Source organism: Paenibacillus sp. IITD108 (genome assembly GCF_036541265.1).
Classification (GTDB): Bacteria; Bacillota; Bacilli; order Paenibacillales; family Paenibacillaceae; genus Pristimantibacillus.
The window spans coordinates 1-57671 of sequence record NZ_JAZHCT010000010.1 but is presented as its reverse complement, the minus strand read 5'-3'; the positions used below and the strand labels follow the sequence as shown (position 1 = coordinate 57671).

General features: G+C 45.8%; 44 protein-coding genes and 2 pseudogenes (1 of these 46 running past the window's edge). 10 read left to right on the top strand and 36 right to left on the bottom strand.

Annotation, left to right across the window (positions count from 1 at the left end):
• The 3 genes from V1L65_RS11070 to V1L65_RS11060 all read left to right on the top strand — a co-directional run.
• Positions 1–255 carry the 3' portion of an AraC family transcriptional regulator gene (locus V1L65_RS11070; protein ID WP_331699205.1) on the top strand. Its footprint begins 675 nt before the window's first position, so the window shows 255 of its 930 coding nt (coding positions 676–930); its start codon lies beyond the left edge, outside the window; the stop codon is at positions 253–255.
• Between the two features lie 83 nt (positions 256–338).
• On the top strand, positions 339–1088 hold the full coding sequence (locus V1L65_RS11065; protein WP_331699204.1) for an IclR family transcriptional regulator: 750 nt from the start codon (positions 339–341) through the stop codon (positions 1086–1088).
• 180 nt (positions 1089–1268) lie between these two features.
• Positions 1269–2714, top strand: coding sequence for an NAD-dependent malic enzyme (locus tag V1L65_RS11060; protein ID WP_331699203.1), 1446 nt, complete (start codon positions 1269–1271; stop codon positions 2712–2714).
• Between the two features lie 223 nt (positions 2715–2937).
• Here V1L65_RS11060 and V1L65_RS11055 read toward each other — a convergent pair whose 3' ends face one another.
• From V1L65_RS11055 to sigK, 19 genes and pseudogenes are all read right to left on the bottom strand, one after another.
• Positions 2938–3213, bottom strand: a complete 276-nt coding sequence (locus V1L65_RS11055) for a YciI family protein (protein WP_331699202.1) — start codon at positions 3211–3213, stop codon at positions 2938–2940.
• Positions 3214–3217: 4 nt separating this feature from the next.
• Positions 3218–4108, bottom strand: coding sequence for an NAD(P)-dependent oxidoreductase (locus V1L65_RS11050; RefSeq protein WP_331699201.1), 891 nt, complete (start codon positions 4106–4108; stop codon positions 3218–3220).
• Positions 4105–6219, bottom strand: a complete 2115-nt coding sequence (locus V1L65_RS11045) for a hypothetical protein (protein ID WP_331699200.1) — start codon at positions 6217–6219, stop codon at positions 4105–4107. The genes V1L65_RS11050 and V1L65_RS11045 overlap by 4 nt, the downstream gene beginning before the upstream one ends.
• A gap of 66 nt (positions 6220–6285) precedes the next feature.
• The gene (locus tag V1L65_RS11040; RefSeq protein WP_331699199.1) at positions 6286–8592 is read right to left on the bottom strand and encodes a helix-turn-helix domain-containing protein; all 2307 of its coding nucleotides are present in this window, start codon (positions 8590–8592) and stop codon (positions 6286–6288) included.
• 28 nt (positions 8593–8620) lie between these two features.
• A complete protein-coding gene (locus tag V1L65_RS11035) occupies positions 8621–10204 on the bottom strand; it encodes an extracellular solute-binding protein (protein WP_331699198.1) in 1584 nt (527 codons plus the stop codon).
• A 142-nt stretch (positions 10205–10346) separates the two neighbouring features.
• Positions 10347–12503 carry an alpha-amylase family protein gene (locus V1L65_RS11030; RefSeq protein ID WP_331699197.1) on the bottom strand — a complete coding sequence of 719 codons (2157 nt, stop codon included), beginning with the start codon at positions 12501–12503 and terminating at the stop codon, positions 10347–10349.
• Positions 12504–12517: 14 nt separating this feature from the next.
• The gene (locus tag V1L65_RS11025) at positions 12518–14632 is read right to left on the bottom strand and encodes a hypothetical protein (RefSeq protein ID WP_331699196.1); all 2115 of its coding nucleotides are present in this window, start codon (positions 14630–14632) and stop codon (positions 12518–12520) included.
• An 81-nt stretch (positions 14633–14713) separates the two neighbouring features.
• Complete coding sequence (locus tag V1L65_RS11020; protein WP_331699195.1) at positions 14714–16888, bottom strand: malate synthase G; 2175 nt, start codon at positions 16886–16888, stop codon at positions 14714–14716.
• A 5-nt stretch (positions 16889–16893) separates the two neighbouring features.
• Positions 16894–17664: a fumarylacetoacetate hydrolase family protein gene (locus V1L65_RS11015; RefSeq protein WP_331699194.1), complete on the bottom strand. Its 771-nt coding sequence runs from the start codon at positions 17662–17664 to the stop codon at positions 16894–16896.
• A gap of 191 nt (positions 17665–17855) precedes the next feature.
• Positions 17856–18734: a carbohydrate ABC transporter permease gene (locus V1L65_RS11010; protein WP_331699193.1), complete on the bottom strand. Its 879-nt coding sequence runs from the start codon at positions 18732–18734 to the stop codon at positions 17856–17858.
• A 14-nt stretch (positions 18735–18748) separates the two neighbouring features.
• Positions 18749–19696: an ABC transporter permease gene (locus V1L65_RS11005; protein WP_331699192.1), complete on the bottom strand. Its 948-nt coding sequence runs from the start codon at positions 19694–19696 to the stop codon at positions 18749–18751.
• 17 nt (positions 19697–19713) lie between these two features.
• Entirely contained in the window at positions 19714–20802 is a 1089-nt protein-coding gene (locus V1L65_RS11000; protein WP_331699191.1) for a mandelate racemase/muconate lactonizing enzyme family protein, read from the bottom strand.
• Between the two features lie 37 nt (positions 20803–20839).
• Positions 20840–23164 carry a helix-turn-helix domain-containing protein gene (locus V1L65_RS10995; RefSeq protein ID WP_331699190.1) on the bottom strand — a complete coding sequence of 775 codons (2325 nt, stop codon included), beginning with the start codon at positions 23162–23164 and terminating at the stop codon, positions 20840–20842.
• A gap of 120 nt (positions 23165–23284) precedes the next feature.
• On the bottom strand, positions 23285–24811 hold the full coding sequence (locus V1L65_RS10990) for an extracellular solute-binding protein (protein ID WP_331699189.1): 1527 nt from the start codon (positions 24809–24811) through the stop codon (positions 23285–23287).
• Between the two features lie 253 nt (positions 24812–25064).
• A pseudogene (locus V1L65_RS10985) lies at positions 25065–25511 on the bottom strand (hypothetical protein); the annotation flags it as partial.
• 538 nt (positions 25512–26049) lie between these two features.
• Positions 26050–26496 (bottom strand): annotated as a pseudogene (locus V1L65_RS10980) (sigma-70 family RNA polymerase sigma factor); the annotation flags it as partial.
• Positions 26497–26647: 151 nt separating this feature from the next.
• Positions 26648–27250, bottom strand: a complete 603-nt coding sequence (locus V1L65_RS10975) for a zeta toxin family protein (RefSeq protein ID WP_331699188.1) — start codon at positions 27248–27250, stop codon at positions 26648–26650.
• Positions 27243–27422 carry a hypothetical protein gene (locus V1L65_RS10970; RefSeq protein ID WP_331699339.1) on the bottom strand — a complete coding sequence of 60 codons (180 nt, stop codon included), beginning with the start codon at positions 27420–27422 and terminating at the stop codon, positions 27243–27245. The genes V1L65_RS10975 and V1L65_RS10970 overlap by 8 nt, the downstream gene beginning before the upstream one ends.
• Positions 27423–27578: 156 nt before the next feature.
• Entirely contained in the window at positions 27579–28277 is a 699-nt protein-coding gene (sigK, locus tag V1L65_RS10965) for an RNA polymerase sporulation sigma factor SigK (RefSeq protein ID WP_331699187.1), read from the bottom strand.
• A 227-nt stretch (positions 28278–28504) separates the two neighbouring features.
• Between sigK and V1L65_RS10960 the strand changes: the two genes are divergently transcribed.
• Both V1L65_RS10960 and V1L65_RS10955 read left to right on the top strand, forming a co-directional pair.
• Positions 28505–28906, top strand: coding sequence for a hypothetical protein (locus V1L65_RS10960; RefSeq protein WP_331699186.1), 402 nt, complete (start codon positions 28505–28507; stop codon positions 28904–28906).
• Positions 28896–29639, top strand: a complete 744-nt coding sequence (locus V1L65_RS10955) for a hypothetical protein (protein ID WP_331699185.1) — start codon at positions 28896–28898, stop codon at positions 29637–29639. Before V1L65_RS10960 ends, V1L65_RS10955 begins: the two co-directional genes overlap by 11 nt.
• Positions 29640–29682: 43 nt before the next feature.
• Here the strand turns inward: V1L65_RS10955 and V1L65_RS10950 are convergent, their stop codons facing one another.
• The 16 genes from V1L65_RS10950 to V1L65_RS10875 all read right to left on the bottom strand — a co-directional run bounded on the left by V1L65_RS10950 (position 29683) and on the right by V1L65_RS10875 (position 50390).
• On the bottom strand, positions 29683–30759 hold the full coding sequence (locus V1L65_RS10950) for a Gfo/Idh/MocA family protein (protein WP_331699184.1): 1077 nt from the start codon (positions 30757–30759) through the stop codon (positions 29683–29685).
• A gap of 12 nt (positions 30760–30771) precedes the next feature.
• Entirely contained in the window at positions 30772–31923 is a 1152-nt protein-coding gene (locus tag V1L65_RS10945; RefSeq protein WP_331699183.1) for a Gfo/Idh/MocA family protein, read from the bottom strand.
• 29 nt (positions 31924–31952) lie between these two features.
• The gene (locus V1L65_RS10940; protein WP_432499611.1) at positions 31953–32792 is read right to left on the bottom strand and encodes a carbohydrate ABC transporter permease; all 840 of its coding nucleotides are present in this window, start codon (positions 32790–32792) and stop codon (positions 31953–31955) included.
• Positions 32792–33712 carry a carbohydrate ABC transporter permease gene (locus tag V1L65_RS10935; RefSeq protein WP_331699182.1) on the bottom strand — a complete coding sequence of 307 codons (921 nt, stop codon included), beginning with the start codon at positions 33710–33712 and terminating at the stop codon, positions 32792–32794. The genes V1L65_RS10940 and V1L65_RS10935 overlap by 1 nt, the downstream gene beginning before the upstream one ends.
• Before the next feature lie 96 nt (positions 33713–33808).
• Complete coding sequence (locus V1L65_RS10930) at positions 33809–35134, bottom strand: ABC transporter substrate-binding protein (protein WP_331699181.1); 1326 nt, start codon at positions 35132–35134, stop codon at positions 33809–33811.
• Positions 35135–35242: 108 nt separating this feature from the next.
• Positions 35243–36841: a response regulator gene (locus tag V1L65_RS10925; RefSeq protein ID WP_331699180.1), complete on the bottom strand. Its 1599-nt coding sequence runs from the start codon at positions 36839–36841 to the stop codon at positions 35243–35245.
• The gene (locus tag V1L65_RS10920) at positions 36834–38582 is read right to left on the bottom strand and encodes a cache domain-containing sensor histidine kinase (protein ID WP_331699179.1); all 1749 of its coding nucleotides are present in this window, start codon (positions 38580–38582) and stop codon (positions 36834–36836) included. Before V1L65_RS10920 ends, V1L65_RS10925 begins: the two co-directional genes overlap by 8 nt.
• 102 nt (positions 38583–38684) lie before the next feature.
• Entirely contained in the window at positions 38685–40250 is a 1566-nt protein-coding gene (locus V1L65_RS10915) for a glycoside hydrolase family 43 protein (RefSeq protein ID WP_331699178.1), read from the bottom strand.
• A 9-nt stretch (positions 40251–40259) separates the two neighbouring features.
• Positions 40260–42263: a YjhG/YagF family D-xylonate dehydratase gene (locus V1L65_RS10910; RefSeq protein WP_331699177.1), complete on the bottom strand. Its 2004-nt coding sequence runs from the start codon at positions 42261–42263 to the stop codon at positions 40260–40262.
• An 11-nt stretch (positions 42264–42274) separates the two neighbouring features.
• A complete protein-coding gene (gucD, locus tag V1L65_RS10905; RefSeq protein WP_331699176.1) occupies positions 42275–43729 on the bottom strand; it encodes an alpha-ketoglutaric semialdehyde dehydrogenase GucD in 1455 nt (484 codons plus the stop codon).
• 84 nt (positions 43730–43813) lie between these two features.
• A complete protein-coding gene (locus tag V1L65_RS10900; protein ID WP_331699175.1) occupies positions 43814–44689 on the bottom strand; it encodes a fumarylacetoacetate hydrolase family protein in 876 nt (291 codons plus the stop codon).
• A 556-nt stretch (positions 44690–45245) separates the two neighbouring features.
• A complete protein-coding gene (locus V1L65_RS10895; RefSeq protein ID WP_331699173.1) occupies positions 45246–46007 on the bottom strand; it encodes an IclR family transcriptional regulator in 762 nt (253 codons plus the stop codon).
• A gap of 206 nt (positions 46008–46213) precedes the next feature.
• Positions 46214–47203 (bottom strand): phosphotransferase enzyme family protein, encoded by a 990-nt coding sequence (locus V1L65_RS10890; protein WP_331699172.1) that lies wholly within the window; start codon positions 47201–47203, stop codon positions 46214–46216.
• 167 nt (positions 47204–47370) lie between these two features.
• Positions 47371–47748: an S-layer homology domain-containing protein gene (locus V1L65_RS10885; protein WP_331699171.1), complete on the bottom strand. Its 378-nt coding sequence runs from the start codon at positions 47746–47748 to the stop codon at positions 47371–47373.
• A gap of 7 nt (positions 47749–47755) precedes the next feature.
• Positions 47756–49117: a DUF445 domain-containing protein gene (locus tag V1L65_RS10880; RefSeq protein WP_331699170.1), complete on the bottom strand. Its 1362-nt coding sequence runs from the start codon at positions 49115–49117 to the stop codon at positions 47756–47758.
• Positions 49118–49121: 4 nt separating this feature from the next.
• The gene (locus V1L65_RS10875; RefSeq protein WP_331699169.1) at positions 49122–50390 is read right to left on the bottom strand and encodes a DUF445 domain-containing protein; all 1269 of its coding nucleotides are present in this window, start codon (positions 50388–50390) and stop codon (positions 49122–49124) included.
• 177 nt (positions 50391–50567) lie between these two features.
• Here V1L65_RS10875 and V1L65_RS10870 point away from each other — a divergent pair, with 177 nt between their 5' ends.
• Positions 50568–51245 carry a response regulator transcription factor gene (locus tag V1L65_RS10870; RefSeq protein WP_331699168.1) on the top strand — a complete coding sequence of 226 codons (678 nt, stop codon included), beginning with the start codon at positions 50568–50570 and terminating at the stop codon, positions 51243–51245.
• Positions 51242–52807, top strand: coding sequence for a sensor histidine kinase (locus tag V1L65_RS10865; RefSeq protein ID WP_331699167.1), 1566 nt, complete (start codon positions 51242–51244; stop codon positions 52805–52807). The genes V1L65_RS10870 and V1L65_RS10865 overlap by 4 nt, the downstream gene beginning before the upstream one ends.
• A gap of 34 nt (positions 52808–52841) precedes the next feature.
• Here V1L65_RS10865 and V1L65_RS10860 read toward each other — a convergent pair whose 3' ends face one another.
• Complete coding sequence (locus V1L65_RS10860; RefSeq protein ID WP_331699166.1) at positions 52842–54083, bottom strand: purple acid phosphatase family protein; 1242 nt, start codon at positions 54081–54083, stop codon at positions 52842–52844.
• Positions 54084–54268: 185 nt separating this feature from the next.
• Here V1L65_RS10860 and V1L65_RS10855 point away from each other — a divergent pair, with 185 nt between their 5' ends.
• From V1L65_RS10855 to V1L65_RS10845, 3 genes are read left to right on the top strand one after another with little or no spacing between them, the layout of a single operon-like run.
• Positions 54269–54982, top strand: a complete 714-nt coding sequence (locus V1L65_RS10855) for a polyphosphate polymerase domain-containing protein (protein ID WP_331699165.1) — start codon at positions 54269–54271, stop codon at positions 54980–54982.
• Between the two features lies 1 nt (position 54983).
• Positions 54984–55688: a DUF4956 domain-containing protein gene (locus tag V1L65_RS10850; protein WP_331699164.1), complete on the top strand. Its 705-nt coding sequence runs from the start codon at positions 54984–54986 to the stop codon at positions 55686–55688.
• 16 nt (positions 55689–55704) lie between these two features.
• On the top strand, positions 55705–57537 hold the full coding sequence (locus tag V1L65_RS10845; RefSeq protein ID WP_331699163.1) for a CotH kinase family protein: 1833 nt from the start codon (positions 55705–55707) through the stop codon (positions 57535–57537).
• The last annotated feature ends 134 nt before the right edge of the window (positions 57538–57671 follow it).

Here is a 57671-nt window from a genome sequence, read left to right as displayed (position 1 = left end):
AATATGAGCTATACGTACTTTATCAAAACGTTCAAAAAAGCGATTGGCATGTCCTTTACCGACTATATCGCCTTCAAGCGTATCAAAAAATCAGAGCAGCAGCTGCTTACTTCGGATGCCAGCATAGCGGAAATTGCTGATTCAGTCGGCTTATCTAATATCGGTCACTTTTATGACCGCTTTCGCAAATACAACGATTGTTCGCCCAAGCAATTTCGCGAGCGCTATCTCAAAAGTGAAGGAGCTTTGCAATGATTGAGCGATGCCAATTGACTGCCTTCTGCCGATCATGCTAAGATCGAGATTAATTGATTATTGTGAACTTTGGATGTGATGATATGGAGCCCAAATATAATGTGCCCGCGCTGGAACGAGCAAATGCGGTATTGCAGCTGTTAGCTGAAGAGCCGCTAAAGTGGAAGCTGTCTGAGCTTTCCCGCCATTTGAATATAAGCAAGAGCACACTCTTTTCTTTACTGCAATCACTGGAGAGATTGAATTGGATTATTCGTGATCGCAGCGATACGTATGCGCTTGGACCAGCTATGGGCAGCTTTGGCAATGCTTACTTCAGGCAGTATACGATAATTGAAGAATTTCAGCGCTTTGCAAGGCCAGTTATGCAGCGGCTGCAGGAATGCATCCAGCTCGCAGAGCTTGATGGCAACGAGGTTCTTTACTTGTCCAAGGTAGAAGCGCCATCGCCTGTACAGATGGTATCCGGTCCCGGTGTTCGCCTTCCCGCGTATGCTACGGGACTAGGCAAGGCTATGCTTTCGACGAGAAGCAACGATCAAATTAATCAACTGCTTCCCGCTGAGCCGTTTCGTAAATATACCGATTATACGATTGACTCCGCTAAAAGCCTATTTATAGATATTGAAAAGGTCAGACAGACAGGCTATGCCACTGATATTCAAGAGGTCGTAATGGGCTTCGGCTGTATTGCGGCACCTATTAAAAAATTAAATGGCGAAGCCGCTGCTGCTGTAAGCTGTTCGATCCCTATTCATCACTGGGAAACGAAAAAAGAACAAGCGGCAAAAGAGATGCTCCAGCTTGCCAGTCAATTAGCGTCCATTATATAATTTAAAATAGTAAGATCAACCAGGTATGTAACCATTCCTAGTTGATCTTTTTTTATGTTCCCCATTGACATCCCTTCATTTGTATAGGAATATATTAGTAACACAGCATAATAAACATTGTTCATTATTATGAACAAACTAATTAAGCACTTGTTTTCTTAACAGAATGGAGTGGAGTCTATGGCAATTCATACTGCAGTTATTTTTCGTGTGGAATTGGACAAAAGTAAACTTACGTTCGGGGAATTAGCAACGGCAATTAATAAGGCGGGAGGCGACATTCATGCCGTTGACGTCTTTCAAGCAGGCAAGCAGGTAACTATACTTGATATTACCGTTCAGCTCAACGTAAATGCACATCAAACGATTATGGATACGATTCGCGGACTGCCTGGATCATCGATTATTCATATGTCCGACAGTACCTTCCTTGCTCATTTGGGCGGAAAAATACAAGTAACGCCTAAAGCTCCAATTAAAAACCGCGATGATCTTTCAAGAGTATACACACCTGGCGTTGCTCGAATAAGCACGGCTATTCATGAAGATCCAAGCAAGGCCTTTTCACTTACGATAAAACGAAACACGGTGGCTGTAGTATCAGATGGTACTGCCGTGCTCGGCCTTGGCGATATTGGACCAGAAGCCGCTCTGCCTGTTATGGAAGGAAAGGCTATGCTGTTTAAGCAATTTGCCGATATTGATGCATTCCCAATCTGTCTGCAATCGAAGGATACAGATGAAATCGTACAAATCGTAAAAGCTATTTCGCCTACATTTGGTGGCATTAACCTGGAGGATATCAGTTCCCCGCGCTGCTTCGAGATCGAGAGAAGACTGCAAGAGGAGCTTAATATTCCTGTCTTTCATGACGACCAGCACGGCACGGCAGTCGTTATACTGGCAGGCCTTTTAAATGCCCTCCATCTTGTGCGCAAATCGATCGCCGACATAAAGGTTATCGTATGCGGAGTCGGCGCAGCCGGGGCCGCTTGTATTGAAATGCTGCTTGCTGCCGGCGTGAAGCAGCTTATTGCCGTGGACCGCTGCGGCGCCCTAGTGCCCGGTACTCCTTACCATCATCCTACACTTGACCGTATTGCCGACAAGACAAATCCTCATCAGCTTCATGGCTCTTTAAGCGAGGTTATAGCAGATGCTGACGTATTTATTGGCGTATCTGGCCCCGGTGTGCTGAAAGTGGAGGATGTGAAAAAAATGGCTGCTGATCCGATCGTATTCGCTATGGCTAATCCTGAGCCGGAGATTGATCCTGATGCAGCTGAACCATATGTGCGCGTATTGGCAACAGGCAGGAGCGATTTTCCGAATCAAATTAATAATGTGCTTTGCTTTCCGGGCATATTCCGCGGAGCGCTTGATTGCAGAGCATCGCATATTAACGAAACGATGAAGATAGCCGCTGCCAGAGCCATTGCTTCTACCATCAGTCCGGAAGAATTGAATGAGCATTATATCGTGCCAAGCATATTTAATGATAAGGTAGTAGAGAGAGTACGCAATGCGGTAGTCGAGGCTGCTATCGATACAGGTGTCGCTGGCCGGATTCCGCCTGAATTCCGCGTCGAGGATCAAGCAGACAAGGAGCCGCAGCCAGCGAAATAACAAGGATAAACGGCTCCGCCGTCCTTGAGACAGGCGCGTTTACCGATGAAATATAAGAAACAGGTTGAAATCAATTTCTTAATAAGCATAGTCAATTAAAAAATTGATTAAAGGGAAAAACTTATACTTTCTTATATTTTAGAGAAAGAGACCAAGCCGATGAAACCCTGGACAGTTGCCAGTTTCAGCGCTTGGTCTCTTCTATTTAATATATATTTTTATATCATTGCTGGAGTACTGTAGAAACCATATCCCACTCATGAATGTCATAGGTTCTTGCCTGCTTGATTATATACGGATCATTCTCAGCGTAGCTTACAGCTTCCTCCATCGTCGCAGCTTTATAAATAACGAGTCCGCCCCATCCATCTACAAATCGGCCATTGGCAATGATGCGACCCGCACTACGCTGGCTCTCCAAGTAATCCAAATGTTCCTGACGGTATGCTGTGCTCTTCTCATGATCGAGCATAGGTAAAAAACAAGCGAATATTTTCATCCTATTATTCTCCTTTATGATGTAGTAACTGATTATTTTTATGATGCACATAAATTGCCGACATATCTTTGTCCGCCAGCCCACTCGCTTCCGCGGCACTCAAAATATGAAAGATTTCTTCTCCGAGCGGTATGCTGATATGATGTTCAGCAGCCATTTCTTTCGCTAGCTGAACATCCTTATGCAATAGTTTAATAGCGAAGCCAGCAGTGTAGCTGTCTTTCGCTATAAATTGACTGTAGTGGCGATCCATTATTCGGCTTTGCGCAAAGCTATTGTCAAGTATTGAGAATAATAGCTCCTGCTTTACTCCAAGCCGTTCTCCCAATAATAGCGCCTCGCTGGCCGCCTGTGAATGAATGCCTACCATTAATTGATTCACCAGCTTGACAACTGTCCCACTGCCGGTTTCCCCTACATAATAAATATTAGAGCCCAATCTCCGCAGAACAGGTTGAGCCTCGTCATAATCCTGCTTGCTGCCTCCCACCATGATACTAAGTGTTGCCGCTGCAGCTCCAACAGTTCCTCCGCTTACCGGCGCATCAAGAAACCGCAGCCCCTTTTCGTTAGCTGCTTGAGCTGTCTTCCTATTCACTTCGGGTGACACCGTGCTAAAATCTATGAGCAGCGCGCCGTGCTTGGCATGCTCTATTATTCCATTTGAACCTAAATAGACATCAAGCACATCGCGTGGCATAGGCAGGCAGGTCATAATTATATCTGCCTCCGCTGCAGCTTCAGCAAGAGAAGCTGCGGTGCTGCCCCCCTCTTCAAGAAACCGCTGTTCTGCACCTTTGCTTCGGTTATAGCCTATGACATTATATCCTGCCTTTACTAGATTGTTTGCCATCGGCAAGCCCATATTGCCAAGTCCAATAAAAGTCAGCTTCATCTCTGCACTCCTTCGTATTGCCGAACAAGCTCAATATCTGCTCGAACATCATTTAAATAATAAGGGTAGCCAAACATTCTTTTCACTCTTGCCATAAAATATGGTTTATTGTGAAGCCCCCAGTAATACCCCAGCTTCTCCCAATGCAAAACTGCGTTCTCCAATTGCTGGACAGCCTGCTCCCTGTACTTCTGCTCGCCATATTGCCCGAATCGATGCAGCTCAAGGGCAGCTGAAAACTTGCATGCATAATAACGTCCCATCTCGGCATACGCATGCAAATCATAGAGCGTGCAGGCAGAATGACTGCAGCTTAGCTCACCAAGCTGCTGCGTAAGCTCAGTGGCAAGCATCTCTGTCTTATCTGCAGCCGTATTCAATAAGCTAATAATGGAAACAGGCGTCTCCAAATTTGCTGTCGTAAACCTTCCTTGCTTCTCTTGCGCAGCATACTCTGCGATGGATTGTACGCCGACTCCTGGCATTGGCTTGCCATTTACAAAATCTATAATCGTTTTAAAGCCCGTAACCTCGGACAAGCAGCTTTCAGGATGCCATTGAAAATCATAATCGAGCCAGTACAAGCGGTTAACGGCTGGAATAATAGCAGAAGCGCTGCGCAGCGCTTGCAAAAAGATAGGCGCATGCTCATCACCATACATGGATGCCAGCAGGTAAACCCATACTTTCTCCTGCGTATCAGGATCATAAGCTAATCGGCCCCATAGCTGAAATTGAAAGAGATGACGCTCATAATCGTAACGCCATGTTTTATGCCCATAGTCGATATGCTGGAAATCCTTTGCCCACACATAACCGTCCGCTCCCCAATAAAAGCCCTTCACATAAGGCTTTGCCATGCCTTTCACATAGCTCCGCACATAATCCGGATCACCCCAGCGATGTGTGAATACATCGTCATTGCGAACCGTATACAATACGTTGGTGCTTGCCAAGTCAATCCCTTCCCACGCGTTCCATAGCTGCTCGAATTGCGGCTCAGGATGCGAGTAGCCATGTGCATTGGAATACTTCCAGCTAATATAGAAATCATCCTTATTAAATCTAGTCTGGACGAGCTCTTTAATTTCCTTGCCTGCATTTTGCATGTTAGTCCGATGAATAAATGGAATGGCACGCCCCGATTGCTCAATGGCCTCCACATACGTTTCCACAATCCACTTTTCTCGCTCATATCCGCTGCCATCCATCCATTCGCTCGCTGATGTTCCGAGCCCCTTCAGCTCCGGATATGTTAGCAGAAGCTGCAATACCATTTCGCGCACATAATCTTGAATAAGCAGCGATTCTGCCCGGAAACGGTTAAACGTAACGCCAGTTCGGTGTATAAGATGGCTGTACATATCGCCATAATCGCCAACAGCATCTGGCAACCCCAGCCCTTTGGCAACTTCCTTCGTAATGCGAATATTCCATGTGAATAAGTAAATATCAATACCGCGGCTGGCCGCATGGCGAAAAATACTGCGAAACAAAGCTATATTGCGCTTGATCTCATCGTCAGAATAAGGATTGGCAGCCCGGTACTTTGGCGATACGACCATGATGTCGTAGGGATGCTCTGACCATAGACTCAAGCAGTTATATCGATTAAGAGCGAGCATATCGATATACGATTTCCAAAACTCCAGATCCAGACAAGTTTCCTCATTTTGTACAAATGGATCGCCGGAATCAAAAGGGGCAAAGGGCAAATTAAATTTAATGCCGCGCATTCGCAGCAATGGCGCGCGATATATTTCCTCCCCCTCATCCATGGCTTTACCCATTGCTAGCCGTTCAGCCAGCTCCAGGCAGCCATACATAAGCCCTCTCGCATCAATAGCTTCAATTCGGTACAGCTCACCAATGCGGATTAAACGAAAGGCTTGCTCCTCATATTGCTCCAGCACCTTCGGGTCAGCAGCTGCAGCTCCATTGCCGCTTCGTACAGCAAGCAGCTGCACAACTATCCCTTTCTTAGGAGCAGGGGCAGCCGTGTACAAGGCATATTGCTCAGCATAATAAATACCCCGATTCTCCAGGCTTTTCTTAATTTGCTCTACCCCAAATCGGACAAGCTCATTACTATGATCATATACAAGCTTCATTGTGCTCCCTCCCTAACCCTTTACCGATCCCAGCATGACTCCCTTGGCAAACTATGTGCACCTCTCTTATATGTGAAGCTGCAAGCGCTGCTGGGAGCGATAAGTACTTGGCGATACATTCGTATACCGCTGAAAAATGCGATGCAAATTTCTCTCTGAATATCCTACAGACGCTGCTATCTCGCTAATCAGCATATCGGTATCCGAAAGCAGCCTTTTCGCCTCGTTCACCTTGCACTGCACGACATAATCCAGAAAATTAATGCCCATTTCTTTTTTGAACAGCCTGCTTAAATAAGATGGGCTTATACCCGCCTGATCTGCGCATTGTATAAGGGACAAATCCTCGCCGCAATGCTTGCGGATGTAGCTGCAAACCTGTTGTATGACCGTCTGGCCGGATTCGCTGCGATAGCTTGCCAGCATGCTGCAGTACAAAGGAAAGAGCACATGGACAAACCATTCATAAACATCCTGAGAGGATTGCTGGAGCTGTAATTGTCCATACCAGTCATCTTCCAAAATATCGAGCAGGCTTCCGCCGCTGCTTTCCAAATGATGAATGAATTGAGCCAGCAGAAGCAGATAGCTTTGGCAGATGGAACGATAGGATTGCGATTGCTTGATCGTTTGCATAAATTCCTTCAATGCGCTTGCCGCCGCATCGAGATCCTCGTGACTTAAAGCATGTATGATAGCAGCTTCCGCTTCACGCGGATAGCGAAAAGCCGCTTGCTTTTTGCCGCTTTCCATTTGCTCAATATACATAATCGTCTCTGTCTGCTCCAATACGCGGTACCGCAGAGCGTTTTCCGCTTCTTTGAACGAGACAGCAATGTCTTTAATATGCAAATAGCAGCGCCCAATTCCAATCGATACACTCATTTTCAAATAGCTCTTCATCGATTGCTCAATTGCCTGCGCATACTTTGTTATCTGACTGTTCATGTACGCCTGCTCCGCGTCAGTATGGAATTGCAGCAGCGCCGCGCCCATTCCATTGACCGGAACGACAAATCCAGCTAGCTCCTCTTGCTTCATCAGCTCCTGCATGACATTGGAAATAACAAAGGCGATTATTCCCTTCTCATCGGGCCGGAACCGGTTTTCCTGCGCAGCTTTGTCCGCATCTGCAATTAAAATGACATTCATAGCGTGAGCGGACACACCGTGCGTCTTGCAATCTTGAAGCAGCCTCTCTGGATGCATATACTCTCCGCATACAAGCTGCCTCAAAAAAATGTCTTGCAGTGTCGGCTTCATACTGGATATAAAATCGCCCAGCTTTTTTGTCTCCGTATTCAAAAAGGTCATACATTCCTGAATATACTCCAGCTCATTTTTCTCTCTTTCCAATTGTCCGGCTTGAATCGCACTGCTATGCTTTACAAGCTCGCTGATTGGATTATAGGCTCGACGCGAAATGAAATAAGTTAATAGGATTGCAAATAAAACAAATATTGCGAAAAGCATTATCGTAACAACGCGAATCCAATTCAACTGCTCCGACAGCAGCTGCTCGGGCACGATCATGACATAAGTTCGTCCATACACGTTTTTGGCATACCTGAACTGTGTATCATTGCCATCAAGTCCCGCTGCAATAAAGCGGCCCGTATTTTCATCGCTTTCTGCAATTCTAGAAATTGCGGAAAGCTGCTCAAGCAAACTGTAGATCTGCTCATAAGACATTTCTTCCTGCTTAGCTGTCCGTTGATAATGAACGACAAACAATTGCTGATCTTGAGGCACTAAATACGTATCTGCATCCATAAATTCACTAAATAAAGATTTTTCGATTTCAAACGCTATTACACCGTATACCTCTCCGTTCAAATTGCGAAGCAATCTTGAATAAGTAATATATCCATCCATTTGCGCCTTTGGCATAAAGGCCCATTGAGAAATATGCTGACTGGCAAGCAATAGATCAATATCTTCGCTATAGGGGTAATGCTCTTTGGCGATTACCCCATAGCGATTGGACTGTACCGTACTTTCGAAGCGGTTGTAATAATAAATTTCACTAATAAAGCTATCGCTATTTTTGACTACGGACATCCGGTTTAACAGCTCCAAATGCCACTCCCAATATTCGTAGCCCATCTCCTGTAAGAAGCCAGTTACGATCGGATCGATTGCAAGCTTGAAAGATTCCTGTTCAATGGATTGCAGCAGCCGCTCGGAACGATCCTTCATGACTGACAGAAAGGATTCACTCTCTACATTTACTTGCCCCTGCACACGCTCCATTGAAAATTGATAGTACACCAAGCTTGCCATAATTAAAGGAATGCAAGCAGATATGCAGCCAAGCCAAATAAGTTTATAAAAATATTTGCCGTGCTTTACCCTGCTATTTCCTTTAATCATAAACCCTCCTTAGCGCTACAATTACTTGTCAATTTTCAAAATACTCTTTATAGCTTGCTGCAAATTCCTGGAATGCCTTCTTCAGCTCTTCATTTTTGCTAAGCTTTTCGACATAGCTTTCATACTCTTGCATAGTGATTTGACCGACGATAGCCTTGGTCGCCATAGCCTGCCATTCCTTCTCATACTTTGGCCATACAGCGGTCCAAGTATCTGAATTAATAATCGTAAATGGATTCAATTTTCCTACTTCACTATAAATTTGAACAGATTCAAGCTTGGCATCGTTGTATGCTTTTGGCGCCGATGGATTAAGCACCTTCATTTTGTTATTAAAAGCAAGCGAAAATACTTGGTTCGCATTCGTCGTAACTTGACGCACGCCAAGCTCCGTTAAATGCGGCTGACCATCTACGAGATTATGATGAATCCCTTCAATGCCATAGTAGTTGAAATCAGTCAGTTCATCCGTAGTTGTGCGCTCGAAGTAATCGAGAATTTCCCACACCTTGGCTTCAGGCACCTTCTTGGAAATATAGAAAGCTCCAAAGGTTGGACTTGCTAGACTGACGGTAACCCCACCAGGACCTTGCAGCGGCGGCAGTGTAATGACGTTTGCTTCAGGCTGCACCTTTTTAATGTCCTGCTCCCAAGTATAGTCGCGCCAAATATTGCGGACGTACGAAGCTGCTCTTCCCGTTGCGTACATTTCCTCGGCTTGTGTTTTCTTCATCGTTGAAAATTCCTTGGCAAGAATGCCATCGGCATAAAGCTGGCGGAACCATTCAACCATGCTTGTATAGCTTGGAGTGAGGAAATTGCGAACAAGTCCGCCCTCTTCGTTATAGAATGGATCAAGACCGCCAAAAGCGCTTGAGAAGGTATCATCGCCGTCCGCCATCAAAAAGCCGTGGCCGATAATGCCGATCGTATCCTTTTTGCCATTGTTGTCGAGATCGCTCTCTACAATTTGCTTAAGCGCTGCTGTATACTCCTCCAGTGTAGTCGGCACATCCAGATTAAGCTTATCGAGCCAATCCTTGCGCATTTTAATGCCTAGGTCAATTTGCGGCCGGTTGCGCGGAATGCCATACGTTTTCCCATCAAGCTTCATATAAGTCCACACATTAGGTCCGCTCTTCTCCAGCATATTAGGATATTTGCTGAAATCGCCCAGAAATTCTGTCAGATCCCAAAACGCTCCCTGCTTGATCGCTTGGCGCAGTGTTGGTCTTGTAATATTGGTCGTAACAATAATCTCAGGCAAATTGCCCGACGCAAGCACCAAATCGAACTTTGTATCATAGTCGCCTGATGGAACCCATTCTACATCAAGCTCTGAATTCGTTCTCTTCTGATATTCCGTCCAATATTCATCCTCCATATTCGGCACATCCGCATAAGACGGCACGAGAAATTGCAGCTTGATGGGAGCAGCAGGCTCTTCTTTTTTTGTGCCTTGCTGCTTTCCTTGCTGATCATTATTGGCAGGCTTCTCTGAGCCTGCTGGCGGATTATTACTGCCTCCGCTGCTTCCGCAAGCAGCAAGCAAAGAGATAAGAAGCATACTTGCCAGTAATGCAATAAAACCTTTCCGATAGAGCTGTAACATCGTGAACCTCTCCTTTTCATAATTGATCAGCACTTTTGGCAGCGCTTTCAAAGTTAGTATAGAGGGCTGCATCTATGCATGTTAGCGACAATTTTTGCTGTATAGCACCGTTAAGAGCCATCAGCAATAGGTGTCTGACTGGTTAAAATCTGTCCGATTCAAATACAATGACCTCATAATCATCGATTTGATCGACGATCACCGTTACCGCGCCTTCTTCCTGATTCAGCGGCAATTCTTTTTTATTGGAAAGCTTGTAGGCGCGCTTTACATGGGGACCCGTCCATTGCGGCAATTTAACGACTACATCACGAGCAGGAATAAGCTCGCTAAACATTCTTCTGCCGCCATTCATATTGACGAGATGCACATTGCGGCGGCCAGCTTGTTTGCGAACGGTCGCATGAAGCGTGCCTGGTCCATTAACTGCAGCAGGCAGCTCCCCTCTAGCCGACCAGCGCACAGCATTTACTAGCAAGCGCGCCCAATCTGGATAACCAGCCCTTGCGAATGCAGCATCAAGCTGATTCGGGAAATAGACAATTCTGCTCCCACTCTCCCTTTCGCTAGACAACAGCATAGGCATCCCTGTGTCCAGCTGCTCCGTATAGCTCATACCTTCTGGAAATACGCGAAATGGTGCAGAAAGCGTCAATAGAACTTCTGTATGCGCACCTGCATGAACCTGACAATAATTGTCCGAGGCTGGAATTACCGTCGTTTCGCCAAGCTGATCCAGCAATGGATGGACTGCAGACTGAATGTTCATATAGCTTTGTTTAAACACGCCGTTATCTTCACCCATCACGGATGCGGTACCTATATAGTCAGCTCCAAACAAATCAGCTAGCAAAAAGTTGGAGCGCCGCTGCCCATCAGGTGTAAATAGGGAAGTTTCGCAGCTGGCGATAATACTTCCTCCTTGATCGGAATAGCTTCTGAGCGCCTCCGCAGCTTCCTCTGTCATACAAGCCATTGACGGAAGCATGATAACACGATATTTGCCCAGCTCTTTCTCCATTAATACGGATTCTGATATTAGATCGAATGGTATATGATGCTCGGCAAGCGCAATCTCCATGCCACGAATAGCATCTACATACCTTTTTTGCGGTTGGTCCTTGCCATAATTGAATAAAGTATGCTGAGAATAAACGATAGCTATATTGGCAGCAGACAGATCATTGTCAAAGTAGCCGGCGTTGGCAGCTACAAATTGATAAAGCGATTGCACAGCTGGAAATCCCCGCTTATCCTGATGTCCAGCAATCGGCCCGCCCGACAAATTCAAAATCGCACTCCCGCCGTTAGCATAAATTTGTGCCATGTACATTTTTTGCTCTGCTGGCGGGACAGCGCTGCGGCGCCAAGGCCATGCCTGGAAGTAAGAAGCAAGTACCCAAGGCTGATGTTCGGTTACATGAGAAAGGTAATTAGCCTCCTCCCCCGGCCAGGCAATAAAATCCCATTTGGCAGTACCATTTTCATAGCGCACTCTTGTTTGGGCCTCTACCTGCACCGCATCGATAAATTGAGCCATCCGCTCAATATCGAGTGCGCCCTTCATTGTCCAGCCCGTCTCTCCGAAGCAAACGCTATTGCACATGACTGGCAGATTGGGATCAAGAGATTTTACAAGCTCATATAAATATTGCGATCGGTCTACCACCTTCTGCTGACGCCAGCTCTGAAAGCTCACCCAGTTCGGATCATTCCATTTCTCCTCTAGCGGAATATCGTTATCCGAGCAGCTGGAATACGCAGCCTTACATCGCTCGCAATGACAAATTCCGTTGCCATACGAAGAAAAGCCATAGCTGCCGCCGCCGAATTTGATCCCATCGACGTCATATCTGCTGACAATCTCTTTTAATATTTGTGCCAGATATTCATTCTGATAGCCGCTAAACGGACATGCAATATAGAAATCTCCCAAATCTTCATTCGCTTTATAGAGCTTGCCATGATGATCGCATGAGCACCAATCGGGGTGCTCTTTCGCTATGCTGCCCGGAATTAGACTCAAATCAATAGCCGGTATTGCGCGAATATCGCGCGCCTGGACAGACCTTACAATATCTCCTGTCAAATCACGTCCGGCAAGATAAGGGCTTTGCCGTATGCCCAGCGATGTAGGATGCACCGTAACGTATCCTGCACAAAAGAAAGACAATACATTTACCCCAAGCTTTTGCAGATCATCGGCAAACTGCTCCGTATCAAATTGCTTGCAATCTACATCGCGAATGGTTAGATGAACGCCTCTGCCGCGTTTGCTTAGCCAATCTGATTTAGCCATAAAAGTTCCTCCTCTTATTGTCTTTCTAAAATATGCTTTATATCAGCTTGCACATATGGGAGATACAATCGCCAAGAAAACAAGGTTTTGCCAAGATGCATAAGCGGATGAGCTGTATAATGAGATTCCGTAATGTCCACTATGCGCTCCCAGTATGCCGCAGCGTAAGGCGCCTGAATATATTTAAGAGCAATTTGATATTGTTCCTCGTCACCATTGTGCCGATAAATGGAATAGGCTGTTGCAGCCCGAAGCTTTGCGGCAAAATATAAGTTCAAATAAGCCCAAGCTTCAATATCAGCCTTTTCGCAGCAAAGCTCGGGTGTTCCGCTCGGCATACCCGCAAGTAAATCCAGTCCGGCACTGGCATCTTTTTCTAATGTGCTAGCGAGTTCAAGCGGCGTGATGCCGCTAGAATGGACTCCGGCAAGCTGATTCGCTGTAAAATCAGCAACAGACACGTATTCTGGATTAAAGCTGCAGCGTTCCATCAAATCCTGCAGCGATATAAAGGAAGCGCCTTCATCAAATTCCGCTTCATCCGTAGACATAAACCCTTCGGCATACAGCGTGAAATCCCAAGTAAAGGAGTAAAGTGAAGCGAGCGCCATTGGCATTTTACACACAGCTGAATAGGCAGCAAGCAAAGATTTACCGATCGCAGACCGATGCCGCTTATTGAGCGCATGCTCGAATACTTTATCCGATACGCCAGGATGATAGAGCAATCTTCCCCAAAGCATGTAATAGAGCCAATTTTTCTCAAACAAGTAATCCCAGTTTTTATGCTCGCTATCTTGTTTATGAGAATAATCAAGCGCTGGTATCATGCATTCCGACCCAATATAGTAACCGCCGACATAGGACTGACCGTTCTCGGCAATATGCTTGCGAATAAACTCGGGCTGCGCCCAACGCAAAGTAAAAAAATCCTCGTTGCGAATCATCCATGTTATGCCGTAATGAGTAGGCTCCGGATTCCAATATCCGTTCATGCCGTTTGAGCCGCCATGCGTTAATAGAAGCTTCTCTGATGAGTAGGCGTGGGACCAATTAAATTTAACCTCCAGCCACACTTCCTCCGCCGCAGCGCAGCAGTTCGCTTCAATCGATTGCCTGGTAACCGAGGGATCAACAGAAAATGGCGCCCGGTGAATAAATTTAACCCGCCTTTCAGCTTGCCGCATCCCTTCGAAATAAACATCATTAATCCAGCTCTGTCTTTCCTCGGGCGTCATATCATTCATGCGTTCACCGAGCGAGGTGCCAATGCCGGTCAGATCGGGATACTCATTAATTAGCTGCGTTACGCATTCCCGTGTATACTGTTTAATTTGCTCCGTGGAGTAGCTGTCGCCATAATGATAAAAGGTCTCATCACTAATGGCCTTCGGATCATAATGTTCGCGAAATGACTCGGACACAAATATATTCCAGCCAATCATATACGTAGCAATGCCTCGTTCTTTAGCCATGCGAAATAATGTCGTCCAATAGTGCCGCCACTCTTGCAGCTCTTCTTCCGTAAAAGGGCAAGCAAGCGGAAAGTTGACAGGACGAATCATTGATGTGAAAGGATGCAAATTCCAGAAGGTCAATACATTGTAACGGTTCACTGCCATCATATCGAGAAACTTAGCCCAAAAGGACAAATCCCGTACCGTATCCGTTTGCAAGCGGAAACAATCATTTTTACGATAGCTGGACCAGGGCAGATTGAACTTGACGGCACGAAACGAAAACCGGGCGTTAATAACTTCCTCAGCAACTTTCTCTAATTCACCGCTAAGCTCTAATCTTTCTGCAAGCTCAAGCACACCGTACATCGCGCCCGCTTCATTAACAGCTAGTACATAGGTTGTCCCTTCCACTCTGCGGATTTCAAAGCCATCGGGCAAAACTGCGTCATCTATCCTTGTTATAGCTACGCAGCTATTGTCACCTGTAGAGGGAGCAGCTTGCCCTTTTTCAACAACTGCAATTATAATTCGGGCTTTTTTCCCGCTAGCCTGCCACTCTTCGTAGCCGATTGCCTCTGCGTCTTCGCCAGCCAATCGTATAGATTTGTGCAGCTTAGCGACAGCAAATTGCTGCATTGACGAAGCATGGCTATAAACAATTGTATTCATAGCAAACCGACCTCCTGTTTTTAGAAAGGCCAGACGGAGTTGTTCCGGCTGGCCGCTGCTCCTACCAAACGATCTGTTATTTCATGCCATTCCGGAAGCTGCTTTATACTGCCTGCGATAGCGATGCAATATCGGCTCTGTATAGCCGTTAGGCTGATCATAGCCTGACAGTACCAATTCCAGCGCAGCCTGAAAAGCTGCTGACTGATCGAAGCGGCCAGCCATTGGACGATAAAGAGGATCGTGCTCATTTTGCTTATCTACCACAAGCGCCATCCGCTTCATCGTCTCGATGATTTGCTCCTTTGTACAAATGCCATGATGAAGCCAATTCGCCATATGCTGGCTCGAAATGCGCAGCGTTGCACGGTCCTCCATCAGGCCGACATGATTAATATCCGGTACCTTCGAGCAGCCGATTCCTTGCTCTACCCAGCGCACAACATACCCTAGTATGCCTTGTGCATTATTATCAAGCTCCTGCTGGACTTCTTCAGCTGTCCAACTAGGCTCAATGACTACAGGAATCTCTAGTATTTGGTCAACGTAATCTTTGTTTTGCTGCTTTAATTTATGTTGAACCTCTCTGATGTCAACCTGATGATAATGAAGGGCATGCAGCACTGCTGCTGTTGGCGATGGCACCCAAGCGGTGGAACAGCCTGCTTCCAGCTGGCTTCTTTTTTGAATCAGCATCTCCTTCATTAAATCCGGCATCGCCCACATGCCCTTGCCGATTTGAGCTTTGCCTTGCAGGCCGCAGGTCAAGCCGACGCTCGTATTGGACTGCTCATAGCCTTTCAGCCATACTGAAGATTTCATATCGCTTTTGCGAAGCATCGGGCCGGCTTCCATCGACGTATGTATCTCATCCCCTGTACGGTCAAGGAATCCTGTATTAATAAATACAACCCTCTCCTTCACTTGCTTTATGCAAGACTTCAAGTTAAGAGAAGTGCGCCGTTCTTCATCCATAAGTCCGATTTTCAGCGTATGCCTGTCAAGACCAAGCATATCCTCGACCCGGTCAAACAACTGATTAGCAAAGGCTGCCTCGTCCGAACCATGCATCTTAGGCTTTACGATATAAATAGAGCCTGCAGCAGAATTACGCTGCTTGCTTGTCCGCAGCAAATCATGCTTGGCGATAAGACTGGTAATCACACCGTCCATTATGCCTTCAAAGATTGGCTCGCCGTGTGAATCTAATATCGCATCGCTAGTCATCAAATGGCCTACATTGCGAACGAATAGCAGCGAACGGCCAGAGAGTTCAATCGATCCGCCGGCGGCAGATTGATAGGAACGATCAGCGTGCATAACACGGTGCACCTTTTCTTTGCCCTTCATAAAGTCGGCAGTCAAGCTGCCTTTCATAAGTCCAAGCCAATTGCGATAAACTGCCACCTTATCCTCGGCATCAACTGCAGCGACTGAATCTTCACAATCCATAATCGTCGTCAATGCCGCTTCCAGCACAATATCCTTAATTCCCGCAAGATCAGACTTGCCTATAATATGCTGTCTGTCTATGTGCAGCTCGATATGAAGCCCGTTGTTTTGCAATAATAGAACAGAAGGCGTGTCACTCTCTCCCACATATCCAATAAATTTAGCAGCATTCTGCAAAGCAGCTATTTTGCCGCTGGTCAGCTTAACCTTCAACTGTCCGCTTTGAACCGTGTAAGCAGCGGCTTCAGCGTGCGAGGCCTGCTCCAATGGAACCGCTTGATCCAGAAATGCTCTGCCATAGGCTATAACAAGCTCTCCGCGCTTCGGATTGTAGCCTGTTCCCCGCTCTGCGCCATTTGCCTCACTAATAACATCCGTTCCATACAAAGCATCATAGAGGCTGCCCCATCGCGCATTCACTGCATTTAGAGCATATCTCGCATTATTGACAGGAACGACCAGCTGTGGGCCTGCCTGCAGCGCAATCGCATCATCAACCCGGCTAACCGATATTTGGAAGTCATCTGCATCAGGCTCCAGGTAGCCTATATCAAATAAAAAAGACTTGTAATCCTCCGGAGAAACCCGCCCCTTATGCTGCTGGTGAAAACGATCTATTGCAGCCTGCAGCTCATCACGCTTCGCAAGCAGTGCTTTATTAACCGGAGACAAATCATGGATGATTTGTTCAAAATCAGCCCAAAAATGCTCCGAACCAACTTCCGTGCCTGGGCGCGCCTCCTTTTCTATAAACTGAAAAAGCTGCTCATCAACCTTTAAATTGCCTACTGTCATATAAGTCATACAAGTTAGCTCCCTTCCTCTAAAATAACCGGATTATGTAAATGACCCAGCCCTTCAATGCTGCATGTAATGCTATCTCCGTCCTTCACATACTGAGCGCCCGCGGGTGTACCCGTCAAAATAACATCACCAGGCTTTAGCGTCATAAATGAACTAATATAGGCAATCTGCTGATCTACCGGCATAATGATCCGGTCCATGCCTGCATCCTGCAGAAGCTCGCCATTGACTCTGGCTTGAATATGCGCGCTGTTATAATCAAATTGTGTCTCAATATATGGACCTAGCGGGCAAAATGTATCAAATGCTTTACCGATCGTCCAATGGCCTTCCGGGTGAAAATAATTGAACGCCCCTAAATCATTGCCAATCGTATAGCCAAAAATATAGTCCTTTACGTCTGAAGTCTTAATATGACTAGCTTCTGCCCCTATAATCACCGCCAGTTCAGACTCGAATTTAACTTGCGCTGCTGCAGAGGGAAGCTTAATGGCATCTCCCGGCCCAATCACAGTAGTAAGCGGTTTAAAGAATAGGATAGGCATTTCAGGGATGGGCTGTTTTTCTTCCCCAGCCGGACTGAAATTTTTGCCGATTCCAACAATATGGCGAGGCTCCAGCGGCGCCTTCAATTGAACAGCTTCAAGCGGAAATTGATTCCCCGTCGTAACCCGGCTGCCAAATAAATGTCCGGTCCATTCATGGATAATGCCTTCTTCTAATTGACCAGAGCGAATTGCAGCTTCGCCTTCCACAGAAAAACGGACAAATTTCATATAAAACGCCCTTTCCGTTCATTATATTGAACAATGTTCATGAAGATGCTTAAAAAATATATTCACACACGATCTATTCCTTGTCAATGCTCATTATCGGTAACGTTAATCAGGAGGAAGCAAACGAAAAGGAGTAGCACTGCGATCAAGTTTGGGCTTCCGACCGCTGTTGTAGTCATTGTCGATTGCTCCTATCCTTTTACTGATCCTAGCATGACGCCTTTTGCAAAATGCTTTTGTAAAAAAGGATACACAACCAATATAGGAAGCATCGCCAATACAATCGAAGCCATTCGAATCGTTTCCTGCGGCAAAACGCGATCGTCACTGCTACCTGCTGCGCCTACACCGTTAGAGTCCGAATCGATGACGAGTGATTTGACCAGCACCTGCAGCGTCCATTTCTTGGCGTCGCTCAAATAAATTAGCGCGTTGAAATAGGTATTCCAATAAGCTACCGCAAAAAATAATACAAATGAAGCAATGGCCGGCATAGATAGCGGAATAACAATTCGCCAGAATACACTAATATCCGAGCAGCCGTCTATTTTTGCCGCATCCTCCAGCTCTGAAGGCAGCGAGTCCAAAAAACCTTTTATAACAATTAAACTCCAGGCATTCGTAAGTCCGGATAAAATAAGCGACCAATGCGAATTCAGCAAATTCAGCTCTTTAATAAGCAAGTAGTTCGGCAAAATGCCTGCATGAAAGACCAGCGTAAAAACAACTGCGCCCAGCATTATATTTCTTCCAGGCACTTCCTTCTTCGTAAGCACATATGCGAATGTAAAGGAGATGGCAATACTAAGCACCGTTCCAATCGTTGTAACAAACACGGTGCTTTTTAATGCATTCATAAAGCTGTTTGTCGACAAAATATATTTATAAGCGGCCAGCGACCATTTCTCCGGGTACAAATAAAATTGCAGCGGAATATAGGCATCCGGGTCTGTAAATGAAACGCTCACAACATAAATAAACGGAAATACACACGCAAGTGAAATGATAGTAAGTAGAAAATAGTTCACATAATCAAATAATGTCAGCTTCTTCGTAGCGACGTAGCTCAAATGAGTAACCCTCCTTAATAAATGCCGTCCTGTCCCAGCTTTTTAACAATACGATTAGAAAGAACGACCAGCACTAAGCCGACCAAGCCTTTAAACATCCCGACGGTTACACCAACGCTGATCTTCCCGCCTAATATGCCGACCGTGTAGGCATACGTGTCGAATACCTGCGAAACGCTTGTAACGAGCGGGTTGCTCATTAGCAATATTTGCTCAAAGCCGACATCCGCCATTTGTCCTAACCGCAATATTAGCAGCACAATAATGGTCGGCCGAATAGCAGGCAAGGTGACATGAAAAATCTGCTTCATTCTCGATGCGCCGTCGATTACTGCGGCCTCATATTGCTGGGGATCTACGCCTGCCATAGCAGCCAAAAATATAATCGTGCCCCAGCCCACTTCCTTCCACATGCCTTGCACCGTCAGCAGTCCCCAAAACAAATCAGGATTGGACAGGAACGAAATCGGCTTGAAGCCCATACCGGAAATCAGCTTATTAATCAGACCAACATCTGTCGAAAGCATAAAGAAAGTCATACTCGCTACTACAACCCAGGATAAAAAATGCGGCAAATAGACGATGGATTGATTCAAGCGCTTGAATACCTCATGCCTAACTTCGTTGAGCATCAGCGCCAGCAATATTGGCATCGGAAACATGAAAATGATGCCGATAATGTTTATAGCCAGCGTATTTCGCAGCATCGTATAAAAAATCTCACTAGAAAACAACTCTTTAAAATGAGTGAAGCCTACCCACGGGCTTCCCCAAAGCCCCTGGAACGGATTATATTCTTTGAAAGCAATTAACAAACCCCATAGCGGTCCAAATTTAAAAATAAGCATATAGATAATGCCGGGCAAAGCGAGCAGATACATCCAGCGATAACGAACCAGTACCCTCCATAGCCGCGAACTGTTAATGCTTATTCCCGTTCTCCTTTTTGCTGCTGTTTGCATAGCTGTCGCACCTCATTTTATTTTTCACTTACTTGATAGTCGGCCTGCTCCAGCCATTTTGGATTTACTGTAACTCCCCAGCCTGGTCCACTCGGCACTTGCACCTTGCCATCGGCAACATGAAGCGGTTCCCTAAATAAATCCTTCGTCCAGTTGTCCTCTTCAATCGTATACTCCATATAAGCACCCGCATTAGGTATTGCTGATGCCATATGCATAGTAAACACAGTAACCATAGACAAGTTCGCAGCATGGGGCATACAAATCATTTGAACAGCCTCTGCCATTCGGGCAACCTCCAAAGCTCTGCTTAATCCGCCTGCATAGCAAATATCAGGCTGAACTATATCGACTGCACGCATATGAATCATTCGTCTAAACTGTGCCAGGTCAGTATCCTGCTCGCCGCCTGTTACCGGAATATCAAGCTTATCAGCAACCTGCTTTGTCCATTCCAGTTCCATATACGGGCAAGGCTCTTCAAAATGCGTCACTCCGTACTGCTCGAGCATCTTCCCCGTCTCGATAGCTTTTTGTGGCGTATATCCGCTATTGGCATCGACGAATAATAAGCCTTTGTCTCCGATTGCCGAGCGAACAGCCCGTACCACCTCCTCGGAGCGGCCCGGGTAAACATCTACATCATTGCCAAAGTTATTGGCGATACGAATTTTGAACGCTTCGATCCCCCGCTCAGCCTGCAGGCGCATAATTCGTTCAGCTTCAGCCTGTGGGCTAATATTGCGCTTCATGCTGGAGCCATATACAGCAATTTCTTTGACTGTTCCTCCCAGCAATTCAGCAACGCTCTTGTCTTCACGCTTCCCCAACAAATCCCATAACGCGGTATCAATGCCTCCTGCAGCCCTGCAAATATAGGAGCCTGGAAACTTATGCTCCTCGCGTATGATTTTTTCAGCTACAGCTGCAATATCGTTAGCATCGGCGCCAAGCGCATGCTGCGCTGCCTGCTGATGAAGCACCAAGGCAGATATATTGGCGTGGTAGGGCGCGATTTGCCCGTAACCCTGCATACCATCCTCCGTTGTAACTCGTACAATGGAAAGCTGCTTCTTCGTAAACGTCTCAATCCGTTTAATTTTCATATCATCACTCCACCTTTTTTAGCCATATAGTGTTGAGCTAGCGATACAGTGTACGAAAATTTCCTGGAGTCGTATGCACATATCGTTGAAATACACGAATAAAATTCCGCTCCGAATATCCGACTGCCTCCGCAATTAAAGAAATATTGCCGTCTGTATCCTTCAATAGCCTTTTGGCTTCTTCCATTTTGGTTTCTACTACGAATTCCAAAAAGTTTTTTCCGGTTTTTTTCTTGAACAGCCTGCTTAAATAAGATGGACTTACACCGATTTTATCTGCGCAGTGAACAAGAGATAAATCCTGCCCGCAATTTTGCTCGATATAATTGCATATCCACTCAATAGCGGAATCGCCGCTTGACTCACGCTCGCTAGCAGTCAGCCAGCTGAATAACGGAAACAGCTTCTGCTTGAACCACTCTTTCATCTCGTCTGAAGTTTGCATGCTTCTCAGCTGACCGAACAAATTATGAGCAATAATTTCATTGCTGCTCGCTCCCTGCGCTTCCATGCTTATAATGAATTTCGATAAAAAAACATGATAGCTTTGATAAATAAAAGCATAGGATTGCGAGCTATGGATCGTGGCAATAAACTTCTCGAAAAGCTCAGTTGCCTGCTGCAAATCATCCTGTTTAAGCGCATCTAATATATCAGTCTCCAGCTCAGACGGGTAACGAAGCAAGGACTGTGATTTCACCTGCTCAACCTCGTCAATAAAGAGCACCTGCTCTGACTCACGGAATAATCGGTATTGCAGCGCGTGATCCGCTTCATTGCAGGACACTGGAACGTCAGCTATATGCGAATAGGACCGACCTATTCCTACCGTAACCTCAAAGGCCAAGTAATGACGAAACGCATCGATGATCGCGTGTACATATTGCTGTATATGCTGGCGTATAACATCATCAGAGCGATCAGGCTTGAATTGCAATATGGCAGCGCCTCGGCCTTGAAAGGGAATGACAAAGCCCTTCATATCGACTATATCCCGCCCAGACAATATTTCCTGCATGACATTCGCTAGCGAGAAAGCAACGATTCCTTTCTCCTCCGGCATAAACCTTTTTTCCTTATATATGTTCTCAGCTTCAACCAATAAGGTTACGTAGGTATTGTTCATTTCCATTCCGTATGTTTCGCAATCCTGCAATAATGATTGGTTTCCGCGATAATCTCCGCTAAGCAGCTGATAGAGAAACTTTTCTCTTAATGAAGGCTCAAGCGACTGCATATAAGACTCCAGCTTTTTAGTTTCTCCGCTTAAATAATCAAGCGATTGCTGAATAACACCAAGATCATCTGTTAACTGCCCTGATTGATCATCCCGTAATTGACGGCTGTGCTGAATGAGCTGTTCAATTGGGGTATAGGCTCTCCGGGAATTAATATAAGTAAGCAATATGCCAATCGCCGCAAATACAACGATAATAAAAGCAGTCAGCTGCCGAATCCAGCTTAACTGATCTGTAATGATTTGTTCCGGTACGACAGAAATATACGTTCTTGAAAATACGTTTTTAACAAAACGGTACTGGGCTTGCTTGCCGTCGATTCCTTCCGCTACGAAGAAATCGGCACTTTTGTCTGATTCTCTAATCTTCTCAATGGCTGGCAGACTCGTTAAGGATTCAAGAAATTGCTCCGATCTTCGTTCAGAGCCAAAAGGATCATTCAGCTTCACAATCATCAGCTCTTGATTAGCGGCGACAAGCGTCGTGTCTGTCTCCATAAATTTGCTTAGTGCTGCTGTTTCAATTTCAAACCCAAGTATTCCCTTAGGGCCTTCTGTGCCGATAAGCGGCAGCGCTCTGGAAAAAGTAATGAACCCTTCCCTGCCTGTCGTTTTCGTCCACTGGGTAGGATGATTGCTTTGCAGCAGCTCATCCAAATGGCTGCTCGTGCGATAATCCTCTTTGGCAATTGCACCGTATTCATTCGATAGCACCAGGTTATCACTTGAACTATATAAATAGATTTCGTTGATAAAACTATTAAAATTTTTAACTAGCGCGATTTTCTTTAACAGCTCTGTCTTCGTAAGCACGGATGGTTGTGCTCCCCCTGCTAGTGAATCCTGAAGAAAAGCATCATTGGCTAATTGGAGCGACTCCTGTTCGATTTGCTGCAGCACTCGCTCTGCGCGATCACGCATCGCTGATAGTGAAGCCGTGCTCTCGGAATGAATATATTTCTCCATTTTATTCATGGAATATTGATAGTAAACGACACTAGCCAAAATAACTGGAACACAAACAGAAATACATCCAAACCAGATCAGCTTCAAAAAGTAGCTTCTTGAATTTGCTCGCTTCAACGCTGAAAGCAATTGAACAAATGCCTTTTTCCAACCAGCCATTGATTCTCCCCATTTCATCAGGTGTAATTTGCAGCAGATTGCTCTATTAATCTAATAATAGAAAGCGCTGTCAAACAGATCAAGTTAAAATTACACCGCTTTTCGTAAATGGTCTATTTATTACTTAGGAAATTTCATACTGTAATCTGCAGCAAACTGCTGATAAGCCTCTTGAAACTCTGGATTTTCATTAAGCTGTTTAATATAAGCCTCGTATTCCTCCATCGTAATTTGGCCAGCAATCGCTTTAACTGCCATGGACTGCCAATCGGATTGATATTTCGGCCAAATGGATGTCCAGGTATCCGAATTAATAATGGCGAAGAAATCTATTCTTCCTACTTCCGCATAATTAGCTACTGATTGTTCTTTTGCATCATTATAAGATTTTGGCGCAGCTGGATTAACAACCTTCATTTTGTTATTGTAGGCTAGCGGGAAGATCGCCCCGGTGCCATTAGCCGTTACTTGCTGCTTTCCAAGCTCAGTCAGCTGAGGCTGCCCATCCGCGAGCGTATGATGAATATCTTGCAGACCGTAATAGTTATAGTCTGTTTCCTCCATCGTTGTCGTGCGTTCAAAGAACTGCAATATTTGCTTCACTTTTTCCTCAGACACTTTTTTGGATATATAGAACGCGCCGGAGAAAGGAACGGAAAGCTGCACGCTGCTGCCCCCTGGACCTTTCATTGGAGGCAAGGATATAACCTCTGCTTCGGGCTGTACCTTTTGAATACTTTGCTCAAAGGTGAAGTCACGCCATACATTTCGTCCGTAAGAAGCGGCTCTGCCCGTTGTAAAAATTTCTTCCGCCTGCGTCTGCTTCACGACGGAGAAATCCTGTGCCAATATGCCATCTTCGTATAGCTGACGGAAATAACGAATCAAATCCGTATAATTAGGCGTTAAAAACTTATTAATAATACCGCCATGATCATCATAGATTGGATCTAAACCGCCAAAGGCTGCCAAGAAGCTGCCATCGCTGTCCGAGAAAAAGCTGCTCATCGTGCCGTGGCCGATAAGTCCGATCGTATCGTTGCGATTATTGCCGTCTGGGTCACCTTCAACGATAGTCTTCAGCACCGTACGGTATTCCTCGAGCGTTGTAGGAACCTGTAGATTCAGCTTATCCAGCCAATCCTTCCGCATTTTTATGCCAATGTCGATTTGAGGACGATTTCTAGGAATGCCAAACACTTTATTATCCGTTTTCACATAATCCCAAACGGCTTCAAAACTGTTATTTTTTAAATTCGGATACTGTTTGAAATCATCCAGAAACGGCGTTAAGTCCCAAAACGCCCCTTGCTTTACCGCATTTTGCAAAGTCGGACGAGTAATATTATTAGCAACAATAACCTCAGGAATATTGCCCGACGAAAGTACGAGATCAAACTTTGTATCGTAATCTCCCGATGGTATCCATTCGATATCAAGCTCTACAGCATTTTTCTTCTGAAAATGGCTCCAGTATTCATCATTCATATTTGGCACGTCCGCATAGGATGGAACCATAAATTGAATTTTAAGCTTTTCCTCCTGCTCTCCTTCCTTTTTATTGCTGCTGCCGCAGCCCGACAATACCGTGGCGGCAACTGCAATCAACATCACTGATCCCAATAACTTCTTCGATTTCAGCTTCATAGCGACCCCCTGTTGGATGTATTTTCAACTCCAATTATAGGGAGAAACAATAGCTGCATGTAAGTGACAATACTTGCACATTGTCAAAAAAACCGCATAACAGCAAGGTTTGTCACCCCTTGTGTCCTCATTTACATGGCGGTTGAAGTTGTGGCCTGCAAACCTTCGGTAAACACAAAAGCCCAGCCATCGTCTCAAATAGACGGCTGAGCTTTTCGATTGTATCACTATCTAATTTTGATACTGTTAGCACAATAATAACCGCCAAAGTAATTTCATTGCCTTCCTTGTCCGTCCCGATCGGATCATGCAAGGAGACATCCTTGCGAACCTTCTTGATCGAACGTAAATGCATAAGTATCTCGCTCTCAATACAACGAGCTGCAAAAGTTACCTCGATCGAATAATACATTATTTGAGAAACTAATTTTAGAGTATGCTCAGTATGTTCACTTCGATAATTAATGAAATAGGTAAATAACATCGACAAAATGATAATTATAATATTCATAATTACAGGAGCTTTCAATATTTTTTTTATAAAAAATAAATATAAAATTGATGGTAAAAGTATAAAGCCTACATGTAAACTCGCATGAAGGTAATTGGGCTGTGGTCTGAATGTACCTGTTATCGCAAAAACAAACTCAACTAACCATATTAAATTATTAACACCAATAATAAATGATGTAATTATCATGATAACTATCATGATTGTTTTCTTTATTCCTCCATCACTTCCATCCAGTTAACAGTTTAATAGTAAGTCTGAACAATATATCTATCGACAAATCCTTACCTTTTTTAAAACTAAGATGCGCGTATAAAAAGAACAAAATCACCAATCGGTGACCTAACTTGCCGTCATCGTGTGCAAAGAACAAACAATGCGATGTTATTTGCGGTGCGGACATCCATGACCGTTAGAACCAAAAAAGCAGTCTTTTTGTTGTGTATGCGGACACTTATGACCATTAGAAGAACATTCCGCCGAATTTTCTAGCTTTTTTCCCGCTAACGGACATTTCTGTCCGCTAGAAAGTAGAAGTTAGCGAAATATGAGCGCTAACGGTCATTATTGTCTGCATCATTAGGAGCAATTCGAACTCACAGCCGCATCGTACGCCGTCTTTATCCCCCCTAATTATTCCGACATACTTATCCACAATTTTAACTGATGCATAATTTCCTAAACAATAAAAAAGCCGGCATCGCCGGCCTTATCAAAATTGTTGGATTTAACGCTTCGCCTTATAAAACTCATGATACAACTTCATCAGCGCCCGCTTCTCTATCCGTGACAAATAGCTGCGTCTGATGCCCAATTCTTTTGCGATCTCGCGCTGCGTGCGTTCTTCTCCGCCAGTAATTAATCCAAAACGGCTGATCACTACTTCCTTTTCGCGATCATCGAGTATGTCCAGGTTTTTATAGATTTTACTTTTTTCAATTTTCAGCTGCACCTTTTCCGCCACATCGTCCGTATCCGTGCCTAATATATCGATCAAAGTAATTTCATTACCTTCCTTGTCCGTTCCGATCGGATCATGCAAGGAGACGTCCTTACGAACCTTCTTGAGCGAACGTAAGTGCATAAGTATTTCATTCTCAATACAACGGGCTGCAAAAGTGGCCAGCTTTGTGCCTTTATCGGTCTGAAATCTCTCAATCGCTTTAATTAGCCCTTTACTGTATATCTTTCAATATGTTTGATATCATGGGTACTTGTTAAATAATTTTATCTTTGTATTATTAATACCGGCTACTTGATTTAATGTACCAGGATCACAATACAAACAAAATAAACCGAACACTGTGACCTTTCAGCGCTCGGTTTTATTTGTGATTATTCCTTAATATCAAATGTTGCTCAATGCGTTGAGCCCATTCAGGAGAAACCTTCACATGATATTTGATGATTTCATGATCTGCTTCCAGTATAATTTCACCATCTGCTTTACTATTATCAATAACGACGAGGTGGTCAATTAGATCCAGATGAACCAAAAGATTCTCCATACTCGTTACGCTACGTCTAATGATGTCCTCTGACTCAATATGATGGCCACCGTTTTTCACGCGAGTAGCAACACGCTCAATATTAAGTCGTACATCTCCTAGTCCTACATAGAACATAAAAATCTCGAAGCCACTTTCTTTTGCTTCACGCATTTGACGAATAACGTTACCACCTGCTAAGGTCGTCTCGACTGTGAAATCCCTATTATTTCGAATACATTCTCTGGCTAATTTTATGGCTTCCTTTCCTGCAGTTACCCTATATTTCTCTGGGTGTAGCTGATCGATTTTACGAGCTAGAGCATCAGGATCAATGTTAACACTTACACCAAGTCGATCTACAATCAAATTACGTATTGTACTCTTCCCACTTCCATTATTACCAGCGAACACGAACATCGTTGCAACTGTCTTATTCATGATAGAGCTCCCGTTCATTCATTGGTTCAATCTTGCCTGTACTATATTCTTTCACAAATTGCCCATCCGACGTCTTATATACAATGTACGTACCATTTGCTTTCGCATCCAATTTCGCACGATCACCCGTTAAACGAATTAATTTAGCTAAACCTTTTGTTCGGTTCATCATCTTTATCACCGCCGATTTCGTTATATGTAGCTTGAGTATACCATAACATGTGACATGTTACATAAGTCGGAACCATAGTTCCTGCTACTAACATTAATAGCCCATAAGCATGAGAATACATATCTCACGCTCATAGGCTGATCACTGCCATTCAACTCACCGCTTCACCTTATAGAACTCATGATACAGCTTCATCAGCGCCCGCTTCTCTATCCGTGACACATAGCTGCGGCTGATGCCCAATTCCTTCGCGATTTCGCGCTGCGTGCGTTCTTCTCCGCCAGTAATTAATCCAAAACGGCTGATCACTACTTCCTTTTCGCGATCATCGAGTATGTCCAGGTTTTTATAGATTTTACTTTTTTCAATTTTCAGCTGCACCTTTTCCGCCACGTCGTCCGTATCTGTGCCTAATATATCGATCAAAGTAATTTCATTACCTTCCTTGTCCGTTCCGATCGGATCATGCAAGGAGACGTCCTTGCGAACCTTCTTGAGCGAACGTAAGTGCATAAGTATTTCATTTTCAATACAACGGGCTGCAAAAGTGGCCAGCTTTGTGCCTTTACCGGGCTGAAAGCTCTCAATCGCTTTAATCAGCCCAATCGTGCCGATGCTGATTAAGTCCTCCAAATCCTCGCCCGTATTATCAAATTTCTTGACGATATGTGCCACTAGACGCAAGTTATGTTCAATAAGCAAATTCCTCGAATACGCATTTCCTTCAGCCATCAGTGCCAGATGCTTTGCTTCCTCCTCTTCTTTTAAAGGCTGTGGAAAGGCATTGTTCTTCACATACGATACAAGTAACGATAGCTGTTTAATAAATAAAGCTATTGTTGTAAACAATCCCATTTGTCGTACACCTCCAGGCCAGTTTACCGTTTATGTTTCTCTCTATAAACAGTGCAGTTATATAGTGTATGTAGGTATTCGCCCAGAAGTGCAAGTACAAAAAAAGTGCCAGCCTCCTAGTAGAGGCGTTACAAAACAATTAGCATAGTTAGACAAGTTTCAGCCGCTGACTGCATATGCATGTTAAGAAGCAAATCTAGCCCATTAAAATGATGAGGTGTGATTGTATGTCAATGCCCAACATTCCGGACATTAAACCAGATATTATTCTTAATCGCGAAGATGTCGTTAACTTATTGCTAACCTCCATAGCGCTTGAAGATATCAGCTTCTCACACATCATTAATGCTGAAGCTGAAAAGATTCAGCACTTTCTGAAAGATAAGTCCTTATCGTTAAAAGACGCTATTACAGTTAACACAAGTGTCGAGAAGATGATGCGGGGCATTCTTACTAATCAAATGCTTATGCTGCATAAGCTTGGCGATATTATGAAAATAATCGATACGTTTTATGACGATCCGGGCCATTATAGCCAGGAATCAGATGTATGCGGCTCCAGCTGCAATCACGACTTTGAGCAATGCTGCAAATGCGGGCGTTACGACGAAGATAACTATGAAGAATAACGAATCGAATGCCGAATGGGCCATTGCTGCGATCAGCCATGAAATCGCTGCTCTGCAAGGATTGATTTCAGCTAATATTGAGCAGGTGCTAGTTTTTATTCAAAATAATGTATTCGATAACAGCAAAGTAAACTTGCAGGAGCTGATCGCTTTTAATGCCTCGCAGCTATATTTGATAGACTCGCTGCTTATGCTGAAATGGGTCACCTTTCGAAAAATAAACACGACGCTTGAAATTTGGAGCCCGTCTGCTTCAGAGAATTCTTTTGCAAAATATCAAATTCAAATAGAGAAGCTGTATCAATTAAAATTAGATTGGATCGCGGCTCTAGCCCAGCTCATTTTTGAACAATCAAAGATCGAAGCTGCTGAATTAAATCGCTTGCTAGAAGAGCAAATGACAAAGCTCTCACTGGCCATATCGAGTATATGCAGCTCTTTCTTCCAACCTCATTTTTATATTCCTATTACTTACAATGCTGCAGCGTTTCCACAAAATAAAACTCCCTCTCAGGTAGATGTTAAAAAGCTGCTTGTCCAGGTTATGCGAAGATTCCCTTTCTCTGCTAAAACTAATCGGCAAATTTTACAGCAAACGATCCGATTAATAAGCTCTTGCTACCCGAATCCGTCTACAGAAAGCGGTAATGAACCCAAGACTGCAGCAGTTCGTTCCAAGCCGCTAATTGCAAATTCGAATAAAAAGGCTAAGCCAAGGAATACAAAAAAATAACACAAGCCAGCCTGTAAAAAAAGCTAGCTTGTGTTTATTTTTATTAACTTTCAACTACGATAGCCTGCAGCTGCGCTTCTATGCATAAGCGGCTGGCTGTAAAGATATGCGTTTGTGTCATCGCATTGTCCGTTCCGTCAATGCAATCTTTTATAAAAGCGCCGAAGAATGGATAGCCAACTTTGCCGGTTACTTCAAAATGCTGCTCTCCCTGCCCGTTAACCAAATAAACATGATTTCCTGTTGACCTTGCAGCAATATCGATATATTTGCGCACTTCTATGTAGCCGTTTGTACCCATGATTAGAACCCGGCCATCCCCCCAAGTGCCAAGACCTTCCGGAGTAAGCCAGTCTACGCGAAAATAGAAGGTTGCCCCGTTATCAGCCACAAGTGTTGCATCTCCGAAATCCTCAAAGCCTTTATACTGCTTAAAGTGATAATTAGCTACCTTGCTGTGCAGCACACGGGCGTCCTTCGCTCCGGCATAATGCAAAAATTGCTCGATTTGATGGCTGCCGATATCGCATAGAATGCCTCCATAGCGATCATGCTCAAAAAACCAATCCGGCCTTGAAGGCGCATGGATGCGGTGAGGACCTGTGCCAATTACATTGACGACGCGTCCAATCGCCCCATCCTCAATAAGCTGGCCCGCGAATACAGCTCCCTCGACATGCAGGCGCTCACTGAAATATACGCCCCATTTCAGCCCGGTTGCCGCCGTTTTGCGCTCCGCGAGCTCAATTTGCTCGAGTGTAGTAAAGGACGGCTTATCGGCAAAATAATGCTTGTCATGCTCCAGCGCGCGAAGCCCTATACCGCAGCGCTCGGAAGGAATAGCCGCAGAGGCAATTAATTGCAGCTCATTATGCTCCAGCACCTCTGATTCGGAAGCAGCTATTGCGGCTTGCGGGAATTTTTGCTGAAAGCTGGCAAGCTTGTCTGAATCCGGGTCATAGACGATGACCAGCTCGCCGCCTGCCTCCAATAGGCCGTTGCACATGCCATAAATATGGCCATGATCCAGTCCGATCACGCCAAACTTAAATTCGCCTTCCGCAACGACACTGCTTTTGTTGCCTTTCGGCGCATAATTCATGCCATCTTTTTTATCCATCCTGCCCGCTCCTTACTTTTCATCACCCGTTGTAATTTCATTGCTTGCAAAGCTGGTTACGCTGCTCGTTTTCTCATAAAAATATTTGGCGTTCTTAATAATTCCTTCTCTGCTGTAAAATGAGCTGCTGCTGCCTAGCGGCAGCTTCACCGCTTGCCCCGTGCTGGCTGATTCGTAAATAGCTGTAATTAGCTCAACCGTTTGCCGTCCCTGCTGCCCGTCAGCAAGCAATGGCTTCTCGCCTTTAATAGCTCTTGCTATATCATAGATTTGACCCGTGTGGCCTTCATACTGCAGCTCAGGCAAACTGTTGTACAGCTGCTGCAGTTTCTCTTCGAGTTCATTATTTACTTCAGGGAAACCGTTTGGCTTCGAAATCGAAGCATTTACTTTCCAAGGTGCGGACACTCTGGCCTTTTTCCCTTGAAAAATGAGCTGCTGCTCCTGTCCGTGATGTACGACTGAGCTAGTAATTTGCGCCATGCTGCCATTGTTGTACCGGCATACGGCAATCGACAAATCTTCTACTTCAGCGTTATCGTGCGACGTATTGCTCATCAGCGCGGTTACTTCTTGCGGCATGCCGTTCATCCATTGAAAAATATCAATATGATGCACAGCATGATTAAGGGTGCAGCCACCGCCTTCTTTTTCCCAGGTGCCTCTCCACCATAGGTCGTAATAGCTATGCCCCCTCCACCAGAAGGAATCGACCTGTGCATGGACAACCTGTCCAATGAGCTGGCTGTCAAGCACCTGCTTTAGCTTCATCATTGGCGTTCGGAAGCGGTTTTGTGCAACTACGGACAATAGCTTGCCTGTTTCAGCAGCTGTGCGGTTCATCGCATCGCATTCCTCCAGCGAGGAGGCCATCGGCTTCTCTACCAGCACATGAAGGCCTGCCTTCATCGCCGATATGGCAAGCTCAGCATGCGTATAAGGAGGCGTACAAATCGATACTAGATCAATGTCCCCTCTTGCGAACAGCTGTTGAACATCTTGATATATTTCGCAGTTCAAGCCGTACTCCGCTGCCGTTTGCTGTGCTTTTTCTAAATAAATATCGCATAGCGCTGCAATTTCATAATGCTCATTAAGCTCTTTGTAAGCTTTAATATGAGAAGGAGCTATAGCTCCAAGTCCAATAATCGCTACCTTAATCATGGCTCACCCTCCTATTAATGTTTCTAGAATTAACCCTTCAAGCCGCTCGTGCTGATTCCTTCCACAATATAACGCTGAAAGCTAAAGAATATGATCGTTACAGGCAATAAGCTTAACGTTGACATGGCAAACAATGCGCCCCAATCCGTAACGGCTTCAGGGTCCGAGAACATTTTAAGCGCCAGCGCCAGCGTGTATTTCGTCGGGGAGCTCAAGTATAACAACGGCCCCATGAAATCATCCCATCTCCAATAAAATGAAAAGATAGCGCAGGTCATAAGAGCGGGAACGATAAGCGGAATCGTAATCCGGTAAAAAATTTCAAAGCGGTTGCAGCCGTCAATTCTTGCCGCCTCATCCAGCTCATACGGAATGGATCGAATAAATTGCATCGTCAAAAACACAAAAAATGGAACGCCGAAAAACGTTGGCAGTATGAGCGGGTAATAAGTGTTGATCCAGCCGAACCAGTTGAACATAATGTACTGCGGGATCATAATAACCTCGAACGGAAGCATCATCGTCAGCAGCATGCAGACGAACCAGACGTTACGCCAAGCAAAACGGATTCTAGCGAAGCCGTATGCAATGAGCGTTGAAGAAATAATGCTGCCTATCGTAGATACGATAACGACAAAAAATGTATTTGAGAAAAAAGTAGTAAAGGTAATGCCGCCAAAGCCTTTCCAGCCGTTTACATAGTTTTCAAAGTGCCAGCCCTTTGGAATTAACGACTGTGCTTCAACAAACACCTGCGAGCTTTCCTTAAGCGAGCTGCTGATCATCCATATAAGCGGATAAAGCATAAAGGCTGTCAGAATGAAGACTGTCACTTGACGAGTAATTTTAGTCGCTTTGCTTTCAATCATCACTTGTCGCCTCCTGACTCGTAATGCACCCAATGCGCGGAGCTCTTGAACACGAGCGCACTGAAAATTGCGATAATGATGAGCATGATCCAAGCCATTGCCGATGCATAGCCCATCTCAAAATAAACGAAGCCGCGCTGATACATATAAAGTACATAGAGCAGTGTGCTGTCGAGCGGCCCGCCCTTCGTTATAACAAAGCTGGATGTAAAGGACATAAATCCGCTTATTAATTGCATAATGACATTGAATAAAATAACCGGCGTCAGCAGCGGAATCGTTATTCTAGTAAACTGGTACCATTTATTGGCGCCATCCACACTGGCTGCTTCGTAGAAGGAAACCGGAATATTTTTTAGCCCCGCTAAAAAAATGAGCATGGTTGATCCGAACTGCCAGCCATACAGCAAAATGAGCGTCCATATTGCCGTATCCGGATTGCCGAGCCATGAGCTGGTCGGGAGCCCCAGCATGCCCATAATGCCGTTAATTGCACCTTCATTGCCGAACAGCTGCTTCCACATGACCGCAACGGCAACACTGCCGCCTATGATGGAAGGCAAATACAAAGCCGTCCGGTAAAAGCCCGCCCCTCTTATAAGCCGCGCCAGCAGCATAGCTACGCCAAGTGCAAACAATAATCGGAAGGGAACTGCTGTAAAAACATAAAAAAAGGTTACTTTTAGCGAAGTCCAAAACTTCTCATCATTGGTAAACATTCGAATAAAGTTATCCATGCCGACCCATTCCGGGGCGCCAAGCAGATCATATCTGGTAAAGGATAAATATAAGGACATGCCGATAGGAAACACATTAAGCGCAATAAATCCGATTAAAAAAGGAGAAATAAACAAATAGCCGGACAAATTGGAATAGCCTTTGCTACTTTTAACTTTTTTGATGTTATTGCTCGCTGCCATAAGATCACCGCTTTCTAGAGCTATGCACCGCCTGATTATGCTGCGCCCTGAATTCCATAACGAATTCAGGGCGCAGCTGCACAGCATATTCCGTTATTATCTGGACAAGATTTGCTCCGCTTTCTTTCTAAATTCCTTTGCGCCCTCGGCAGGCGTCATTCTTTCATACAACACCTGCTCATCAATCTCTTTCAGCGCATTCATAACCTCTGTTGCTGATTTCGGATGGTTTTTGTCAATCGGACCGCCATGCTTTGTTAAAAACTCTACATATTCAAACGCCTGCAAAGTAGCATCGTCCACTTCGCTCTTCAGCGCTTCTTGAATTTGTGAATTGACAGGAACGCCGCGATCAGCACGCAATACTTTACCGGCCTCAAGATCATTTACGAAGTAATTGATAAATTTGGCTGCCTCTTCTTTATTTTTCGAGCTTTCCGGAATCGAGAAGAACATGCCCGGACGAAGGAAACCGCCGTACTCTCCTGTATCACTTGGCAGCGGACCGAGCTTAAGCGGACGCTTGGCGCTTTCGGAAGTGCCCGCGATGCCGCTTGACCAGCCGAATTCCATGCCCAGCTTGCCAAGCACGATCAGCTTATTTTCCGGTGTATCATGCTGCATATTAACATCAAGCGTAGGCGCAAGCCCTTCCTTGATCCAATTCAGCTTAAGCGCCAGCAAGTTCTCGATGATGCTGTCATCCTCATAGCCAAGTGCCGTTCCATCCTGATTAAAGATGCGCGCTCCATGCTGGCGAAGCACGATTTCAGCTACGTTATGGATTTCCATATTATGAACGCCGTAAGGCGTATTCTGCTTCATTTTTCTGGCTGCCTCTGTAGCATCTGCCCAAGTCCAGCCCAGCTCCGGCTCCGGAACGCCGGCATTTTTGAACATTTCCGCATCGTAGATCGTGCCATAGCCATTCAAGCCAAGCGGAATTCCGACCAGCTTGCCGTCTAAGCGGCCAAGATCAAGCACAGCATCATCAATATGCGACACATCTATTAAACCGCTTTCAATAAAAGGAGTCAGATCCGCCAGCAAGCCTCTCTCTGTGTACTGCGTCAAATAATCGCCGAAGTTTTGATTCATGACGTCTGGCAAATTGTTTCCTGCCGCTTGCGCAGCCATCTTTTCCCAATATCCAGCAAAGCCTGAAAATTCGGGTTCAATTGTTACATGGCTGTTTTGCTCTTTATACATGCTGATTACTTTGAGCGTATCGTCATGGCGGGCCTGTGATCCCCACCAGCTTACACTAAGCTTGACTTCTTGATTTGAATCTTTGCCGCTGTTGCTGCTCTGTGGCTCGGCACTGCTGCCAGCCCCTCCTGTATTGGCGCCTCCGCAGCCTGTCAGCATCGCAGCTGTTGTCATGACTGATACTAACGCGATGCCCCATCTTTTTTTGAACACGTTATACCCTCCTCTAAGTAGCTTGCTTTATGTTGCTTGTGCTCATTATAGAATGAGAGCAGCGCGTAAAGAACCCATAAATCCGTCCTAAAAGGTTAAAAAAACAGTCTATTGCAGCCCGCGTTTTTTGTATTCGGAAGGGGTATAGCCTGTCTCCTTTTTAAACACCTGGCTAAAGTATTTGGGATTGTTGCCAAAGCCGACCTGCTCTGCAATTTCATTCATTTTTATATCCTCTGCCTGATCGATCAGCTTCTTCGCCCGATCCATCCGCATAATGACGATGTAAGACTTAAAACGATGGCCGGTATGCCGGCGGAACAGCTTCCCGATATAATCCGCATTCATATACATCATTTCATTAGCCAGCTTATATAGAGAGAATGATTCATCGGCTATATTTTCTCTAGCGTAGCGCAGCATATTTCTCACAATGTCATTGTGAGCATTGTCGTCATCGTTAAAAAACTGCTCAATGATTTGCTCTGCTGCATCCTTTATCCAGCTTTTCATTTCCACGAGCGTCTGAAGCTCCTGCAGCTCCATAATCTGCTTATACAATGACTCCTGCTCATTGGCGTCAGCTTGCTTGATTACAGCCATATACAGCGCTGCCGCTTCTCTCTTGATCTGCTCGATTGAAAAATTGCACTCTGCCATTGAAGCAAACGACTGCTCAACCAGGCCGGTTGCCGTCAATAAGTCGCCGCTGCGAACAGCCGCCGCCAGCTGCTTCAAATCTGCCTCCTGCAATGCGGCATTGTTATCTTCAGCCTCGCTGACTGATCCGCCGGTGATGTGCTTGCCCCCTTGAATTTGCGGTTCCTCCGCAATCACGCTGCCCTCGCCATAGAAGAAATGGTGCTTCAAGGAAAGCTCGGCTTCTTTATACAATCTGCGCAGCTCGCCTACTGCTCCAGAACGGCTGATCACGGCTAAAGCTTTGTACTTGTAATAAGCTTCAAAAATTGACGTCGCTTGCTGATGCACAGGAATAAGCTCGCTATTTTGCTGATCGTTTACTGCAATTACGACCTTTCCGTCAAGCAACGTGCTGAGCAGAAAGCTGCTTGTCCGCTCCAGCAATTCTACTAATATATTTTTCAGCGCAAACAAATACATATGCTCGCTCGTCCGCTCAATTTGCAGCACAAGCAGCTTTACGGCCTCCGGTGCCTTCGACCGGTGATTCATTTGGATATGTTCCGCCCATTCCTGCTCGCCATAGCTGCGATTGATCAGCATTTCGCGCAAAAATTGCTCCTCGGCATGCGGCTTCACTTTTTCAAGCTGATACATCGTTTGCTGCAGGTCGCTTTCTTTTTTATGCTCGATGGCAATTTCCTTTGTCATACAGTCGAGCACGGTGGAAATTTTTTGCGGATTGCAAGGTTTCAGCAAATAGTGCTGTACGCCAAATTCCATCGCTTGCTTCGCAAAATCGAATTCCTCATGGCCGGACAGTATAATGAATTTAACTTTAGGTTTAACATGTTTCACCTTTTTGATCAGCTCCAGGCCGTTCATAATCGGCATTTTTATATCTGTAATAATAATGTCTGGCGTCTCCTGCAGCACCATATCATAAGCCAGACTTCCATTCATCGCTGTGCCAATCAAGGCTGTACCAAGCTTTTCCCATTCAACCAGCATCGAGATGCCCTGCAGTATCGTTTTCTCATCATCCACCAGTAAAACCTTAAGCATCCTGCTCACCTTCTTTGTAGGGAAGTATGATCGTAACCGAAGTCCCTCTGTTTAGTTGACTGTCAATTCGCGTCTGATATTGCTCGCCGAACATAATGGCCAGACGCTCGTTAATATTGGACATGCCAATGCCCGCTTTTTTTGAGCGCACCTCTCCATTTCGCAGCCCTTGCAGCACTTCCTGCTCCATGCCTGAACCGTTATCCCGGATCAAAATTTTGATTTCCCGTACTGAAAAATCGTCAGCTGGCGGGCTAAGCAGCTGGACAGCTACCTCAATCGTGCACGGCTCGCTCATCATTTCGAGCGCATGCTGAATGGCGTTTTCGACCAAAGGCTGAATCGTCAGCTTAGGTATTAATGCCTGCATAGCCTCTTGATCTGCTTTGAGCTTAAATATTAATCTTTCGTTGAAGCGATGGCGCTGAATGGTAATATAATCCTTCACAATTTGCAGCTCTTCTTCCAGCGTAATCAGCTGTTTTTTCTTGCTTATAATACTGCGGAACATTTGTCCCAGCGCTTCCACCATTTCAGCGATTTGTGATTGCTTATTGATGTGCGCCATCCAGTTGATCGTATCGAGCGTATTGTATAGAAAATGGGGATTGATTTGCGCTTCAAGCGCCTTATATTCCGTTTCTTTGATAACAATCTGCTTCTGATAATTTTCTTTGAACAGCTCGTTTATTTTTTCCAGCATAATTCTAAAGTTACGATGCAATTGCCCGGTCTCATCCATATTTGCAAAGGAATGATGCGTATCTGGGACATCAAAGCTCCCCCGCTGCACCATTTTAATTTTTTCAGTAAGCGCTGCAAGCGGTTTCGTTATGCTGTGGGCTGTTATACGGGTTGCAATTATAACGATCACAAACAAGGCAACAAACAGTATCGTAACGAGTGAGCGCAGCTCTTCCGTTTTTTGGGCAATGGATTCATACGGCAATATATTATAGTAGGTCAATTCATCATTGCTTTCAGATTTTAAGTAGGAAACCAAATATTTGGCTCCGGCAATTTCCTCGATCGTGTAGCCTTTATTGCTATGATGGAAAGGGAACTGCCTTTCCTCAAAAAAGCCCTGCTGCGAGGAATAAACAAACCGGTCCTGCTGGGCGACAAAAAACAGCTTGCTGCCCGATAAATCCAGCTGCTGCTTGACCAGCTTGCCCATATCAATCCAGGCCATCAGCACTCCGTAATGCTCCAAATTTAAATTTTCCATTCCTTTTATTTGCCTGACCGCAATTAAATGCTGCGATTCCGGCGCACCGTATATCCACCTGTTTTCACCTTGCCCGGCAATAGCGACCTGCTCCATATCCTCAGGCGGATCAGCAATGCTGTACAATACGGTATTGACGGCAGCCCCGCGGGAATCTACGATCCGCAATGACGAAATGTAGTTTTCCTGATGCATAAACAGCAGCAGTCTGTTGGCCAGGTTTTCTTTATTTTTAAAGCTTTCGTACGTAGCATTTTCATCAAGCCTTTCGCTCAAATATTGCTGGATCCGCGAATCCGTACTAATTTGAAACGACAGCTTCTCTACCTTTTTCATCTCATTGTCGATCGTTTTAGAAGCAAGCTGCAAAATCTCTGCCGATTCCGCATAAATCTGGCTTTCATAGCTCTCTGCAATCGTATGGAAGGCAGCGAGCGTAACTGCGCACACAATTAGCATCATAATACATTGAATAACAAAAAACTTTTCTTTAATTTTAAGATTTTTCAGCAAGATGCTTCACCGCCTGATGCAAATATCGGCTTATTATACCATAACGAAAAGGGGAGCTGTCCCGCGGCAGCGCGGCTGCATGCGAAACAACTCCATATGGTGCTAATCCAATTCTGAATAGCGAAAATAGTCAAAATCGGCATGCTTCATTTCGCCGCTTAAATCCTGAGCGCAAATGCCGATAAAGGTGCCCGTAAACCGAATGTAATCGGAGCATTCATCCGATAGATGCACGATATCGAGCGAAGGCCCGACAGGCTGCCATTGCTTGCCTTGCTCTTTGTACATAAAGCTCGCTTGATCGCGATTGATTTTCAACTTCAAACCTAATGGGCCGCTGCCAATCGGTATATCCTGCTCAAGCAGCTCATTGTAAACGCCATTAATGGACTGAATAAGTCCAAGGACGGTACCAAGCTCCTCGTGATGAGTAACGCGCAAATAAATATAGTCGCGGATATCGTAATAGACAATCAAGCCTGCCATTTGCTGAAAATGCTCAGGGGCAAATTCCAGCTCGGTTTCCGCTTCGCAGTACATCGACTGCTGCCGGCGTGCAACAAGACTTTGACGATGCGTAGAGCTCATCGACTCGCGGCCTCGAAGCCGCAAATAGCCGGGCCGTTCCGTCAGACTCAGCCATTGCTCCTCAGCTGGCACACGCAGCGTGCACCACTGCAGCCCAAGCGCATCGTCATTGAAATGATCCGTCTCCGGCTGCACTGGAAATGGATAGGCAGGAAGCTGCGGCGGCTGCACCTGCTCAAGTGGAGAGCCTTCTCCTTCAACGGCTAGCCAGCCGTCTTCCATCCAATAGCAGCGCTGAATCGCAGTTTCACGGCCGAGCGTGCAGAAGCGCTCTCTTGTCGGTCTGCCGACAAGATGAACCATATACCATTCGCCCGTTTGCGTTTCTACAAGACTAGCATGTCCCGCCTTTTGCAGCAGCAGCTCCGGCCTTCCCGCTGACGTTAAAATAGGATTTTTCGGATCCACCTCATAAGGGCCTTCAAGTGAAGCTGCACGAGCCATCGTTACAGCATGCTCATACTGTGTACCGCCTTCTGCAGTCAATAAATAATAATAGCCATTGCGCTTGTACAAATGCGGCCCTTCCGTAAGACGCAGCTCCGTACCCCTGAATATATTTTTTTTCGGTCCGATCAGGCGCTGTTCAGCGGCAGAATACTCCTGAAGCACGGTGCCGGCAAAGGAATTCGTGCCTTTGCGGTGATCCCACAGCATATTGACCAGCCATTTGCGTCCGTCATCGTCATGAAACAAGGAAGGGTCGAAGCCGCTGCTGTTCAAATATACCGGCTCTGACCAGGGACCCATAATGTCCGCAGCCGTAACTAAATAATTTGGCGTATCCTTGAAGGCGCCCATCCGGCTCTTTACATCCGAATATACGAGATAAAAAATACCATCAGAATAGCTTAAACAAGGCGCCCATACTCCCCCGGAATCGATATTGCCTTCCATATTAAGCTGTGAGGCACGATTCAGTACCGTAGTAAGCGGCCGCCAATGGACCAAATCCTTGGAGTGATGAATGAGCACCCCAGGAAACCACTCGAAGGTGGACGTAGCGATATAATAATCATCGCCTACACGAACAATAGAAGGATCGGGATGAAATCCGCGCAAAATAGGGTTGCTGATCATAGCCTTCTCCTACCTTTCATCATTTTCGGTCGTTGCTTGTTTATCCGCCATCGCCTGCATGCCTGCTTCCAGCACCTCAACTATGCGGTCGACATCATACACGCAGCCTTTCCAGGTACCGCCGCTGGCAGCCTGCAAAGCTGCCCATAGCCGTGTATCATCCGGCAGATCCGGGTCCTTCGCGAGTTCAGGATGAGCCTGACGCATCGCCAGCAAGCCATCGCCGATTTCCTTCGATTCCGGCTGATCGCCGCAGCCTACCAGATGAATATGACCTTCAAGCTTGTTCAAATCTATGAAAATATCGATCCAATCCCCGTCGCGCAGCTTGCCGATTGGACCGCCGGCAAGCGCTTCAGGCCCGATATGGCCTATGCAGGCTCCTGTAGACACACCTGAAAATCTGGCATCTGTCAGAAGTGAAACCTCTTTGCCGAAAGGCAGATGCTTCAGGGCTGACGTAAGCTGATACGTTTCTTCCATTCCAGTACCGGAAGGACCCCTTCCGATCAGCACCATGATGTCTCCTGCTGCAATGCCTTGATTTTTGATGGCATAGATCGCAGACTTCTCTGTCGTAAATACTTTGGCGCGGCCAACATGACGGAAAATGCCATTCGCATCTACTTTCGAAGGATCGATAGCTGTTGATTTAATAACTGAGCCTTCAGGAGCGATATTGCCGGAAGGGAACGTAACAGTAGAGTTTAGCCCTGCTTGCTTGGCACGCTCTGGACTAAAGATGACGCGATCCGGGTCAATTCCTTCATGCTCCTGCAAATGCTTGCGCATACGGTATCTGCGCTCGGACTGCTCCCACCAATCGAGCGTCTCTCCGATCGTACTGCCCGTTACCGTAAGCGCCTGTTCATCAAGCACGCCCAGCTTGCGCATATGCAGCATGACCTCGGGCACGCCGCCTGCCAAAAACGCCATTACTGTCGGATGATGCTCAGGTCCGTTCGGCAGTACGCTGACCAGTCTTGGCACGCTGCGGTTTACTTCCGCCCAATCTGCAGCTGTTGGAACAGCCAGACCGGCAGCGTGTGCAATGGCGGGGATATGCAGCAGCAAATTGGTTGATCCGCCAAAAGCGGCGTGGACTGCCATCGCATTAGCAATCGCCTGCTTCGTAATGATATGGCCGGTCGTCAGTCCCGCATCAGCCATATAGAGTGCAGCGCGGGCTGATTGGCGGGCCATTTCCTCCCAGATCGGCTGCCCGGAAGGCGCGAGCGCTGCATGCGGCACTGTCATGCCCAGCGCTTCCGCTACAACTTGGGCGGTTCCGGCCGTGCCTAGAAATTGGCAGCCGCCGCCCGGGGTAGCGCATGCTCTGCAGCCGAGATCAGCCGCCTCCTCCAATGAAAGCTCGCCATGCGTATAGCGCGCCCCGATCGTTTGAATTTTGCCGGCATCCTCGCCATGCGTCGGCGGCAGCGTTACGCCGCCGGGTACGATTACGCCTGGCAGCTGTGTCGAGCCAGCAAGCGCAAGCATCATGGCGGGCAGTCCCTTGTCGCAGGTGCCGACGCCGAGCACTGCCGCCCGCTGAGGCAAGGAGCGTATGAGGCGGCGCAATACGACTGCCGCATCGTTGCGATACGGCAGCGAATCGAACATGCCCGTCGTGCCTTGCGAGCGCCCGTCGCATGGGTCGCTCACATAGCCGGCAAAAGGAATGCCTCCGCTCTTCGTTATTTCTTTTGCCGCTGCCTCCATTAGAAGGCCGATCTCCCAGTGTCCGGTATGATAGCCGAGCGCTATTGGATTTCCCGCTTCATCCCTTATTCCGCCTTGTGTGCCGAGTATTAATACTTGCTTGCCAAGCAGCCGGGCTGGATTCCAGCCCATGCCGACGTTTTGGGTCAATCCGAACAAATCGCCGCTTGGCGAATTTTTAAGCATTTCCGGCGTCAGCGGCAAAGCGCCGGCAGGCCCGGACGCATGCGTATAAATGCTATAAATGCTGTCTGAAGCTTCTCCCATAATGCCCGCTATTTTTTCATTCATGTCGATCCACCTTATGGCTTAATAAACACCGTTTTTATTGAAGTGAAAAATTCGATGGCTGCCTGTCCCTGTTCTCTGGAATGCGAGCTTGACTGCTTCATGCCGCCGAATGGAGCCTGCAGCTCAACACCGGCTGTCTCCGCATTTACACGCACAAGCCCAGCCTCCATATCTTGAATAAAGGTTAGCATCTTTCCGATATTTTGGGTATAGACCGATGCGCTTAGCCCGTATTCCGTATCATTAGCCATCTCTATTGCCTCTTCAAAGCTTGCAGCCTCGATCAGAGCCAATACCGGTCCAAATATTTCCTCCTGTGCGATAGACATAGAAGAAGTAACTTTATCAAATATAGCAGGCGTTACATAGAAGCCGTTATCCAAACTGCTGTTCTCAGGACGCGTGCCGCCGTACAGAAGAACCGCCCCTTCAGCGACGCCTTTTTCAATGTAAGACAGCACCGTTTCCATCTGCTTCTCATTGGCGCAAGGTCCCATCCAAGTAGCAGCGTCAAGCCCGTCGCCTACTTTAAGCTCCTTCACACGCTCGACAAGCTTCTCCTTGAACTGCTCATAAATCTCTTTCACGACAATGACACGGCTTGTTGCTGTACATTTTTGTCCTGTCGAACGAAGTCCTCCGCTTATCGTCGCATCGACGGCAAGGTCGAGATTTGCATCAGCCGCAATAATGATAGGATTTTTGCCGCCCATCTCAAGCTGGTACTTGGCGCCGCGCGCCAGTGCAGCCTGGCCTACCGCCTTGCCGACGTTATTGGATCCAGTAAATGTAATGCCATTTATATCTTCATGCTCGGCAATGCCTTGGCCGATAACAGAGCCGCTGCCAATAATCATGTTCAATACGCCGGCCGGCAAGCCTGCATCATGGAAGCATTCCATGATTTTAGCTGCGGTTACGGCAGTTTCAGTAGCAGGCTTCCATACAACCGTATTTCCATAAATTAGTGCGGGAGCTATTTTCCAGATCGGAATCGCTACCGGGAAGTTCCAAGGTGAGATAACACCCACGGAGCCAAGCGGCATGCGCGTTGTATACATGAAGGCATCTGCATCAGTGGAAGGAATAACATCGCCAACCTTGCGCATCCCTTCTCCAGCATAATAGCGTAAAATAGCGATGCCCCGTAACGTTTCTCCCTTCGCCTCAGGCAATGTTTTGCCCATTTCCCTCGTCATGATTTCGCCGATTTCATCCACACGGCTCTGCATAATATCAGCTGCACGGAACAGAAAATCACCGCGCTGCGAGCCAGAAAGCTTTTTCCAGCCCAATCTTGCTTCCTTGGAAGCCTGCACTGCGGCATTCAAATCTGATTTGCCTGAGCTTGGAATATAGCCTATGATTTCATTTCGATTAGCAGGGTTAATACTTGTCAGCGTCTCATTGCTGTCTGCGCTTCTCCACTGTCCATTCATATAGTTTTTAACATGTCGTTCGTTCATTTTAACGCATCCTCTCAAATATTATTATACCTTTCTCTTAAACCCTATCTGTCATTTGAATCTTTCAATTCATAGCTTGTATCATCAAGCCCATGCTGCAGTGTTAACTAGAGTTCCTATTTCAGAAATCTCGATCTCAATGCGGTCTCCGCCCTCCAGGCTGAACTGATTAGGAGGAACTATACAAGTGCCTGTCATAAGAACCGTCCCGTTAAATATCTCATTGTCCCGCAGCAGGAAGGAAACGAGCTCGTCATATTTACGCTTTAATTGCCCTGTACTGGCTGATTCATCGACAACCTTTTCCCCATTCCTGTAAATGCGCAGGTTAATATCCAGCTTGTAAGGGTCTTGAACGGTTTCAGCCAAACGGATTGCCGGACCGATCGAGCATGATCTTTTCCACATTTTTGCTTGCGGCAAATAGAGTGGATTTTCCCCTTCAATATCTCTGCAGCTCATATCATTGCCGACTGTATAACCGACGATATCTCCCTTAGTGTTCACGACCAGGCTCAGCTCTGGCTCCGGCACCTGCCATTTGGAATCATTGCGGAGACATACATGATCACTTGGACCAACCGTCCGCGCTGCTGTTGATTTCATAAACAGCTCTGGACGCTCAGCGTCGTACACCTTGTCGTAAAACGTAAGCGCATCCAGCTTTCCGCCGGTCGCCTCGTAATTTCTAGCCTCTTTACTGCGCGCATAAGTAACGCCAGCCGCCCAAACCTCCGGCGCTTCAATAGGAACGAGCAGCTCCAACTGCTCCATGCATTCGGCAATCGGCTGAGCCTTGCTTATTGCTGCTTCTACCGCTTGCAGCGGTGTAATGCCTGCTTGCTCAGCACGCTCGAGAAGCGCCATAAAATCTGCGTCTATTAGCGGATAAATCTTTCCCTCTTCGGTTACAGCTGCTAATTGTGCTGCTTCTTGATGGCGATAACGAATAATTTTCATCTGTCTAGCTCCTTTAAGTTTTATATTATAAAACTTTGTTCTCATATTATTGCAGCATTTAGTGTAAAAATAGACCAAATGCTACTATCATTACTAACATCATTGCTAACATCAGGCTGTTGAAAAACTACTCCTGCAAATTGTAATGGCTGTCAGGAGCGTGTTGATTCATTTTGGACTAACGCAGGTAACCAATAATAGGAGGTAACAGGGACAAGAATAGAGCTGGAATAATCCCTCGCCCAAACTTGGTCGCTATACTATTCCCTTTCGGTTACTTGTTACCCGTTCCACAATGATCAGCTGCTTCACTAGCTGGTCAGTCGTTCCGTTATTACACCCAAAATCGCAGTTTTGAGGCGGCAAAGTGACAGTCGTTCCGCTATTGATCAATAAATCGAAGTTAAACCCCCACATAGAGTCGAATAGCGGAATGTGTGACCGCGAAATAAAATAAATAGCGGTTTTAAGGCAAATAACGGAACGTGTGACCATATCGTTTCATTTTGGGAAACCATTCGCAAGCAAGAAAGGGTCCACGGAGAGCAATATCCCTCTATTTCAATCTATAGCCCAGCTGTTTAGAAATGGCTGCTGTCTCCTCGCATACGAGCTGAGTAAGCTGCTTCAGCTCATGATCGTCAACATGGGCGACCATCGTTGACAGACTCAAGGCTGCGATAACTTGGCCGGAGTGATTGATGATCGGAGCAGCGACACAACGAACGCCCGGCTCATTCTCTTCATTATCAATCGCATACCCTTGCAGCTTTACAAGCTCCAGTTCATGTTCGAAGGCTGAAAGCGTGCCGAGCGTTTTGTCTGTATGCTGTGAAAACTTGTAATCCTTCAGCATGGACTGCTGCTCCTCGGAGGAGCGGAATGCTGTAAGCACCTTGCCGACAGCGCTGCTGTGCAGCGGCACTCTCTTGCCAACGCGAGAATACCTGATTGCCGCCTTCTGCCCCTCTACCTTATCAATGTATATGCCTTCCTTGCCGTCAAGAATGACCAAATGTGTCGTTTGTCCCGTTGCAGCGGACAAGGAGCGAAGATGATTCCGTGCTATATCTCGAATATCAAAGTTTTGCAGCAGCAGCTGCCCCTTCTCTACAAACCTCATGCCTAGCCTGTACTTTCCGCTTTGCTCATCCTGATCAATATATTGATGAAGCTGCAGCGTTTTAAGCAGTGAATGCACGGTACTTTTGTGCAGATTCATAGCTGCGCATATTTCGGAAAGCTTTAATTCCATATGCTGATCGTCGAACAGATCGACAATTTTAAGTGCGCGATCCAGCGCTTGTATAATGGGCATAATTAAATAGTATGTACACTCCCTTCTAATAGTTTTATATTATAAAACCATGTTCTCAAAAATCAACTATTCAACTAGATCATAGCAAACGACCGCGGTGCTGTCTATAACAAAATAAAACCGTGAATGTGCGGCGGCACAGGATAAAACAATATGTATAAACAATGAAATATTAAATCATGGCTGTCAGTCGTTCAATTCATGCTTCATATATTGCTCAAAATAGAGGGTATGTTTTTATAATTTTCGGCAAGCCAAATCATTTCTTTTGCAAAGCGTGCTGGCGGTACACTGTGGTGATCCATTTGAGCATTTATCCACCACGTACTTTCCATATACCATAACAAACGTAATGAATTTGTTAAATAGCCCTCCATCACGATGCATTCCTCGCTGTACCCTTCCATAAATGCTGAGGCTAAGGAGACATCTAAATGATCATCTAGGGCACACGATATAACAGCACGAGCTACATCAAGTTGCGGATAATCATAGCTTAGCCGGTCAAAATCTAAAATAACAGTCAATCGACTATCCTCAAATAAAAGATTATCGACCCAAAGATCACGGTGTGCCCATCCTAATCGAAGTGATTCAAGTACTTCTAAATCCATTTGTTCAGTTACTATACTTTGAGTTTCGACATCAGCAATCAAATGAAATTTATCAGACTCCTTTGTCTTTTCCAGAACTAAATTCCAATGTGCTAAACGATCCTCACGGTTTGGAGGAATAAATTTCGGGTTTTTCTTAATTCCAAGTGTCCCGTCATTTAGCAAACGATGCATTTTTCCTGTTGCTCGACCTAAGTCGTATATTTGATGGACATTACTTTTACCTGGTGCAATTATTTTCCCATGACAATATTCCATCACTATGAAAATTTCTTCGTTATCAGATCTTAATAAAATAGTGTCATTATGTGATAACAAATTAGGGCAAGCAAGTCCCTGGCCGTTCAATCTAACCTGTTGAGAGAAAGCAAACAATAGTTCCTCCTGATTAAATCGTTTAAATCTTTCTTTGTTGTATTGTTTAAGTAAAAATTGTTGCCCTGAATCAGTAGTGATCTTCCATTTTAAGTTTAACCAGCCACGCTTTATTGGAGTAGAATTAAGAACATTCAAATTGAATAAACGATGAACTGTTTTTATTATGTCATCAAAGACCAACGTCTCGCTTAATAAAGTGTCCATTTAATCGTCTCCTAATTTTATCGGATAGGTACTATATTCCTTATTAAGTCCTATATTACCTCCAAGTTTTGTGTTTTCCTGCCGGTTAATTTTTTTAAAAAAAACGGCCCTTCTTCCGAAAGGCCGCTCCAGAGTTTTTTTCATATACGATGCAGCGACTGCGCCTGCTACTTGTCCCGCGATGGCAGCAGCAGAAGCAGCTTTACAAGTACAGCAGCAACCTCCGCCCGGGTAGCGGCCGACCGCGGCTTGAATGCTCCTCCCGGATAGCCGTCCATTATACCGCCTGACACAACAGCCGCAATGGATGAAACTGCCCATGAAGACATTTTCGCATTATCCCGGAATTCCACAGCGTCGACATCGAGCGTCAGGTTTAGCGCCTTCGCTAATATGACGGCCATCTGCTCTCTTGTCAGAGCGTCCTCAGGCCCGAAGGTCAGGCCATAACCTTGAATAATGCCGTTTGCGACTGCAAGATTAATAGAAGACTTCGCCCAATGGGATGCTGTGTCCTTGAATGGGACCCGCTCGCCGCCATCCACTTTCCTGTCATCCAGCTGCCCATCCCAGCAGAGGACTATAGATCCCGTACAAAAAGCAGTAGATGATCGCACCTGCCGCAGCGCCAATCAATGCGCCATTCAACCTGATGCGCTGCAAATCAGTATCGACCTTGCTCTCGATAAACTCGACCAGGCGTTCCTCAGAAAAATCATCCAAGGTGCGTCTGACGATAAGGCCGATTTGCTCATGCTCCGCCTCAATCAGCTTGACGATAAGCTGCTGGATATATGTTTCCAGCTGCTGCTGCAGCTCTTTATCGCTGCGAAAGCCTCGCCAAAATGTTGTAATCAGCCATTGCAGCCAGCGCTGCAGCTCATTTTTGCTAATCGTGTGTCTCTCAGAATCAGCTTCTTTATGCAGTGGCCTCATTAAGGCTTCAGTATCCTGATGCAGTAAATAATAAACCGCGCTAAGCATAGCTTCGAAGGAGGGCTGCAGCGATATTTGCTCCAGCAGTTCATTTTTCCACTCTTCAACTGCCGCCCGCACATCAATATCGTCTTCCAATTGCGACGACAAATCATACAGCGTTTTATAAATGTATTGGCGCAGCTCATGCTCCGGCGATTGCAGCTCGTGCAAAAATGCATGCAAATCGCGGTATAAAGTATTAGCTGCTTCTTCCAAATTTACAGCATCGGACGATTCTGCAAATTGAATCAGCTTTTGCTTCAGCCAGCGCATTGCTCCGCCGCCGGAATTGGAGAATTTCTCCTTCTCTGCCTGCAGCAGCTCATATATCCTCACCTTTGTTTCTTCCGTTTCAAGCTGCTTACTTACAACTGAGAGCAGCTGATTCAATATGCTGTCCATATACTGTTTTTCCAATAAGTAGCGCATCAGCTTACCAATCATAAAGGAAAGATCCTGCTCTTTTATTTTGCTGCGGGCGGCTGTATCTAGCTTGGAAGCAAGCTCTGAGGTTTTATGTTTCGAGCTTACGCTAAGCAGCAGCTGCCAGAGCTTCTCGCTCCATTGCTTGCGTGTCTGCTCCTGATCTCCCCAGCGAATCAGCGTCTGAACGATATTCAGTTGGCGCACCTTATCCAGCAGCATCTGCTTGCCAAGCAGCTGTCCCTCGACCATCATGACGATGCCATCAATTAATTTTGTGCGATTGCGCGGTATGATAGCAGTGTGAGGCACCCATTTCATCCCTAGCGGATGACGAAACAGCACCGTTACCGCAAACCAATCCGCTAATGCGCCGATTAAACCGGCTTCGATCGTATACAGCAGCAACGACGGCCACCACTCGGACGAATAATGCTTTACCAAATAAAGTGCCGGGAAAAACAATACTGCCAGCAACGCCAAGCTTACATTAGCTCTCGTTCTCATTGTCATGGGATTATTTCACCCCAATCCAAAATGTGCTTAAATAAATGACACAACCGATTAAAGCGCCTACTACAATTCCATTTAACCGGATAAACTGCAAATCCTTGCCTGCCTTTTCTTTTACTAAATCAATCAGCTGCTGCTCAGAAAACTTATTCAGCCCTTCTTCCACTGTCCTTCCTATAATTGCATGCTTTTGCTCGATTATTCGCAGCACATATTGTTTAATCATCTGATCGAAATCCGCTTGTTTCGATTCGTTGCTGCGCCAAGCTGCCAGCCACTGCCTGCTCTTGCTGTATAGTACAGATGTCTCTCCTGTTATAAAGCTGTCTGTAAGCTGCCCTTGAAGGGAAATAATTAATTTCTCCAGCAGTGTCGCAAGTTGTTTATTTTGATGAATAGCCTTTACAGCTGTGAGCTTGCCCTCTTCAACCTTTTTCCGAAAGTCATGATCATGCCTCAGCCGCAGCTCCAGGCTCTGTATTTGCTGCCTAAGCAGCTGATGCTCATATTGCACTGGCTTTGACGCTTTATCCAAATATTGAATTAGCCACTGTTGAACCTTGTCCGTAATGAATTCACTATTAAGTCCTGCAGCATAGTCTAACAAGCGTCTTCTGAACTTATCTCCTTCGTACGATTTAATCGCAGAATGAATCAGCTTCTCTAATATTGTCCGAAATGTAGACGAATGCGCAGCTTGCTGCAGCTGCTTGGCTAAAAAAGCAATCAGCTCGCTATCATAATTATGCTTAATAGACCAGTGTGCGATGTCAGCAAGCAGATCAGATAACGATATGGCATCCGCATGATTAAACAGTAATTCCTCCAGATCAGCAGACAGCTTTTTAATATCCGCCCTGGCAACAAATTCCGTAACCAGCTTTTGGGCAATACGGCTAAGCTCTTCTTCCCCGCCCTGCTCAAGATAAGCCCGAGCCATCGAGGAGAAGGATAGCTCTCCCAGCTTCAAACGTATATTGTCTACTGTCAGCAATTCATGCTCGACCATATGGACAAGCTCTTTTATTAACCTGTCTCTATTTTTAGCAATAATTCTAGTACCCATCCAGCTAGGCCAACGGATGCACAGCGGTTCTCCGAAAAGAGCGGACACAGCAAATGAATCTGCAAGCCCGCCAATGACTGCCGCGCTGCATGCTGAAAATAATAAACCGCCTGCAAAGGTGTTCTGAAATGGAAATGCTGCTAATATCCCTGCTCCGGATACGGCCAAGGCTGTATTGGCGCCTTTTCGAATATTTTCTTTCGACATGTCTGGAGCTCCAATCTCTTAGGCTGTTTGTCATATAATTCCTGTAAATGACCATTTATCTATATAGTAACCTTTTTAGCATAGCGCATCCACTTTTATAACGTAAATCGATTTAATTGCAATCATGACAGCCTGTGCTCTATACTTTTGATCATATCTATAAGGAGGACGCAAGCAATGAATGGGACTATTAAAATTTTAATTGCAGATGACGAAACGAGCATTACGCAATTTCTTGAATTAGGCCTGACTAACGAAGGCTATGAAACTTTTATTGCCAACAATGGCCCGGCTGCACTTGAAGCCGCCAAGCAATTTAAGCCGCATATCGTTATTCTGGATATTATGATGCCTGGCATGGACGGCTTTGCGATTTGCAATGCGCTAAGGTCGCAGGATAGCCAGATAGCCATTATTATGCTCACAGCTAAGGATGAAATTGAAGACCGCGTAAAAGGATTGAATATCGGTGCTGATGATTATATGGTAAAGCCATTCAGCTTTACCGAGCTGCTCGCACGTATTGGCGCCAGAATCCGCAACCAGTTTCCGCACCTGCTTGACATTGTGGAGATTGGGCCCTTCCGGATTGACGGGAAGCGCAACGAAATTACCTACAACAATCAACAGCTTGAGCTATCGCCTACGGAATATAAGCTGCTGCAATATTTTGTGCTGAATAATGGCGTTGTACTTAGCAAGTCATCTATTCTTGATCATGTCTGGAATTATCAATTTGGCGGGGACTACAATATTGTAGAGGTTTATATTCGTTCATTGCGCGACAAGCTGCAGGATGCTGATCATCGATTAATACGCACTTTGCGCGGTGCCGGCTACCGGTTAGACTTATGAAGATGCGCCTATTCCCCCGCTCCTTGCGCCGCCGGCTCGCTCAATCCTCCCTGCTGCTGCTCGCATGTGTGCTATTAGCCGTTGGATTGCTGCAATACTTTTTTATGAAAGACTTTGTCTATCGGAATAAAGCAGAGTCGCTGCAAACTCAGCTCATGAGCTTACCGCCTGATCCTGCATTGTTGCAGCGCGCAGCAGGCAATATGCAGCCTCCAAAAAACAATACACAATATCCGCCTAGAAACACACCCTTCGTACCGCTGTTGTTTCAACCGGATTTGACTTTGATGTACATCTCGCTCAATGGTGAAGCTGTTACGCTTTCTCAGCACGATGCTGTTGACCCTCTACAGTTGTCAAATGAACGTTATAGCAAGATTATAAATGAACAAATGGACAAAAAAGAAAAACCCTATTATATAGAAACGGGCTCCGGCTCTGAGCAACAGCTGCTCGTACTTCGTATCGCCGGTCCGCCTGAAGCACCGCAAGGAGTTATACAGGTCGGTTTCCACACGGCCTCGCTGGACAAGCTGCTGCTTACCCAGCTATCGATCTATACCGTGCTTGCTCTAGCTGCGCTGCTTTGCGCCGCAATCCTATATGCGATCACACTTTACCGTGCACTAGCACCGTTATCCCGGATCGTTGCCGCTGCAGAAAAAACCGACGCCGGCAACTTGACTGTACGGCTTCCCGTGCATCAAGGCCAGCAAGAAATTGATACGCTGTCGGAAGCATTTAATGGCATGCTTCAAAGGCTCGATCAAGCCTTCGAAGCAGAGCGGGAGATGACCGACAGAATGCGCCAATTTATTGCTGATGCTTCACATGAGCTGCGTACGCCGCTTACATCCATACATGGCTTTATCGATGTGCTGCTCCGCGGAGCAGCTTCAAACCCGCAGCAATTGCAAAGCGCGCTTACGAGCATGAAGGGGGAATCACAGCGAATTATAAGGCTGGTTGAGGAATTGCTTACGCTGGCTAAGCTCGATCAATCACCGAAGCTGCAGCTGTCGCCCGTGCATATTGACAAACTCTTATCCGAGCTGCTGCCGCAACTGCAATTACTGGCAGGCAATCGCAAGGTGGAGCTTAACATCTATCAGCCTGCTGCCGTATATGCCGAAGCTGATCAGTTGAAGCAAGTGCTGCTCAATTTATTTCAAAATGCTGTACAGCATACTGATGAGGTAGAAGGAGTCATCAAGCTTGTCCTTTACACAGAGCGTCAGCATGCTATTATCCGTATGGAGGATAACGGCAGCGGAATCCCCACGGAGCATTTGCCGCATCTATTCGAGCGCTTCTATCGCAGTGAAGCATCACGCAGCCGCTTGAAGGGCGGCTTCGGACTTGGCCTTGCCATAAGCAAATCCATCGTCGAGTCGTACAAAGGTACAATCCGGGCTGTAAGCCCGCCCGAAGGGGCCATTGGAAATAATACAACTGGTCGGTCTGCATTACAGTACGGAGAGAATGAAGCCAACCCTACTGAAAAACAAAACAAAAAAGGCAGCGAATTTATTATTCAGCTGCCGATCCTATCAGACTGCTGAGCAATCAGCAGTCTTTTTAATATATTGATGTATGCTAATGCCGCAGCCCAAATCGGTCCAACAATCGACCACTGCGATTATGGGCGCTGTAAACGAGCGAGTCACCTTCAATTGTAATACCGGCAAACATAGCCTCGCCATTTTGAAAATGTACCTGATGGTAAAACTGATCCTCTTTCTTTTTGTTCAGCTTTGCTCCAGCCGCATTAGTGACCACATACACGGTCCCTTCTCTGCCAGAAACTATTTCACCGCTGTTAGCGACTACCTTGCCGTCCCGCATTGGGAATGATCTTGCATATTCATGATTATGCCCTTGCAGCACAAGATCAACTTTATATTGATCAAACAACTCTACCCAATCCTGTATATTCTCATTTGGCTTTCCCCCATAAGGCCCTTTATGCATCGACACGATGATCCATTCCTTCGTATTTGCGGCAAGCTGTTCTTCAAGCCAGCGGGTTTGCTCCTTTTTGTTCGATTCTGTGTTCAGCATAATAAATAATGCTGATCCGTATTGAAAGGAATAGGTTGTTCCCGGATTGGACTTGCTTGCCCCATTGTCCGGTACAAAAAATCGCGCTGAAAACTCTTTCGCATCACCTTTGACCTCATCATGATTGCCAGTTACCGGCATCAGCGGCACACTAGTTATCCACTCACTTGCCTTATTCAACAGCAGCTTCCAAGCGTCAGTATCCTCTGGGTACTCGACAAAATCGCCATTATGGACGATAAACTCCGCCTGTGGAAACTGTTTGAACGCTTGATCCAGCGTGTCCTTCCAAATATTGAAGTGCTGCTCCGTCTCTCCTTGTGAATCTGTTACATTAATAAAGGTAAAGGCCTCAGTATGCTCTGCTTCAGTTCGGAAGCTGCTTGTCTTGCTCCATCCCCATTTTGTTCCATCGCCTACCCTGTACTGATACATGGTTCCCGCTTCAAGCCCGCTGGCTTCAGCTTTATGAATACGGTAAGAAGCACCATTATCATCGCTCATGACCGTCGTTTGGGCGTCAACAGTTATCACCCGTTCATCCGACCAATCTGATTTTTTCCCGTCTGCCTTTACCAACTGAAGAACAGCCTTGCTATCCCCTGCCGGGCTTTGCCAAGTAAAGGCGCGGGATGTATGCGGGTCTCCCCGAAAAGTAGTCACAATCGAGTGCGGCCTTTGCTGCTGCAATGCATGATAGATAAATACCCCTGCAAGGACGGCAATGGTTAAAAAAACTGCGCCAGCGATGGCGATCCACCGCTTGATGCCTGACATAGCATCCCCCTCTTTCTATTGTAAATATTAAATGTATCATGCTCTTCACTGCAAGCAAATGTAAAGCAATTGTAAAGGATATTCAGCAATCTTTCAGTTTCGATTCACTTTAAAATAAGCTCGCTCTTCTACAATTACAATTATCAACCGAATCAATCCAATATAGAAAGCTGAGGTGCAAACAAATGAAACAAAGCTTGAAATTTCGGCATGAATTGAAATATCTAATCGGGCAGCACCATTATCATATACTGCGGCAGCGCCTTAGCAAACTGCTAGAGCATGATAAACATGCCGGTCCTGACGGCCAGTATCATATTCGAAGCTTGTACTTCGACGATGTCAGCAACAGCGCGCTGCATGACAAGCAGGGCGGGATTAGCGACCGGGCGAAATACCGAATAAGAATTTACAATTTCAGCGATCAGGTCATTCATTTTGAAAAAAAAATTAAAAAACAAGATTATATTGCAAAGCTGAAAGAGCCGCTGACGAGACAACTTTACAACTCACTAATTTACGGAGATTATAAACCGCTGCTCGAGCAAAATAAGCCGCTGCTGCAGGAAATATACTATTTGGCCGAGCATAAGCTGCTTAGGCCAAAGGTAATCGTCGATTATGTGCGAGAGCCTTTTATTTGCAGCAACGGAAACGTGCGCATTACATTTGATAAAAACCTGCGCTCCGGCCAGCATAATTTGCAGCTATTTGATCAGTCAGCGCCGACCGTTCCTGTCCTGGATAATGGCAGCATCATTATGGAAGTGAAATATGACGAATACTTACCCGAAGTTATTCGCAGCTCGCTTCAGCTTGAAGGCTTAATCAGACAGGCCGCATCCAAATATGTCATATGCCGCAAATGGTTAAAACAAAACACTTGGGAGGATCAATAACATGGCAAACACAAGCACGAACACTACATCGACCAGTTTTACGGATATTATTAAAAATTCTGTTCTTGAAAATTTTGGATCAACTATAAGCATATCACAAATTGTGGTCACGCTTGGAGTCGCCTTTCTAATTGGGCTTTTTATCTATTTCTTGTATCGCAAAATATTCAGCGGCATTTTATACTCCAAAAGCTTTAACATATCGTTAATTGGCATGACCATGATTACCGCAATTGTCATACTAGCCGTTAATTCAAATCTAATTCTGTCACTAGGTATGGTCGGCGCATTGTCCATCGTCCGTTTCCGTACACCGATCAAAGATCCGACTGATTTAATATTTCTTTTTTGGGCCGCAGCTGTTGGAATCGTCACTGGAGCAGGTTTCTATTCGCTGGCAATGATCGGCTCGGCGATCGTTGGACTTATTTTATTTTTCTTCGTTAAAGGCGGAAGCAAGGATACACCTTATTTGCTCGTTATTAATTGCATGGATGACCAGTCCGAGGAACAGCTCCATAAACATATGGCCTCTTCCATTAAACGTTATAATGTGAAGCAAAAAAATGTGACTGCGAACAATATCGAGCTGACTCTTGAAATTAGATTGCGCGATAAAAGCGGCCAATTTATCAACCAGCTCACTCAGCAGCCTGGCATTCGCAATGCGACACTGATCAGCTACAACGGCGACTATGTTTCGTAAAGGGAGGTAGCGCATAATGCTGACAACAAGCAGATGCAATGCGCGTCCTTATTTGAGGACAAAGCGTTTTTCGGTAAAAAAAGCTTTCATTACGGCTATGGCGGCACTGCTCGTGCTGCTATGCAGTGCTGGCTGTTCTACTGTTGAGCGCTCAAACAGCGTAACTTCTGGCGCCATAGGATTAAGCAGCCAGTCTAAAACCAGCAATGAAAAGCTGCTTGATGAACAAGTGTTTCCTAAAGATAAAGTTGTAAAAGTCAATATTACGATCGATGAAGCAAGCTTTCAGGATATGCTTGATAATGCCGTCGATGAGCAATTCAAGCAAGCATCCGTTGAATATAACGGGATGGTCTTTGACAATATTGCTATTCGCACCAAAGGCAATTCCTCACTCCGGAGTATCGTAAATGATCAAAATACTGATCGTTACAGCTTCAAGCTAAGCTTTGATGAATATGTCAATCAAACGATAGGCGGAATTACTAAAATCAATTTGAACAATAACTTCAGCGATTCGTCCTCATTGCGCGAATATTTAACCTACGAGCTGGCAGAGCAGTTAGGGCTGCCAACTCCCAAATATTCTTTTGTGCAAATATACTTCAATAATGAGCTGTGGGGCTTGTATCTTGCTGTTGAACAAATCGGTAACGCCTATCTGGAAAGAAACTTTGGCAATGCCTATGGAGCCTTGTACAAAGCCAATGGCGGAAACGGAAGCGAGCTCAGCTGGTTAAATACAGACAATATCGATACTTACTCCGGATTCGATGTGAAGTCCAAAGGGACGGATCACAGCAAGCTGCTCAGCATGCTGGAGCAGCTTAATACAGCATCTGATTTTGAAGACTCACTTAATGTGACAGGTGCGCTATCCTACATTGCACTCAATATAGCAGCAAGCAATATGGACAGCTATCAAGGCAATTTCAAGCATAATTACTATTTGTATGAAAATAAAGGACAATTCACAATATTGCCTTGGGATTTCAATATGTCATTCGGCGGCTTCGGTAGATCGAATAATTTACTTATCGATGAGCCTACGACAGGAGCGGTAGCGGACCGCCCGCTCGTTAGCATCCTGCTTGGCAACGAGCAGTACAAAGAGCAGTACCACGAAATTTTATCGTCAATTATTAATGGTTACTTGGCAAGCGATACATTTGACAAACGAGTAGATGAGCTGGCAGCCCTTATTGATTCGTATGTAAAGGATGATCCGACCGCCTTTTTCACCTATGATCAGTATGTGGAAGGCATTGATCAGCTGAAATCATTTAATGAATCGCAAGTAACGCTCATTGCGGCGCAGCTTGACGGCAGCGCCCCTTCTTCTGGTGACGGCTCAGGCAGCGGCGGAGGCATGGGTGGCGGCTTTGGCGGCGGTATGGGCGGAGGCATGAATGGCGGCTTTGGTGACGGCATGGGCGGCAGAAATGGCGGCAATAGGCCTGCCGGACAGATGAACGTTAACCCCGGCGCCAATGCAGAAAACGGACAGAATAGGCAATTCCCCCCTAACCCGGGGGCCAATACAGGCAATGATCAAATGAATGAGAATCCTGGCTTTCCTGTTGATAACAATGGAATGCCGGCATTTGATCCGGCAAACCCGCCGGAGGGTTTCGAGCAATTTATGAACGACCGGCAAAATAACGGCGGCGGCTTTAACATGGAGTTTCCTGGGGGAATGGGCGGCATGGGCGGCTTTCCGGGAAGAGACGGACAACAAGCGGCAAAAAATGTTAACGCTGAGCATGAGCTGATTATATTTGGCAGTGCAGCCGCGTTATTGATTGTTTCTTTATTAGTCGTACTATTCTATCATCGAAGAAAAGTTTAATGATGAATAAATTCAACCGCCAAGGATAAACGGCTCCGCCGTCCTTCGCTAAAACGAAGGAGGCGCGTTTACCGTTGAAATATAGGAACAGGTATAAGGTGAAAACTTATACTTTCCTATATTTTCAGAAAAAG

Bases quoted from the DNA above. Each gene is read 5' to 3' on its own strand.
- V1L65_RS10860 (WP_331699166.1), bottom strand. From the start codon at position 54,083: ATGTCAGGCATCAAGCGGTGGATCGCCATCGCTGGCGCAGTTTTTTTA.
- V1L65_RS11045 (WP_331699200.1), bottom strand. From the start codon at position 6,219: ATGAAGCTTGTATATGATCATAGTAATGAGCTTGTCCGATTTGGGGTA.
- V1L65_RS11040 (WP_331699199.1), bottom strand. From the start codon at position 8,592: ATGATTAAAGGAAATAGCAGGGTAAAGCACGGCAAATATTTTTATAAA.
- V1L65_RS11000 (WP_331699191.1), bottom strand. From the start codon at position 20,802: ATGAAAATTAAACGGATTGAGACGTTTACGAAGAAGCAGCTTTCCATT.
- V1L65_RS11065 (WP_331699204.1), top strand. From the start codon at position 339: ATGGAGCCCAAATATAATGTGCCCGCGCTGGAACGAGCAAATGCGGTA.
- V1L65_RS11060 (WP_331699203.1), top strand. From the start codon at position 1,269: ATGGCAATTCATACTGCAGTTATTTTTCGTGTGGAATTGGACAAAAGT.
- V1L65_RS11025 (WP_331699196.1), bottom strand. From the start codon at position 14,632: ATGAATACAATTGTTTATAGCCATGCTTCGTCAATGCAGCAATTTGCT.
- V1L65_RS10870 (WP_331699168.1), top strand. From the start codon at position 50,568: ATGAATGGGACTATTAAAATTTTAATTGCAGATGACGAAACGAGCATT.
- V1L65_RS10910 (WP_331699177.1), bottom strand. From the start codon at position 42,263: ATGAATGAAAAAATAGCGGGCATTATGGGAGAAGCTTCAGACAGCATT.
- V1L65_RS11015 (WP_331699194.1), bottom strand. From the start codon at position 17,664: ATGAAATTTGTCCGTTTTTCTGTGGAAGGCGAAGCTGCAATTCGCTCT.
- V1L65_RS10940 (WP_432499611.1), bottom strand. From the start codon at position 32,792: ATGATTGAAAGCAAAGCGACTAAAATTACTCGTCAAGTGACAGTCTTC.
- V1L65_RS11035 (WP_331699198.1), bottom strand. From the start codon at position 10,204: ATGTTACAGCTCTATCGGAAAGGTTTTATTGCATTACTGGCAAGTATG.
- V1L65_RS10895 (WP_331699173.1), bottom strand. From the start codon at position 46,007: ATGCCCATTATACAAGCGCTGGATCGCGCACTTAAAATTGTCGATCTG.
- V1L65_RS10960 (WP_331699186.1), top strand. From the start codon at position 28,505: ATGTCAATGCCCAACATTCCGGACATTAAACCAGATATTATTCTTAAT.
- V1L65_RS11030 (WP_331699197.1), bottom strand. From the start codon at position 12,503: ATGGCTAAATCAGATTGGCTAAGCAAACGCGGCAGAGGCGTTCATCTA.
- V1L65_RS10935 (WP_331699182.1), bottom strand. From the start codon at position 33,712: ATGGCAGCGAGCAATAACATCAAAAAAGTTAAAAGTAGCAAAGGCTAT.
- V1L65_RS10955 (WP_331699185.1), top strand. From the start codon at position 28,896: ATGAAGAATAACGAATCGAATGCCGAATGGGCCATTGCTGCGATCAGC.
- V1L65_RS10970 (WP_331699339.1), bottom strand. From the start codon at position 27,422: ATGATGAACCGAACAAAAGGTTTAGCTAAATTAATTCGTTTAACGGGT.
- V1L65_RS10925 (WP_331699180.1), bottom strand. From the start codon at position 36,841: ATGCTTAAGGTTTTACTGGTGGATGATGAGAAAACGATACTGCAGGGC.
- V1L65_RS10900 (WP_331699175.1), bottom strand. From the start codon at position 44,689: ATGAAAATTATTCGTTATCGCCATCAAGAAGCAGCACAATTAGCAGCT.
- V1L65_RS10845 (WP_331699163.1), top strand. From the start codon at position 55,705: ATGCTGACAACAAGCAGATGCAATGCGCGTCCTTATTTGAGGACAAAG.
- V1L65_RS11050 (WP_331699201.1), bottom strand. From the start codon at position 4,108: ATGAAGCTGACTTTTATTGGACTTGGCAATATGGGCTTGCCGATGGCA.
- V1L65_RS10855 (WP_331699165.1), top strand. From the start codon at position 54,269: ATGAAACAAAGCTTGAAATTTCGGCATGAATTGAAATATCTAATCGGG.
- V1L65_RS10915 (WP_331699178.1), bottom strand. From the start codon at position 40,250: ATGATCAGCAACCCTATTTTGCGCGGATTTCATCCCGATCCTTCTATT.
- sigK (WP_331699187.1), bottom strand. From the start codon at position 28,277: ATGGGATTGTTTACAACAATAGCTTTATTTATTAAACAGCTATCGTTA.
- V1L65_RS10880 (WP_331699170.1), bottom strand. From the start codon at position 49,117: ATGACAATGAGAACGAGAGCTAATGTAAGCTTGGCGTTGCTGGCAGTA.
- V1L65_RS10890 (WP_331699172.1), bottom strand. From the start codon at position 47,203: ATGGACACTTTATTAAGCGAGACGTTGGTCTTTGATGACATAATAAAA.
- V1L65_RS10865 (WP_331699167.1), top strand. From the start codon at position 51,242: ATGAAGATGCGCCTATTCCCCCGCTCCTTGCGCCGCCGGCTCGCTCAA.
- V1L65_RS11005 (WP_331699192.1), bottom strand. From the start codon at position 19,696: ATGCAAACAGCAGCAAAAAGGAGAACGGGAATAAGCATTAACAGTTCG.
- V1L65_RS10875 (WP_331699169.1), bottom strand. From the start codon at position 50,390: ATGTCGAAAGAAAATATTCGAAAAGGCGCCAATACAGCCTTGGCCGTA.
- V1L65_RS11020 (WP_331699195.1), bottom strand. From the start codon at position 16,888: ATGACTTATATGACAGTAGGCAATTTAAAGGTTGATGAGCAGCTTTTT.
- V1L65_RS10995 (WP_331699190.1), bottom strand. From the start codon at position 23,164: ATGGCTGGTTGGAAAAAGGCATTTGTTCAATTGCTTTCAGCGTTGAAG.
- gucD (WP_331699176.1), bottom strand. From the start codon at position 43,729: ATGAACGAACGACATGTTAAAAACTATATGAATGGACAGTGGAGAAGC.
- V1L65_RS10975 (WP_331699188.1), bottom strand. From the start codon at position 27,250: ATGAATAAGACAGTTGCAACGATGTTCGTGTTCGCTGGTAATAATGGA.
- V1L65_RS10990 (WP_331699189.1), bottom strand. From the start codon at position 24,811: ATGAAGCTGAAATCGAAGAAGTTATTGGGATCAGTGATGTTGATTGCA.
- V1L65_RS10945 (WP_331699183.1), bottom strand. From the start codon at position 31,923: ATGATTAAGGTAGCGATTATTGGACTTGGAGCTATAGCTCCTTCTCAT.
- V1L65_RS10950 (WP_331699184.1), bottom strand. From the start codon at position 30,759: ATGGATAAAAAAGATGGCATGAATTATGCGCCGAAAGGCAACAAAAGC.
- V1L65_RS10850 (WP_331699164.1), top strand. From the start codon at position 54,984: ATGGCAAACACAAGCACGAACACTACATCGACCAGTTTTACGGATATT.
- V1L65_RS11055 (WP_331699202.1), bottom strand. From the start codon at position 3,213: ATGAAAATATTCGCTTGTTTTTTACCTATGCTCGATCATGAGAAGAGC.